The sequence below is a fragment of the Mesorhizobium temperatum genome (assembly GCF_002284575.1).
In the GTDB taxonomy this organism is placed as follows: domain Bacteria; phylum Pseudomonadota; class Alphaproteobacteria; order Rhizobiales; family Rhizobiaceae; genus Mesorhizobium; species Mesorhizobium temperatum.
The window spans coordinates 1-55,925 of the sequence record NZ_NPKJ01000027.1 but is presented as its reverse complement, the minus strand read 5'-3'; the positions used below and the strand labels follow the sequence as shown (position 1 = coordinate 55,925).

The 55,925-nt window shown below is 62.0% G+C and carries 57 protein-coding genes and 1 pseudogene (1 of these 58 running past the window's edge); 29 read left to right on the top strand and 29 right to left on the bottom strand.

What is annotated here, in order from left to right; all coding sequences use genetic code 11:
* The 7 genes and pseudogenes from CIT26_RS08160 to CIT26_RS08130 all read right to left on the bottom strand — a co-directional run.
* On the bottom strand, positions 1-406 hold the 5' portion of the coding sequence (locus CIT26_RS08160; RefSeq protein WP_095492111.1) for a VOC family protein. The gene continues 257 nt to the left of window position 1, outside the view; only the first 406 of its 663 coding nucleotides appear in the window; the start codon lies at positions 404-406; its stop codon lies beyond the left edge, outside the window.
* A gap of 65 nt (positions 407-471) precedes the next feature.
* The gene (locus tag CIT26_RS08155) at positions 472-1,749 is read right to left on the bottom strand and encodes an epoxide hydrolase family protein (RefSeq protein WP_095492110.1); all 1,278 of its coding nucleotides are present in this window, start codon (positions 1,747-1,749) and stop codon (positions 472-474) included.
* A complete protein-coding gene (locus CIT26_RS08150) occupies positions 1,746-2,174 on the bottom strand; it encodes a DUF6130 family protein (protein ID WP_095492109.1) in 429 nt (142 codons plus the stop codon). The genes CIT26_RS08155 and CIT26_RS08150 overlap by 4 nt, the downstream gene beginning before the upstream one ends.
* A 91-nt stretch (positions 2,175-2,265) precedes the next feature.
* Positions 2,266-3,624, bottom strand: a complete 1,359-nt coding sequence (locus CIT26_RS08145; protein ID WP_095492108.1) for an epoxide hydrolase family protein — start codon at positions 3,622-3,624, stop codon at positions 2,266-2,268.
* A gap of 239 nt (positions 3,625-3,863) precedes the next feature.
* Positions 3,864-4,250: a response regulator transcription factor gene (locus tag CIT26_RS08140; protein WP_095492107.1), complete on the bottom strand. Its 387-nt coding sequence runs from the start codon at positions 4,248-4,250 to the stop codon at positions 3,864-3,866.
* A gap of 73 nt (positions 4,251-4,323) precedes the next feature.
* A pseudogene (locus CIT26_RS08135) lies at positions 4,324-4,527 on the bottom strand (response regulator transcription factor); the annotation flags it as partial.
* Positions 4,527-6,110 (bottom strand): sensor histidine kinase, encoded by a 1,584-nt coding sequence (locus tag CIT26_RS08130; RefSeq protein ID WP_095492117.1) that lies wholly within the window; start codon positions 6,108-6,110, stop codon positions 4,527-4,529. The gene CIT26_RS08130 and the pseudogene CIT26_RS08135, both read right to left, overlap by 1 nt.
* Positions 6,111-7,114: 1,004 nt before the next feature.
* Between CIT26_RS08130 and CIT26_RS08125 the strand changes: the two genes are divergently transcribed.
* From CIT26_RS08125 to nuoG, 15 genes are all read left to right on the top strand, one after another.
* Entirely contained in the window at positions 7,115-7,546 is a 432-nt protein-coding gene (locus CIT26_RS08125; protein ID WP_095492106.1) for a CBS domain-containing protein, read from the top strand.
* Between the two features lie 285 nt (positions 7,547-7,831).
* The gene (locus CIT26_RS08120) at positions 7,832-8,332 is read left to right on the top strand and encodes an NADH-quinone oxidoreductase subunit J family protein (RefSeq protein WP_095492105.1); all 501 of its coding nucleotides are present in this window, start codon (positions 7,832-7,834) and stop codon (positions 8,330-8,332) included.
* Positions 8,332-8,634: an NADH-quinone oxidoreductase subunit NuoK gene (nuoK, locus tag CIT26_RS08115; RefSeq protein WP_095492104.1), complete on the top strand. Its 303-nt coding sequence runs from the start codon at positions 8,332-8,334 to the stop codon at positions 8,632-8,634. The genes CIT26_RS08120 and nuoK overlap by 1 nt, the downstream gene beginning before the upstream one ends.
* 4 nt (positions 8,635-8,638) lie before the next feature.
* Positions 8,639-10,102: a monovalent cation/H+ antiporter subunit D family protein gene (locus CIT26_RS08110; RefSeq protein WP_095492103.1), complete on the top strand. Its 1,464-nt coding sequence runs from the start codon at positions 8,639-8,641 to the stop codon at positions 10,100-10,102.
* Positions 10,099-10,353, top strand: a complete 255-nt coding sequence (locus CIT26_RS08105) for a hypothetical protein (RefSeq protein WP_095492102.1) — start codon at positions 10,099-10,101, stop codon at positions 10,351-10,353. Before CIT26_RS08110 ends, CIT26_RS08105 begins: the two co-directional genes overlap by 4 nt.
* On the top strand, positions 10,346-12,106 hold the full coding sequence (locus CIT26_RS08100; RefSeq protein WP_095492101.1) for a Na(+)/H(+) antiporter subunit D: 1,761 nt from the start codon (positions 10,346-10,348) through the stop codon (positions 12,104-12,106). Before CIT26_RS08105 ends, CIT26_RS08100 begins: the two co-directional genes overlap by 8 nt.
* 6 nt (positions 12,107-12,112) lie before the next feature.
* Positions 12,113-13,588, top strand: coding sequence for an NADH-quinone oxidoreductase subunit M (locus CIT26_RS08095; RefSeq protein ID WP_095492100.1), 1,476 nt, complete (start codon positions 12,113-12,115; stop codon positions 13,586-13,588).
* A complete protein-coding gene (locus tag CIT26_RS08090; RefSeq protein ID WP_095492099.1) occupies positions 13,585-15,024 on the top strand; it encodes an NADH-quinone oxidoreductase subunit N in 1,440 nt (479 codons plus the stop codon). The genes CIT26_RS08095 and CIT26_RS08090 overlap by 4 nt, the downstream gene beginning before the upstream one ends.
* A 153-nt stretch (positions 15,025-15,177) precedes the next feature.
* Complete coding sequence (locus CIT26_RS08085; RefSeq protein ID WP_095492098.1) at positions 15,178-15,543, top strand: NADH-quinone oxidoreductase subunit A; 366 nt, start codon at positions 15,178-15,180, stop codon at positions 15,541-15,543.
* Entirely contained in the window at positions 15,531-16,034 is a 504-nt protein-coding gene (locus tag CIT26_RS08080; protein WP_095492097.1) for a NuoB/complex I 20 kDa subunit family protein, read from the top strand. Before CIT26_RS08085 ends, CIT26_RS08080 begins: the two co-directional genes overlap by 13 nt.
* Positions 16,031-16,588, top strand: coding sequence for an NADH-quinone oxidoreductase subunit C (locus CIT26_RS08075; RefSeq protein ID WP_095492096.1), 558 nt, complete (start codon positions 16,031-16,033; stop codon positions 16,586-16,588). Before CIT26_RS08080 ends, CIT26_RS08075 begins: the two co-directional genes overlap by 4 nt.
* 6 nt (positions 16,589-16,594) lie before the next feature.
* Positions 16,595-17,809 carry an NADH dehydrogenase (quinone) subunit D gene (nuoD, locus tag CIT26_RS08070; protein ID WP_095492095.1) on the top strand — a complete coding sequence of 405 codons (1,215 nt, stop codon included), beginning with the start codon at positions 16,595-16,597 and terminating at the stop codon, positions 17,807-17,809.
* Between the two features lie 18 nt (positions 17,810-17,827).
* A complete protein-coding gene (locus CIT26_RS08065) occupies positions 17,828-18,340 on the top strand; it encodes an NADH-quinone oxidoreductase subunit NuoE (RefSeq protein WP_095492116.1) in 513 nt (170 codons plus the stop codon).
* A gap of 5 nt (positions 18,341-18,345) precedes the next feature.
* Entirely contained in the window at positions 18,346-19,611 is a 1,266-nt protein-coding gene (gene nuoF / locus CIT26_RS08060; RefSeq protein WP_095492094.1) for an NADH-quinone oxidoreductase subunit NuoF, read from the top strand.
* A gap of 31 nt (positions 19,612-19,642) precedes the next feature.
* Complete coding sequence (gene nuoG / locus CIT26_RS08055) at positions 19,643-22,285, top strand: NADH-quinone oxidoreductase subunit NuoG (RefSeq protein WP_095492093.1); 2,643 nt, start codon at positions 19,643-19,645, stop codon at positions 22,283-22,285.
* On the opposite strand, the gene CIT26_RS08050 is transcribed toward nuoG, so the two are convergent.
* The 4 genes from CIT26_RS08050 to CIT26_RS38230 form a co-directional block, all read right to left on the bottom strand.
* Positions 22,279-22,719, bottom strand: a complete 441-nt coding sequence (locus tag CIT26_RS08050) for a CBS domain-containing protein (protein ID WP_023800391.1) — start codon at positions 22,717-22,719, stop codon at positions 22,279-22,281. The two genes, nuoG and CIT26_RS08050, sit on opposite strands and share 7 nt — an antisense overlap.
* A 39-nt stretch (positions 22,720-22,758) precedes the next feature.
* Positions 22,759-23,325, bottom strand: a complete 567-nt coding sequence (locus CIT26_RS08045; RefSeq protein ID WP_095492092.1) for an NADH-quinone oxidoreductase subunit I — start codon at positions 23,323-23,325, stop codon at positions 22,759-22,761.
* 23 nt (positions 23,326-23,348) lie between these two features.
* Entirely contained in the window at positions 23,349-24,335 is a 987-nt protein-coding gene (nuoH, locus tag CIT26_RS08040) for an NADH-quinone oxidoreductase subunit NuoH (RefSeq protein WP_095492091.1), read from the bottom strand.
* A gap of 426 nt (positions 24,336-24,761) precedes the next feature.
* Complete coding sequence (locus CIT26_RS38230; protein WP_280951100.1) at positions 24,762-24,890, bottom strand: hypothetical protein; 129 nt, start codon at positions 24,888-24,890, stop codon at positions 24,762-24,764.
* Between the two features lie 103 nt (positions 24,891-24,993).
* Between CIT26_RS38230 and CIT26_RS08030 the strand changes: the two genes are divergently transcribed.
* A complete protein-coding gene (locus tag CIT26_RS08030) occupies positions 24,994-25,887 on the top strand; it encodes a LysR family transcriptional regulator (RefSeq protein ID WP_095492089.1) in 894 nt (297 codons plus the stop codon).
* A gap of 458 nt (positions 25,888-26,345) precedes the next feature.
* A complete protein-coding gene (locus CIT26_RS08025) occupies positions 26,346-27,305 on the top strand; it encodes a DMT family transporter (RefSeq protein WP_095492088.1) in 960 nt (319 codons plus the stop codon).
* A gap of 138 nt (positions 27,306-27,443) precedes the next feature.
* On the opposite strand, the gene selD is transcribed toward CIT26_RS08025, so the two are convergent.
* On the bottom strand, positions 27,444-28,517 hold the full coding sequence (gene selD, locus CIT26_RS08020) for a selenide, water dikinase SelD (RefSeq protein ID WP_095492087.1): 1,074 nt from the start codon (positions 28,515-28,517) through the stop codon (positions 27,444-27,446).
* A 475-nt stretch (positions 28,518-28,992) separates the two neighbouring features.
* Here selD and fdnG point away from each other — a divergent pair, with 475 nt between their 5' ends.
* The 7 genes from fdnG to selB all read left to right on the top strand — a co-directional run bounded on the left by fdnG (position 28,993) and on the right by selB (position 39,087).
* Positions 28,993-32,079 (top strand): formate dehydrogenase-N subunit alpha, encoded by a 3,087-nt coding sequence (gene fdnG / locus CIT26_RS08015; protein WP_095492086.1) that lies wholly within the window; start codon positions 28,993-28,995, stop codon positions 32,077-32,079.
* 10 nt (positions 32,080-32,089) lie between these two features.
* Complete coding sequence (fdxH, locus tag CIT26_RS08010) at positions 32,090-33,040, top strand: formate dehydrogenase subunit beta (RefSeq protein ID WP_095492085.1); 951 nt, start codon at positions 32,090-32,092, stop codon at positions 33,038-33,040.
* Entirely contained in the window at positions 33,027-33,722 is a 696-nt protein-coding gene (locus CIT26_RS08005) for a formate dehydrogenase subunit gamma (RefSeq protein WP_095492084.1), read from the top strand. Before fdxH ends, CIT26_RS08005 begins: the two co-directional genes overlap by 14 nt.
* A 147-nt stretch (positions 33,723-33,869) precedes the next feature.
* Entirely contained in the window at positions 33,870-34,787 is a 918-nt protein-coding gene (fdhE, locus tag CIT26_RS08000) for a formate dehydrogenase accessory protein FdhE (RefSeq protein ID WP_095492083.1), read from the top strand.
* A gap of 7 nt (positions 34,788-34,794) precedes the next feature.
* Complete coding sequence (gene selA / locus CIT26_RS07995) at positions 34,795-36,213, top strand: L-seryl-tRNA(Sec) selenium transferase (protein WP_095492082.1); 1,419 nt, start codon at positions 34,795-34,797, stop codon at positions 36,211-36,213.
* Entirely contained in the window at positions 36,200-37,042 is an 843-nt protein-coding gene (locus CIT26_RS07990; RefSeq protein WP_095492081.1) for a tetratricopeptide repeat protein, read from the top strand. The genes selA and CIT26_RS07990 overlap by 14 nt, the downstream gene beginning before the upstream one ends.
* Positions 37,039-39,087: a selenocysteine-specific translation elongation factor gene (gene selB, locus CIT26_RS07985; RefSeq protein ID WP_095492080.1), complete on the top strand. Its 2,049-nt coding sequence runs from the start codon at positions 37,039-37,041 to the stop codon at positions 39,085-39,087. Before CIT26_RS07990 ends, selB begins: the two co-directional genes overlap by 4 nt.
* A gap of 164 nt (positions 39,088-39,251) precedes the next feature.
* On the opposite strand, the gene CIT26_RS07980 is transcribed toward selB, so the two are convergent.
* From CIT26_RS07980 to CIT26_RS07965, 4 genes are read right to left on the bottom strand one after another with little or no spacing between them, the layout of a single operon-like run.
* Positions 39,252-39,539, bottom strand: a complete 288-nt coding sequence (locus CIT26_RS07980; protein WP_095492079.1) for a hypothetical protein — start codon at positions 39,537-39,539, stop codon at positions 39,252-39,254.
* The gene (locus CIT26_RS07975; protein ID WP_095492078.1) at positions 39,536-39,781 is read right to left on the bottom strand and encodes a hypothetical protein; all 246 of its coding nucleotides are present in this window, start codon (positions 39,779-39,781) and stop codon (positions 39,536-39,538) included. The genes CIT26_RS07980 and CIT26_RS07975 overlap by 4 nt, the downstream gene beginning before the upstream one ends.
* On the bottom strand, positions 39,778-40,014 hold the full coding sequence (locus CIT26_RS07970) for a hypothetical protein (protein WP_095492077.1): 237 nt from the start codon (positions 40,012-40,014) through the stop codon (positions 39,778-39,780). The genes CIT26_RS07975 and CIT26_RS07970 overlap by 4 nt, the downstream gene beginning before the upstream one ends.
* 2 nt (positions 40,015-40,016) lie before the next feature.
* A complete protein-coding gene (locus tag CIT26_RS07965) occupies positions 40,017-40,808 on the bottom strand; it encodes a hypothetical protein (protein ID WP_095492076.1) in 792 nt (263 codons plus the stop codon).
* Positions 40,809-40,927: 119 nt separating this feature from the next.
* On the opposite strand from CIT26_RS07965, the gene CIT26_RS07960 reads away from it, so the two are divergent.
* The 4 genes from CIT26_RS07960 to CIT26_RS35700 all read left to right on the top strand — a co-directional run bounded on the left by CIT26_RS07960 (position 40,928) and on the right by CIT26_RS35700 (position 42,722).
* A complete protein-coding gene (locus CIT26_RS07960) occupies positions 40,928-41,161 on the top strand; it encodes a helix-turn-helix domain-containing protein (protein ID WP_167391325.1) in 234 nt (77 codons plus the stop codon).
* 137 nt (positions 41,162-41,298) lie between these two features.
* A complete protein-coding gene (locus CIT26_RS07955) occupies positions 41,299-41,769 on the top strand; it encodes a hypothetical protein (RefSeq protein WP_095492075.1) in 471 nt (156 codons plus the stop codon).
* 38 nt (positions 41,770-41,807) lie between these two features.
* Positions 41,808-42,371 (top strand): hypothetical protein, encoded by a 564-nt coding sequence (locus CIT26_RS07950; protein ID WP_095492074.1) that lies wholly within the window; start codon positions 41,808-41,810, stop codon positions 42,369-42,371.
* Between the two features lie 102 nt (positions 42,372-42,473).
* Positions 42,474-42,722 carry a hypothetical protein gene (locus CIT26_RS35700; RefSeq protein ID WP_143747802.1) on the top strand — a complete coding sequence of 83 codons (249 nt, stop codon included), beginning with the start codon at positions 42,474-42,476 and terminating at the stop codon, positions 42,720-42,722.
* Here the strand turns inward: CIT26_RS35700 and CIT26_RS07945 are convergent.
* The 12 genes from CIT26_RS07945 to CIT26_RS07890 form a co-directional block, all read right to left on the bottom strand.
* Positions 42,657-43,907, bottom strand: coding sequence for a hypothetical protein (locus CIT26_RS07945; RefSeq protein WP_206072736.1), 1,251 nt, complete (start codon positions 43,905-43,907; stop codon positions 42,657-42,659). The genes CIT26_RS35700 and CIT26_RS07945 overlap by 66 nt on opposite strands.
* A gap of 911 nt (positions 43,908-44,818) precedes the next feature.
* Positions 44,819-47,131, bottom strand: a complete 2,313-nt coding sequence (locus CIT26_RS37025; protein WP_206072735.1) for a phage tail tip lysozyme — start codon at positions 47,129-47,131, stop codon at positions 44,819-44,821.
* Complete coding sequence (locus CIT26_RS07935; RefSeq protein WP_095492073.1) at positions 47,128-48,144, bottom strand: tail fiber domain-containing protein; 1,017 nt, start codon at positions 48,142-48,144, stop codon at positions 47,128-47,130. The genes CIT26_RS37025 and CIT26_RS07935 overlap by 4 nt, the downstream gene beginning before the upstream one ends.
* An 11-nt stretch (positions 48,145-48,155) precedes the next feature.
* On the bottom strand, positions 48,156-48,632 hold the full coding sequence (locus tag CIT26_RS07930; RefSeq protein ID WP_167391323.1) for a GNAT family N-acetyltransferase: 477 nt from the start codon (positions 48,630-48,632) through the stop codon (positions 48,156-48,158).
* The gene (locus CIT26_RS07925; protein WP_095492071.1) at positions 48,607-50,460 is read right to left on the bottom strand and encodes a hypothetical protein; all 1,854 of its coding nucleotides are present in this window, start codon (positions 50,458-50,460) and stop codon (positions 48,607-48,609) included. Before CIT26_RS07925 ends, CIT26_RS07930 begins: the two co-directional genes overlap by 26 nt.
* Positions 50,457-51,161 carry a phage adaptor protein gene (locus CIT26_RS07920; RefSeq protein ID WP_095492070.1) on the bottom strand — a complete coding sequence of 235 codons (705 nt, stop codon included), beginning with the start codon at positions 51,159-51,161 and terminating at the stop codon, positions 50,457-50,459. The genes CIT26_RS07925 and CIT26_RS07920 overlap by 4 nt, the downstream gene beginning before the upstream one ends.
* Positions 51,161-51,832, bottom strand: a complete 672-nt coding sequence (locus CIT26_RS07915; protein WP_095492069.1) for a hypothetical protein — start codon at positions 51,830-51,832, stop codon at positions 51,161-51,163. The genes CIT26_RS07920 and CIT26_RS07915 overlap by 1 nt, the downstream gene beginning before the upstream one ends.
* Positions 51,833-51,925: 93 nt before the next feature.
* A complete protein-coding gene (locus CIT26_RS07910) occupies positions 51,926-52,417 on the bottom strand; it encodes a hypothetical protein (RefSeq protein WP_095492068.1) in 492 nt (163 codons plus the stop codon).
* Between the two features lie 12 nt (positions 52,418-52,429).
* Positions 52,430-53,413 (bottom strand): phage major capsid protein, encoded by a 984-nt coding sequence (locus tag CIT26_RS07905; protein WP_095492067.1) that lies wholly within the window; start codon positions 53,411-53,413, stop codon positions 52,430-52,432.
* 5 nt (positions 53,414-53,418) lie between these two features.
* Entirely contained in the window at positions 53,419-54,501 is a 1,083-nt protein-coding gene (locus tag CIT26_RS07900; protein WP_167391322.1) for a hypothetical protein, read from the bottom strand.
* A gap of 17 nt (positions 54,502-54,518) precedes the next feature.
* Positions 54,519-54,752, bottom strand: a complete 234-nt coding sequence (locus tag CIT26_RS07895; RefSeq protein WP_245319245.1) for a hypothetical protein — start codon at positions 54,750-54,752, stop codon at positions 54,519-54,521.
* A gap of 166 nt (positions 54,753-54,918) precedes the next feature.
* A complete protein-coding gene (locus CIT26_RS07890; protein WP_095492064.1) occupies positions 54,919-55,188 on the bottom strand; it encodes a hypothetical protein in 270 nt (89 codons plus the stop codon).
* Positions 55,189-55,303: 115 nt separating this feature from the next.
* On the opposite strand from CIT26_RS07890, the gene CIT26_RS07885 reads away from it, so the two are divergent.
* Positions 55,304-55,489: a hypothetical protein gene (locus tag CIT26_RS07885; protein ID WP_095492063.1), complete on the top strand. Its 186-nt coding sequence runs from the start codon at positions 55,304-55,306 to the stop codon at positions 55,487-55,489.
* A 111-nt stretch (positions 55,490-55,600) separates the two neighbouring features.
* Here the strand turns inward: CIT26_RS07885 and CIT26_RS36450 are convergent.
* Positions 55,601-55,925, bottom strand: a 325-nt coding sequence (locus CIT26_RS36450) for a hypothetical protein (protein WP_167391321.1), incomplete at its 5' end; no start/stop codon positions are given.

Sequence of the window (55,925 nt, the reverse complement as noted above, 5' to 3'; positions counted from 1 at the left end):
AATAGCTCTGCCGTTCCGGATGCCTGCCGCTGACCGCTGGCTTGCCCGGACCGGCGCGGTGGAATACTTCGCTGACTTCGACGCCGTGGCCAATGAGTTCGGCGCGCGCCGCCTCGATGTCCGACACGACGAGGAAAAGCCCGTTTGCGGAGCCAGGCGCGGCCGGCGTGAGGCCGGTGCCGAAATGGATCGAGGCCGGCGAGCCCGGAGGCGTGAACTGCATCGCCCGGAACGTGTCGCCGACGACGAAATCGCCGTCGAGCCTCCAGCCCAGGCCTTCGTAGAACTGCTTGGAGCGTGCGGCGTCCGAAACGGGGATGACTACGGCCTCGAGCTTCATGTCGAGGGGGCGCGTTCCGGGGGTTTCGATCGGGTCTTCGCTATGCGCCAGAATAGTGCTGCTCATGTCGATCTCCTTAGGTTTAACCTGTTGAGCGTTGAACGCGCCCGGGCTGGCGCCTGGTACGCGCCTCAGAAATCTTGTCGGAGCGGTCGGAACGCCGCACGCAACTCGGCAGAAAACAGTTCGGGTTGCTCCCAGGCGGCGAAATGACCGCCCTTGTCGACCTCGTGAAAGTAAATCAGGTTTGGATAGGCGCGCCGGGCCCACGTCTCCGGGGCCAGATATGTTTCCTCCGGAAAGACCGTGATGGCCACCGGCAGCGCGATCTCGAGGGTCCGCTCCACGGCCGCAAAAACAACGCTGCGTCCACCGTACTCCCAGTACAGCCGCCCTGCTGAGGTCGCGCTGTTGCTCAGCCAGTACTGAGTAATGTCATCCAGCACCTCGTCCGGGGACTTTTCGGGATCGCTGTTGTCGTATGTCCAGCGTGAGAAGCCCGGATGTCCGAGCATCCACGCCGCGAGTCCTGTGGGAGAGTCATTGATGGCGTAGCCGATCGTCTGCGGCCGGGTGCCCATCATCGTAGCGTAGGATCTGTTCCCCATCTTGGCTGCAGCGCTGAGCGCGTCAAACGCTGCGCGTTCCTTGTCCGTGAGTCCCGTTGGTGCTGGCCCGCCTACGGCGAGCACCGCGGCAATCTCGGGCGGCACCACCGCCGGCAGGTTAATATGAATGCCGAGCAGACCTGCCGGCGCCTGGCGTGCCATCGCGCTCGAGACGGGAGAGCCCCAGTCGCCACCCTGTGCGACGTAGCGGGTATAACCCAGGCGTTTCATCAGCTCCGCCCAGGTTTGTGCGATGCGATCAGGTCCCCAACCTGTCTCTGTCGGTTTGCCGGAGAAGCCATATCCCGGCATCGAAGGCAGGACGAGATCGAACGCGTCCTCCGCTCGCCCGCCATGAGCTGTGGGATCCGTCAGCGGGCCTACGGTCTTGAGCAGCTCGAACACCGAGCCGGGCCAGCCATGCGTCATGATCAGCGGCATGGCGTTCGGATGGCGCGAGCGGACGTGAATGAAGTGAATGTCCACGCCGTCGATCGTCGTCATGAATTGAGGCAGGGCGTTGAGCTTGGCCTCGGCCTTTCGCCAGTCGTAGCCGGTGCCCCAGTACTCGACGAGCGGCTTGATCTTCGAAAGCTGTATGCCCTGTGACCGGTCATTGACCGTCTCTCTGTCGGGCCACCGTGTCTCGGCGATGCGCCGGCGAAGGTCCTCGAGCGCCGCTTGCGGCACCTGAGCCTTGAAGGGCCTGATCGAGCGATCTTCGGCCGCATTGGCTTGGCTCAAGGCAGAAAGGACGCAAAATCCGAATGCCAGCGCAGCCGCCAGTGTGTGGAGCTTCATGGCTGAATCTCCTTGCCCGGAGCGTCGAACGTCACCGTTTGTCCGGTAAAGACCTTGCCTTCGGGGTCCACTGCCTCGATCAGCACCTTGTGCTGGCCGCGCGGCATGCCCACCAGGATGATGGTGTTGCTCTGACCGTAATCCGCCCATTGCCAGGGCAGGTCGTCGACGGTGATGTGCAGGTGCCCGACCCGCGGAGACACATTGCTTGCGGCTGGCCCGCCCACAGGCAGAATTTGCAAGTTCTCCACCCGGTAGGGGATAAACACGACGCCCTGAGCCAACGGACCGGGAAGCGGCGGCTCCACGATCAGCTTGGGCGGGGGTTCCTTGTCGACGGCAACAACCGTGCTCTGAGCGAACATATCCGTGGCGAACACGGTGCAAGCCGCGACCGCGGCGAGCGTCTTGATGATGAGTTTCATTGCAGGCTCTCCTTTTGGAGATTCGCTACGGGGGTTAATCGCCAAGCGGCGGATGGCGTGCATGTCCGGCGCGCCATCCCCGCTCAGCGCTTTACGTCTGCAACGTCTTGAATGATGCGCGCAGCTCATCGGTGAAGTACTTCGGCTGTTCCCATGCCGCGAAGTGGCAGCCCTTGGGCGGGCGGCCGTAATGCAGAAGCTTCGGGAACGCACGTTCGGTCCAACTCTTCGGCGCGGTATAGATTTCACTGGGGTTGGCGCTCACGCCGACGGGAATGGTGACGCCCTTGGCGTCAAAGAAGCCCGCCTTCGCCGTTTGCCGGTGTTCCCAATAGAGCTGGGCTGACGAGATGGCCGTGTTGGTCAGCCAATAGAGCGTGATGTTGTCGAGGATATCGTCGCGGGTAAGGCCCTCCGGCTCTCCATCGAAGGAGCGGGCGATCAGCGCATAGCTGTCCGCGTCGTGATCGAGAATCCATGACGCCAAGCCTGCCGGTGAATCGACGAGCCCGTAGAGCGTCTGCGGACGAAGCGCCATCTCGTTGGCGTAGCCCAGGCCGAACTTGTAGAAAAAGGCGACCTGTTCGTAAGCACGCTTTTCGTCGGGCCCGAGATCAGCGGGAGGCGGACTGCCGGCGGCAAGCGCCTTCACAATCTCGGGCGGAATGGTCGCTGGCATGTTGGTGTGGATGGCGATCAACTCGGGAGGCGCCATCAGAGCCATCTGTTCGGTGATGAGGGCCCCCCAATCGCCGCCCTGTGCGACAAACCGGTCGTACCCGAGGCGCTGCATCAGCACGGTCCACGCTTTCGCGATGCGTATCGGATCCCAGCCGGGTTGGGTCGGTTTGGCGGAAAAGCCGTAGCCCGGCATAGACGGGATCACCACGTCGAACGCGTCGGCCGCGGTTCCGTCATGTGCCGTGGGGTTCGTGAGCGGATCGATAACCTTCAGCAGCTCGATGACCGAACCGGGCCAGCCATGCGTGATGATGATCGGCAGCGCCCCCTGATGCTTGGATTTCACGTGGATGAAATGGATGTCGAGGCCGTCGATCTCGGTGATGAAATGCGGTAGCGACTTTAGATGCGCCTCGCATTTGTTCCAATCGTACTCGGTTCCCCAGTACTGGATGAGCTTCTGCATTGTGGCGAGTTGCACGCCTTGGGTGTCGCCTGCCGCCAACGTCGCCGAAGTCCGCCGAGAAGCTCCTTCGGAGACCAATTCGCGCTCGGGCCAACGCGTGGCAGCGATGCGGCGGCGTAGCTCGTCGATCTCCTCCTGCGGGAAGCTGATGGTGAAGGAGCGGATTGAACTGGCTTCGGCCGCGGCCACCGTCTGAGACGAGGTGAAGTTGAACGCGGCAGCGCCTGCCGAAGTGGCAAGCAATGCGGTGGCCGATGTGGCAAGAAACTCGCGCCGATTTGGCGCCGGTGATGCCGTGGACATGATCAGTCTCCTTCGTTGCGCGATGCCATTAGAGTGGTTGAACACTTTAGTTGTGCTCTCACTCCAGTGCGCGCTCCATCGGACGTAGGTTGGTCGTGACCGCGTGTTCGTTTATGGCGGTCATACCTAAGTTTATAGGCCCTGACGGGCCCGAGCGTCCCTCGGTTGAAGGCGATGCGATTCTACGATTGGACTTTGCGGTCTGCCGAGCCTGATCGCGCACAGCGATCAGCGACGCGCTAGTCGCTCTCACCGGCATTGTTTTTCAATGCAATGTCGAGGCAGCGAGACAGCGTGTCGCCGTCAAAAGGCTTGCTCAAAAAGCAGACGACGCCTCGAACCAACGCTTGAGCTCGCGCCTTTTCATCGGGAAAGGCCGTGATGAAAATGATGGGCGTGTGATGTCCACGCGTGCGCAAGATATCGTGCAACTCGATTCCGCTCATCTCCGGCATCTGGATGTCCGAAATCAGACACGAGGTTTGAGCCAGTTGTTCCGAATGCAAGAACGCACGTGCGGATGGGAAAGCGTGGGCGACAAACCCAAGCGACCGTACAAGACTCGTAGTTCCGCTTCGAATGGATTCGTCATCGTCGACGATCGAAATAACGGGGGTGTCTGGCAAGCGATTGGCCCATCAATGCGCACCGACAATGGTACGAGTCAGCTGTGTTCGAAAGTCATACATAGATATGAGGCTACGGGGACATTTCCCGGCCGATACCGAGTGCTTCGGCCATTTTGACCAGGTCCGCGAGCGACTTCGCACGCATCTTCTTCATCGCGTGGCCGCGATGAATCTTAACCGTAATCTCGCTGAGGCCGATGTGAGCGGCGATCTGTTTGTTCATTAAGCCGGTAGCGACGAGCGCCATCACCTCCTGTTCGCGCGACGTCCTCGTCATGCGGAGACAGAGCGAATTGCGCTAAAATGAAATATGGCACCCCGGGGCGTGTTCGGGGCCGCCCACAACCGCCCATCGTGGGCTTCCACGATCGATCTGCAGATCGACAGGCCCATCCCCATGCCGTCGGGCTTTGTCGTGAAGAGCGGGTTGAATATTCGATCCGCGTCTTGCGGACCGATTCCAGTTCCAGTGTCCGCAACCGAAACCGTTACGTGGCCATCGTCATGCAACTTGGATTTCACGGACAGCACCCGCGCCCCGCCGACCGCGGCCATGGAATCGATGGCGTTCGTGATCAGGTTTACAAGCAACTGCTGTAGCTGGATTCGATCGCCTGTTACCCGCGGCAGGCGTTCGTCCAGCTCGGCTTCGACCATTATCCGGTGTTTCGCCAGACCCTCTCGCACCAGGGCGAGTGTTTCCCCGATAAGGCTGTTGAGGTCGAGCGGAGCTCGCTTGCGGTCTTCTTTCCTGAAGATCGTTCTAATTCCGTCGATCACCGCTGCCGCGCGATGACCACCGGCGACAATCTGCTTGAATGCGTCCTTTGCTTCCTCCAGATCGGGCATCGAGCGACTGAGAAAGCGCAGGCCGGCATCGGCGCTCGTTATCATGCCAGATAGGGGTTGTTTGACTTCATGCGCAACCGTGGCTGCGACTGCGTCGCCGGTTACCAGTCGCGCCTCGCGCTCGTGACGCTGGCCACGGACCGCTCCGAGAAGCCGCGTATAAAGGGTCGTTATCTCGTGAAGCAGAACCATAAGAACGAGACCGCTGGACAGAACTCCGAAGATGCGGACGGTATACCAGCCAAGGCTGAAGCGAGCCGGATCGGGGTAATAGCTTAAAGGTATCTCTATCGAGAATAAGAGCATGACGACCATCAACCAAAGATCGAGCATTGAGTGTCGCCGGATCCAGAGCACGACGATGGCGGCGATGCTTAGCAACGCGACGGGCGCGCCCACATAGGGCCACACCGGGCTAAGGCGAGTGGAATCAAGGGTCACGCGCGGCAATAACGCTTCGCCTGCTATGAAAAAAAAGGACGCTAACGAGACCACAGCTGCGGTCAGGGAAATACTGAGGATAATCTCCGCACGCACGGTACCCTGCCGAAATCGTTTGCTGGGGTTCGAGCCCTTTGAGAGGGCATAGCCTATGACAAATAGGGGAAAGCCAGCGTGCTGGAAAAAGTAGATCCATGACGTACTCTGCATGCCGCCCACCAGGCCGCCCTTTGGCGCGAACAGACCTGGAAACGCCAGGACAAACGGGATCAGCATGAGCGCTGTAAACAGATATCCGCTTGCAATCAGGAGCGTGGCACGTGCGCGCAGGATGGAAAACTGAGTGTACAGGAGGATTGCGGTGATCGAATCGTTCACGAACATCGCCGTCGCGTAGGCCGGGACGAAGGCGTCGACCCGGCTCAGATGGATGCCCGAGAGCGGACTAACAGTGATCAACACGTAGACGGCCAACAGGCCAAGCACAAAAACAAGAGCGAGCTGCTTTTGCGCCCGACTTGGCGGCAAGCTCGAGAGGACGAAAAAATCGTCCTCTGGGACTGTCACGGCTGTCCTCTCCATAAAATACTCATCGCAGCGGCTGCAGCGCGCGGCACGAAAGTCATGACGCTCGAATATGATAAAGCTATTTTGCCTGAACTCATCGTCATTCTACCACCCGGGCTGCCAAGTAACAACGAACCAGGAAGGCGCGTCAGCGGAGATCGCACTTTCCTGCCAACGACCCAATCTCGAACCTGCATCTTCCCAGATCGGCGATTGGCCGTGGCCCGTCAAACCCGAGTAACGGCGGGATACGGCTAGCCTTTGGGCTTACGCCTTGACCGAGTCGAGTCCGAGACTCGCGCGCAAGGATTGGTCCGCACGTGCCAATGTCTGCAAAGAGGTCCGAGACGCGACTTTCGCTGCATCACTGGCAAAGTCAGCAAATTGCGCAACCGCGATCTCCGGACTGGTCGCCAACAATGTCCGCTTTCAGCAGTAGCAACGGTCACCTCAACGGCCGACATTGGGCGCGAAGCTGCCTTTTCTACACCGGACAAAAGCGCTGGTTTTGATTCGTTTAAGATATCTGGCGCGCCCGAAGAGATTCGATTACTGACCCCTGGATTGATTGCCAGCAGATGGCTCTACTCAACCGCAGCAACGAAGCCTGAACTGGCAAGTCATTGGGTGTGGGGAAAGGCGGTAGCGCGCTCCCACTACCACCTTAAACGTATAACCGCATGATATTGTTCGATTTTTTTCGGCAAAGAGTCGGAAAAATGGCTCCGGCGTCAGTCCGGGTTCTGACCGCCTTGGTGCCGCCACGCGACAGCCATTACCCGGCGGCTGGCAACAGAGATCGACTGGCGCCACCGGCAAGGCGACCCCTGTAGCAGGCGGCGGTTTGCGTGAGCCAATCATGAAGGCCTACCGCCAGGAAGCACTGGTGCCTGAGCGCGCAAGTCGGACTTGAAATATGAAGGCGCGCGGCGCACGATGGGGCAGACATGCACCGAGAGTGAGAGAGGGGGAGGGCTGGAGCGTAGCAGCGCTTGGAGGAAGCCATGAACGTCAAAGCGATTCTCGAGGACAAGGGTCGAGCCGTCGAGACTATCGGCCCGAACGAGACGCTCGCCGTGGCGATCAACAGGCTCGCCGAGCACGGGATCGGCGCACTGGTCGTTACCAATGGCGATCGCAAGGTGGTCGGCATCGTGTCCGAGCGCGACATCGTCTGCGCCATGGACAAGCATGGGGCTGCGGCCCTGCAGCAGAGTGTCCGTCACGCAATGACCGCCAAGGTCAACCTCTGCACCGAGAACCACACGATCAACCAGGTCATGGAGATCATGACCACAGGCCGCTTCCGCCACCTGCCCGTGGTGAAGAACGGCCAACTCGACGGCATCGTCTCGATCGGCGACGTGGTGAAGAAGCGAATCGAGGAGGTCGAGCGCGAGGCCGAAGAGATTATTCACTACATCTGGGCGGGGTAAGCTCGCCGAAGGCCCGCCGCCCCGGGCGCGACGTCCTTTTTCAGGGTTTCTGATCCCGTGCCGAACCTCCTTCGGCAGCCTGAATCACGGATAAGCAGGCTGCGGGAATCGCACACAGAATCAGATGCTGAGACTTGGGCGTAACGTAGCGCCAAACCATATAATCTTGAGAAAAATCCGATACTAGGGCACAATTTGTGGACGCATCTGAAGTGCGCAGCGCAGCTATCTTCAAATCCGGCCGTCTTGCGCCGAGTGACAGATCGCGGCGGAGGGTCGGCGTCGATGGATCAGGCCTTCTTTCTTCTGTTCGCTGCGGCGTCCGTGATCACGGCACTGACCGTGGTCCTGGCGCGGAATCCGGTTCACAGCGCATTGGCGCTGATGGCGTGTTTCCTGCAGATCTCGGCGATCTTCGTCTTGCTCGAGGCGCCGTTGCTCGCGGTCATCCAGATCTTCGTCTATGTCGGCGCGATCATGGTCCTATTCCTTTTCGTGATCATGATGATCGATGTGCGCGAAGCGGTGTTGCAGCGGTTCTTGCCGGGCGGCAACCTGCCGGCTCTGGTGCTGCTCGTCGTGCTTGGGTTCGAGATGCTTGCGCTGGTGCTCTGGAGCGACCGCTTTTCGGTCACGGAGCCCGTCGCTATGCGCACCGGTGGCGAGATCAGGCAGCTCAGCACGACGCTTTTCGCCGACTATCTCCTGCCATTTGAAACCGCCTCCGTCATCCTGCTGGCGGCCCTGGTCGGCGCCATCATGCTGGCGCGGAAAGAGCCGAGGTGATGGTGCCGCTCTGGTGGTATATCGTGCTAGGAGTGGTCCTGTTCGTGATCGGAGCGGCGGGCGTGCTGCTCAGGCGCAACATCCTGGTCGTGCTGATGTCGCTGGAGCTGCTGCTCAACTCGGTCAACATCAATTTCATCGCTTTCGGGCACTACTACGACGACTTCCGCGGGCAGATCTTCGCGATCTTCGTCATCGCAATCACCGCGGCGGAGGTTGCCGTCGCTCTCGGCATCTTGGTCGCCCTCGTGAGGAACAAGCCCACCCTCAAGGTCGACGACGTGACGATGATGAAGGGATAGCGGCTTGGACCCGGTGATATCGATCCGGCCGCTGCTTGCCGTCGCCGTCGCAGGTCTGGCGGCACTTGCAGTTCTCCTTCTGAACAACCGCGAAAAACTCCGCGATGTCGTCTCGCCGTTGGCCGCGATCGCCATGTTTGCAATTGTCGCCTCAATGGCGCCCACGGTGCTGGCGGGCGGCACGGTGGATTTTCGCCTGTTCGAGATTCTGCCGGGGATCGACTTCGCTTTCCGGGTCGATGCGCTCGGCATGGTGTTTGCCACCGTCTCGTCGCTGCTGTGGATTGTGGCGGCGATCTATTCCATAGGCTACATGCGGCACTTGAACGAGCACGCGCAGACCCGGTTCTTCGCCTGCTTTGCCACCAGCCTCGCGGCGGCCGTCGGGGGCGCCTTCGCAGCCAATCTATTCACGCTGGTGATCTTCTACGAGGTGCTCAGCCTCGTTACCTATCCGCTCGTCTACCACCACGAGGACGAAGAGGGATGGGCGGGCAGCCGCAAGTACCTCGTCTATTTGATGGGCGCGTCGAAAAGCCTGCTTCTTGCCGCGCTGGCCCTGACCTACCACATTGCCGGGTCGCTCGACTTTGTGGCGGGGGGGCTGCTGGCGGGGGTCGATGCCTCGGCGTCTCTGCTGACGGTCATCTATTTCTGCTATCTCTTCGGCTTCGCCAAGGCCGCGGTGATGCCGATGCACGCCTGGCTGCCTGCCGCGATGGTGGCGCCGACACCGGTCAGCGCGCTCTTGCATGCGGTTGCAGTGGTCAAGATGGGTGTGTTCTGCGTGCTGCGGGTGGTGTTCCATGTCTTCGGCGCAGGGCTGCTAGACGGGCTGGGGCTCGGCCTCGCCACGGCCTATCTGGTCTCGTTCACGATCCTGATGGCGTCCATCTACGCCCTGACGCGGGACGACCTGAAGGCGCGGCTCGCCTATTCGACGGTCAGTCAGCTGTCCTACATCGTGCTTGGAGCTGTCCTACTGTCGCCGGTCGCGACGGTCGGCGGGATCATCCACATTGCGGCGCATGCGTTCGCCAAGATCACGCTCTTTTTCTGCGCCGGTTCGATCTATTGCGCGTCTGGCAAGCGGAACATCAGCGACATGGCCGGCATCGGCCGCAGGCTGCCCTGGACGATGGGGGCGTTCTTCGTCGGCTCGCTCAGCATGATCGGGGTACCGCCGACTGCGGGCTTCGTCAGCAAGTGGTATCTGGCGCTGGGCTCGGTGGAGGCGGGGGAGATCGCGTTCCTGATCGTTCTCTTGGTGAGTTCGGTCCTGAACGCCGCCTATTTCCTGCCGGTCAGCTATGTCGCCTTTTTCGGGACGGATGCACAGGAGTGGCCGGCAACGGTCCATGAAATTCCGATGGTGACGATCCCACTGGTCGCGACCGCCATTTTGTCGGTGTCGATGGGCATCTTCCCCGGCTATTTCCTCGCCCTGGCGGAAGGAGTGGTCAGATGATCAAGCGCGTCGTCGATTTCTTTGGTGACAGGCGATATGCGAAGCAGCGCCGCTGGCTGTTCTTTCTCGTGCTCGTTCTGATCGTCATCGCAGACTTTCTGGTCTTCCGCGAACACGCCGAATACCTGTGGGACCGCCTGCCCGGCTGGTCGGCCGTCTACGGCTTCGGCTCCTGCGTGCTGCTGATCCTATTTTCCAAGTTCCTCGGCCATCAGGGTGGGCTGATGCGGCGCGAGGACTATTATGACTGACTTCGTCCATCCCGCCGTCCTATTCATTCTCGGCGCCCTGCCGATCCCCTTCCTGAAAGGGTCAATCCGCAAGGCTTATCTGCTGCTGATCCCGGCGCTGGCGATCCTCGCCGTTTTCACGATGCAGCCTGGCAGCTACGGTGCGGCGCAGTTCATCGGGCAGGAACTCCTGATCGCGAAGGTCGACAAGTTGAGCATCGTCTTCGCCACCGTTTTCACTATCATGGCGCTGATCGGCATGGTCTACGCGCTGCACCTGACGCGCGCCGGAGAGCATGTGGCGGCGTTCGTCTACGTCGGCAGCGCGCTCGGCGTGGTGTTTGCCGGCGACTACCTGACCCTGTTCCTGTTCTGGGAAGGTATGGCGTTTGCCTCTGCCTATCTGGTCTTTGCCCAGCGCGGCGGGCCGGCGGTCCGTGCCGGGTTTCGGTATCTCATGGTCCATATCACCGGCGGCGTCGCCCTGCTCGGCGGCGTCATTCTCCACGGGCTCGCCACCGGCTCGCTGCTCTTCGGCCCGATCGAGGGGGGGATGGGCGTCGCCGCCTACCTGATCCTTGCCGGGTTCATGCTCAACGCCGCGGTGCCGCCGCTCAACGCCTGGCTGACCGACGCCTACCCGGAGGCGACCGTCACCGGGGCGGTGTTCATGAGCGCCTTCACCACCAAGACTGCCGTCTACGTGCTGGCGCGGACGTTTCCGGGGACCGAGATTCTGGTCTGGCTCGGCACGGTGATGGCGCTTTACGGCGTCATCTACGCGGTGTTGGAGAACGACTGCCGGCGGCTCTTGGCCTATCACATCGTCAGCCAGGTGGGCTACATGGTGGCGGGCGTCGGCATCGGCACCGAGATGGCGGTAAACGGGGCCACTAGCCATGCCTTCGCGCATATCCTCTACAAGGCGCTCCTGTTCATGGGCGCGGGGGCGGTGATCCATGTCACCGGGCTGCGCAAGCTCACCGAGCTCGGCGGGCTCTACAGGACCATGCCGCTGACCGTGGCGCTCTACATGGTCGGCGCCTTCGCGATCTCGGCATTTCCGTTCTTCTCGGGCTTCGTCACCAAGTCGATGGTGGTCGCCGCCGCTGGGCAGGACCACCGCGCGCTGGTGGTGTTAGCGCTCACCATGGCGTCGTCGGGAACCTTCCTGCACACCGGGCTGAAGCTGCCCTACTACATGTTCTTCGGCACCGACCGGGGGCTTCAGGCGCGCGAGCCGCCCCGCAACATGCTCGTTGCGATGGGCATGGCGGCGGTGCTCTGCATTGCGATCGGGGTTTTCCCCCAGCCGATTTACGCGCTTCTGCCCTATCGGGTCGACTTCGAACCCTACACCGGCGTCCATGTCACCGAGAGCCTCGGTGTGCTGATGTTCACCGCACTGGGCTTCGTGCTGTTCCTCAGGGCGCTCGACCCCGAGAACACGATCAGCCTCGACACCGACTGGTTCTACCGCAAAGGCGCGCGGCATTTCATGTGGCTCGCCGAAAAACCGTTGGCGCGCTACGAGCAGGCGGTGAGCGACGTGTCCGAGACCGCGGTGCTGCCCTTCCTGCACGGGACCGCACGGGCCGGACTGCGGATCGATCTCAACGGTGTGGACGCCGTCGTGAGCGGCGTCGCCCGCTCGATCCTGCGCGGTGGCGGCGCGCTGCGCAAGCTGCAGACCGGCGTCGTGACCCATTACGCGCTGGCGATGATCGTCGGTGTGATCGCAGCCATCGCCGTCTTCGCCGTGGCGTGGCAGTAGGGTGCGATGGTGTTCCCGCTGCTTAGCCTCATCGTGTTCATGCCCGCCGCCGGGGCAGCGGTTGTGATGTTTCTCCGCAACGACGATGCGGTGCGGTGGACGGCGCTGGGCGTCACCGTCCTCGACTTTGCTCTCTGCATCGTGATGCTGGCCGGCTTTGACACCACTACCCACGAGATGCAGTTCACCGAGACGCGCCCGTGGGTGCCCGCGCTCGGAATCACTTACGCGCTTGGCATCGACGGAATCAGCGCGCTCTTTGTATTCCTGACTGCGCTATTGGGCTGGATCTGCGTGCTCGCCTCGTGGGTCGCGATCGACCGCAAGGTGAAGGAGTTCATGGTCAGCCTGCTGGCCATGCAGGCGCTGATGCTGGGGGTTTTCTGCGCGCTCGACCTGTTCCTGTTCTACGTCTTCTGGGAGGCGATGCTGATCCCGATGTACGTGATCATCGGCGTCTGGGGCGGCGACGGCCGGGTCTATGCGGCGTTCAAATTCTTCCTCTACACGCTGGCGGGCAGCCTTCTGTTCCTGATCGGGGTCATCGTGCTCTATCTCCACGGCGGCGAGACCTTCGACATCCTCGCCCTGACGGCGCAGGATTTGCCGTTCCGGGTTCAGTCCTGGCTGTTCTTTGCTTTCCTGATCGCTTTCGCAGTCAAGGTGCCGATGGTCCCGGTCCATACATGGCTGCCGGACGCCCATGTGCAAGCGCCGACGGCGGGCAGCATCATCCTCGCCGGAGTGCTCCTGAAGATGGGCGCCTACGGGTTCCTGCGGTTCTCGCTGCCGATGCTGCCGGAGGCGTCGGTGCATTATTCGACGCTGATGCTGGCCCTTTCGGCGCTTGCGATCGTCTATGGCGGGTTGCTTGCCTTGGCGCAGGATGATCTCAAGAAGCTGGTGGCCTATTCCAGCATCAGCCACATGGGCTTCGTGACGCTGGGGATTTTCACGTTGAACCTCCGCGGGCTCGAGGGCGGCATCCTGCAAATGTTCAATCATGGCGTAACGACGGGCGCGTTGTTCCTGTTCGTCGGCCTGATCTACGAGCGGACCCATACCCGCAGCATCGCGGATTATGGCGGGCTGATGAAGGCGGCGCCGGTCTATACCGGGTTTCTTGCGCTGTTCACCCTGTCGTCGATGGCGCTGCCGGGAACGAATTCGTTCGTGGGCGAGTTGCTGGTGCTGTCAGGCGCGTTTGCGGCCAATCTGGCTGTCGGCGCCGCCGCCGTTCTGGGGGCTCTGCTGGGCGCGGCCTACCTGCTTGGCATGTATAGGAAAGTCGCGCTCGGTCCGGCCAGCGTCGACTTGCGGTTCAAGATACGCGACGTGAACGCCCGCGAACTGGTGGCGATCGTGCCACTGGCCGTCTTCGTGCTGTGGGTCGGGCTTTATCCGAAACCCTTTCTCGACATCATCGACGCTTCGATGAGGCATCTGCTGGCGCAGGTGCACGGTGACGGGGGCGCTCAATGACCGCCGCCGCGCTTTTCCAGTCGATCCTCGCGAGCCTGCCCGAGATCGTGGTGGTCGCTGGGGCCTGCATATTGCTGATCCTGGGACAGCTTGTGCGGAAGGGGCAGGGACATTTCCTTGTCTGGGCTTCCGTCGCGGTCGTGTTGATAGCCGGCTTGGCGACACTCATGCTGGCGGGAGAGGTGCGGCCGGCCTACACGGGCATGTTCATCGCCGACCCCTTCGCGGTCTTCTTCAAGGTCCTGTTCTACTTAGCCACCGTTCTGACATTCCTCCTTTCGCGAAAATATACAGAGATCGAAAAGATCGGGAGCAGCGAATACTATGTCCTGCTGCTCTTCGCGCTTTCGGGAATGATGATCTTGGCCTCGGCGACCGACCTCCTGTCGATCTATGTGGGCCTCGAACTGATGGCGCTCTCCACCTATGTGCTGACCGGCTTCCTGCGGCAGCAGCGGCGGTCGAACGAAGCGTCGCTGAAATACGTGATCCTTGGCGGGGTCTCGACCGGGATTTTCCTTTACGGCGTTTCGCTGGTCTACGGGCTCACCGGCACGACGCAGCTGGACGGGATGGCTGCGGCGGTGACCGGCGATCCGCTCGATCCCGGATTGCTGCTGGCGGTGGTCTTCATCGTCGCGGGACTGGTCTTCAAGGTCGGCGCGGTGCCGTTCCATATGTGGGTGCCGGACGTCTATGAAGGCGCCCCGACGACGATCACCGCCTTCATGTCAGTAGGCCCCAAGGCGGCGGCGTTCGCGGTGATCCTGCGGGTGTTCCTCAACCCGCTTGTCGCAGCCTCGGACGCCTGGATCATCGTCGCGGTCATTGCTGTGGTGACGATGGCGCTCGGCAGTTTCGTGGCGCTGGTCCAAGACAATTTCAAGCGCCTCTTGGCCTATTCCAGCATTGCCCATGCAGGGTTCGCCATGTTCGGCGTGGTGGCCGGCGGTGCGGACGGGATTGCCAGCGTAATGCTCTACCTGCTGATCTATGCGTTCATGAACCTCGGCATCTTCGGCACCGTCATCATGATGCGGAACGGCGATTTCTCAGGCGAGGTCATCGAGGAGTACGCGGGTTTCGCCAAGTCGCATCCCGGGCTGGCGCTTCTGATGCTGCTCTATCTGTTCTCGCTGGCCGGCATTCCGCCGACGGCCGGGTTCTTCGCCAAGTTCTACGTGCTGGTTGCGCTCATCGAGCGGGGTTTCGTCATACTGGCGGTGATTGCAGTGCTGTTGAGCGCCGTCGCCGCCTATTTCTATATCCGCATAGTTATGGTGATCTACATGCGCGAGCCGGAGCGCGCGTTCGACCTGGCGCTGTCGCCCTCGGTCCGCGCCACACTCGCCTTGACCGCCGCCGGCACCATCGGCATCGGACTATTTCCGGCGTGGTTTCTGAGGCTTGCCCAGAGTTCCGTGTTCGGCGGTTGACCACGATTGGATTTGCAATGAACCGGCCAACGGAATACTCTTGGAGCGTACGAAAGGATGCCCTAGTCGCTGCACGAGGGCCGCACCGCCGGCCAGAAGATTGGTCGGTCGCAGCTTGAGCAAGCCCTCGGTGGGTGACCGGGGCAGCGCGACATGACTGGAATGGAATTCCTGCCGGTTCTCTTCATGGTCGCCGGAATTGTCCTGGTGGCCGTGGCGACGCTGTTCGTCTCCTCGCTCCTGCGCCCGTCCAACCCCTATCCCGCGAAGAACATGCCCTATGAGTGCGGTATGGACCCGGCCGGCGAGGCCGCCGGGGGCCGCTTCAGGGTGCAGTTCTTCATCCTCGCGATCCTGCTGGTCGTCTTCGATGTCGAGGCGATGTTCCTCTTTCCCTGGGCTGTCGTCCTGAAAGAGATCGGACTGGTCGGCTATGTCGAGATGTTTGTCTTCATGTTGCTGCTTCTTGTGGGCTTCGCCTACGCCTGGCTGAAGGGGGCGTTAGGATGGGAGGAGTAAACAACGCAATCCGCGACAGCGTGCTGTTCACCACGGCCGACAGCGTGATCAGCTGGAGCCGAAGGTCGGCGCTTTGGCCCGAGACCTTCGGCATCGCCTGCTGCGCCATCGAGATGATCTCGGCGGGTTGTGCGCGCTACGATCTCGACCGGTTCGGCGTGGTGTTCCGGCCTTCGCCGCGCCAGTCCGACGTGATGATCATCGCCGGCACCGTGACGCGGAAATTCGCGCCAGTCGTGCGCCGGCTCTATGACCAGATGCCGGAGCCGCGCTGGGTCATCGCGATGGGGACCTGCGCGATCTCGGGCGGGGTCTACAACACTTACGCCGTGGTGCAGGGGGCGGAGACTTTCGTGCCGGTGGACGTGCATGTGCCCGGCTGCCCGCCGCGGCCCGAGGCACTGATGCATGGCATCCTTCTGCTCCAAGAGAAGATCAAGAGGTCCCGCGCGCTGGCCGGGACGCCTCTGGATCGGGTTGCAGCCTCATGAGCGTGGAGACGTCCCTCATCCGCACCCTGATCGCGGAACGTTTCGGGGGGGAAATCGAGGAGCTTGGCTTCTCGCATGGGGTTCACGCTTTCGCCTCACCGCCTGACATGATCATCGAGCTTTGCCAATTCCTGAAGGGCCATCCGGCGCTGCGGTTCGATTTCCTGTCCGACATCTGCGGGGTCGACCATTATCCCGAAACGCTGCGCTACGAGGCGGTGTACCACCTCTATTCGCTGCCGAACAAATGGCGCGTTCGGATCAAATGCCGCCTCGGCGATCCGCCGCGGGTCCCGTCGGTGACGGGGGTGTGGCGGACCGCCAACTGGCACGAGCGCGAGGCCTGGGACATGTACGGGATCAGGTTCAACGGCCATCCCGACCTGCGCCGAATCTACATGTGGGAAGGATTCGAGGGTTTCCCGCAGCGCAAGGACTTTCCGCTTCGCGGCTACAAGGATACGCTGAACCCGTTTGGCGCGGAAGGCCCGCCGCCGACGCAGCCCGACCTTGCCACCAGGGACATACCGCAGGGAGAACGCCGGGAACGGTGACTTGAGATGACTGAAGTCACGGAATTGACGAGGCCAGAGGGCGAAGCGCTCCAGACCAAGGAGGTGCTTCTCAACCTCGGCCCGCAGCATCCCAGCACGCATGGGGTGCTGCGGCTCGTCCTTGAGCTGGACGGCGAGTATGTCGCGCGCGTGGACCCGCACATCGGCTACCTCCACCGCGGCACCGAAAAGCTGGCCGAGAGCTTCACTTACACCCAGATTTTTCCACTAACCGACCGGCTCGACTACCTCTGCCCGCCCTCGAACAACCTCGCTTTTGCGCTAGCGGTGGAGAAGCTCCTGGGCATCGAAGCGCCGATCCGCGCGCAATATATCCGCGTGCTGATGGCCGAACTCGCGCGGATCTCTGGTCACCTCCTGATCACCGGCGCGTTGCCGATGGACCTGGGCGCCATGACCGCGTTGGTTTACGCCATGCGCGAGCGCGAAATGATCATGGACCTGTTGGAGATGATCAGCGGGGCGCGGATGCACACGTCCTTCTGCCGGGTCGGGGGTGTGCGCGAGGACCTGCCCGACGGGTTCTTCCCCAAGATCAGGGAGTTCTGCGACATCTTCCCGAACCGGATCCGCGACTATGAACGGCTGGTCGAGAACAACCGGGTGTTCCTGAAGCGCACGCAGGGGATCGGCGTGATCTCAGCCGAGGACGGCATCGACCTTGGCCTGAGTGGCCCGAACCTGCGGGCCTCGGGCGTCGACTGGGACATCCGCCGCGACGAGCCTTACGAGATTTACGACCGGCTCGACTTCAACGTCATCACCCGCGACGAGGGCGATTGCTACGCGCGCTGGCGATGCCGGGTCGAGGAGATGCGCGAGAGCGTCCGGATCATCGAACAATGCCTCGACCAGATGCCCGAGGGGCCGTTCCAGATCGATATGCCGACAATCGCTTTCCCGGTGAACAAGGACAAAGTGCACTGCTCGATGGAGGCGCTGATCCAGCATTTCGACCTATCGGCCTATGGCTTCAAGGTGCCGAAGGGCGAGGTCTATTCGGCGATCGAGGCGCCAAAGGGCGAGCTCGGGTTTTATATCATCAGCGATGGGTCGCAAAAACCGTTCCGGATGAAAGTGCGGGCACCGTCGTTCGTCAACCTTCAGGGACTGTTCGGGGTCGGCAATGCCCGCTACCTGGCGGACATGATCGCCGTGCTCGGCAGCCTCGACCCGGTGATGGCCGAGGTGGACAAGTAGCAGGGGATTTTGGACGCGATGAACATGCGCGAACAGATCGAGGCGGCGGCGGCGCGGTATCCCGACCAGCGCTCGGCGATCATGCCCGCGCTTCTGATCGCGCAAAAGGAACATGGCCATCTGCCCGGCCCGGTGTTGGAAGAGGTCGCCGACATCCTCGGTGTCGAGCGGGTCTGGGTCTACGAATTGGCGACCTTCTACACCCTCTTCCATACCGAGCCGGTGGGTCTGTTCCACTTGCAACTCTGCGACAACCTATCCTGTATGCTGCGCCGATCCGAGGACCTGCTGAGGCATCTGGAGACTGTGCTGGGGATCGAAAAGGGCGGCACGACCCCGGACGGGCTGTTCACGCTTTCGACCGTCGAATGCCTCGGCGCTTGCGAGATGGCCCCGGTGATGCAGGTCGGCGACGACTATCACGGCGACCTCGACATTGCGCGGATCGACGCGCTCGTGGACAGGCTGCGCGCGGCGGCAGGGCAAGCGACTGGCGCCGAACTCGCCGCCGCAGGACCGCCGGGTGAATAGCCGCCATGTTCGAACCGGTCCTTCTCAGAAACATGGACGTGCCGGATGGCCATCTGCTTTCGAGCTATGAGGCCGGCGGCGGCTACCAGGCGCTGGCGAAGGCGCTGCGCCAGTACACGCCCGACGAGATCATCGACCTCGTCAAGCAATCGAACCTGCGCGGTCGCGGCGGAGCCGGATTCCCGACCGGGTTGAAATGGAGCTTCGTGCCGAAACGGGCCGACAAGCCGAAATACCTGTGCTGCAACGCCGATGAGGGCGAGCCGGGCACGTTCAAGGACCGGATCATCATGGAGCGTGATCCGCACCAGCTGATCGAGGGCATGGCGATCAGCGCTTACGCGATCGGGGCGGACACCGCCTATCTCTACATCCGCGGGGAGTACGTGCTGGCGATCCGGCGGCTGGAGCAGGCGATCGCCGAGGCCCATGCGAAGGGTTATCTGGGAACACGGATTCTGGGCTTGGATTTCAATTTCGTCGTGCACATCCATTGCGGCGCCGGCGCCTATATCTGCGGCGAGGAGACGGCGATGCTCGACTCGCTCGAAGGCAAGCGGGCGCAGCCCCGTCTGAAACCGCCATTTCCGGCGGTCGCGGGGCTCTACGCCAGCCCGACCGTGATCAACAATGTCGAGACGCTGGTCTGCGTGCCGCATATTGTGGCGCGGGGGCCGGACTGGTTTCGCGGCATCGGCCCTGACAAGAGCCCCGGTCCGAAGCTTTATTGCCTCAGCGGGCACGTGCGGCAACCGGGCCTTTACGAACTGCCGATGGGCATATCGCTGCGTGAACTGGTCGAGGACCGCGCCGGCGGGCCGCCACCGGGGCGCAGGATCAAGGCGGTGATCCCCGGCGGGGTCTCGGCGCCGCTGATCCCGGAGCGCGGGCTGGACGTCGGGATGGACTTCGACTCGCTGGCTGCGGCCGGCTCGATGCTTGGCTCGGCCGGGGTGATCGTGATCGACGACTCGACCTGCATGGTCAAGGTCGCCACCCGGATCATCGAGTTCTTCCATCACGAGTCCTGCGGCAAATGCACGCCTTGCCGCGAAGGGCTGAACTGGGTGGTGAAAGTGCTGCGCCGGGTCGAGGCGGGACAGGGCGCGCCGGACGATTTGGAACAGCTGGAGGCGCTCTGCAAGGGCATTTTCGGCAACACGTTCTGCGCTCTTGGCGACGGCGCGGCTATGGGGCTGCGGGCGGCACTGGCGCATTTCGAGCATGAGTTCGTCGCCCATATCGAGGAGCGGAGGTGCTCGTTTCACTAAGGAGCGCGCAGGGAGAAGGCCGCAAGAAGTCATGGTTAGCGTCACGATCGATGAACAAACGCTGGAAGTGGAGGCAGGCTCTACGGTGCTGCAGGCCGCCGAGCGTTTGGGCATCGAAATCCCGACCTTCTGCTATCTGAAGCGGCTGCCGGCGCTGGCCTCCTGCCGCATGTGCCTGGTGGAGATCGAAGGGCAGCGGCGGCTGCAACCTTCCTGTGCCACCGCGGTCACCGACGGCATGGTGGTGCGGACGAACACGCCGCTGATCGACGAAACGCGCTCTTCCATGCTCGACATGCTGCTTGCCAACCACCCCCTCGACTGCCCGATCTGTGACAAGGGCGGCGAGTGCGAGCTTCAGGACATGGTGATGGCATACGGGCCCCGGGAAAGCCGGTTCCGCGATGCCAAACGTGTGTTCCACTCCGAGGACATCCGTCTCAGCCCGGTCATCATCATGAACGTCAACCGCTGCATCCAGTGCCAGCGCTGCGTCCGGATGTGCGAGGACGTGGTCGGCGCGGTCGCCTTGGGCACCATCGAAAAAGGCATGGACACCGCCGTCACCGGCTTCGAGGGCAGTCTCGCGAGTTGCGACCAGTGCGGCAATTGCGTCGAGGTCTGCCCGGTTGGCGCACTGATGAGCTTCCCCTATCGCTACAAGGCGCGGCCCTGGGATCTGGTCGAGACCGACACGGTCTGCCCGCATTGCGGCACCGGCTGCCAGCTCACCGTCGGCGCGCGCAAGGGCGAGTTCATGCGGGTCCGCTCGAAGTGGGAGCATGGCGTCAATCGCGAAACGCTCTGCGTTCGGGGGCGCTTCGGCCTCGACTTCGTCGGGAGCCGGGACCGGATCAAGCGGCCGATGATCCGTCGTGACGGCGCACTGGTTCCGGTTTCCTGGGACGAAGCCGGGGACTACCTGCGCCGGCGCCTGTCGGCCGTCGAGAGCAAGGCTGCGGGCGGGCTGGCCTCGCCGCGCCTGCCCAACGAGGTGCTGTACCAGTTCCAGAAGTTGATGCGGACGGTATTCCGGACCAACAACATCGACTGCTCGTCGCGCTGGTCCACGCCCTTCGATACGCTCGGCCCGTTCGTGGCGGGCTTCCACAGCCGCGCGCCGCTGGAAGAGGTGATCGGCAACGACTGCGTGCTTGTCGTCGGTGGCAATGTCACAGACGAGAACCCGGTCACCGAATACCTGCTGCGAGACAGCGCCCGGCGGCGGCAGACCAGGTTGCTCATGCTCTCGGCGCGGCCATCCCGGCTGGACGCCGATGCCCGAGCGGTCGTTCGTGTTGCTCCGGGCGCTGAGGCTGCGGCCCTTGCCGCAGTGGTGGCCGGTCTCGTGGCGGCGGCCGGCCAAGCCTTGCCGAGCGAGGTTCTTGCGGGCGTCGGCGCGGCAACCGGCTGGGCAGCAGCGACCACCGGCAGCGACGGGCCGGGCCGTCTAGCCGCTGCGCTGCTGGACGGCGGGAGCGTCGCTGTGCTTGTCAGCGCCGACCTCCTGAGGCTTTCCGAAGCGCGCGCAACGCTGCAGCAGCTCACCAACCTGTTGCGGGTTCTCCGCGTGCTCGGCAAGGGCCCAGCGATGCAGTTCCTCTTCGACCGAGCCAACCAGCTGGGCGCCTGGGACATGGGGGTTCTGCCGGCGGCCCTGCCGGGGCTGCGCCCGGTCAATGATGATGCGGCGCGCACAGTTCTCATACGGGCGTGGGGCGCCGAAATTCCACCTGAGCCGGGCGCGGATCTCGACGCCATGCTGGCGCTTTGTAACGAGGGGCGGGTAGGCGCGCTTTATATCGCCGGAAGCGACCCCCTGATGGCCTATCCCGACCGGGGATTCGTGAAGCGGGCGCTTGATGCGGCCGATCTCCTGATCGTGCAGGACACCTTCCTCACGGATACCGTGGGTCTGGCCGATGTCGTCCTGCCTGCGGCGGGTTATGGCGAGGAATCCGGCACCTTCACCAACAACGAGGGCCGGATCCAGGCGGTCCGCAAGTTCCGCGAACCCGCCTTCGAGGCGCGGGGCAATCTGGCGATCTTGGACTTCGTCGCAGCGCTCCGCAACCAGGCATTGCAACCGTCGATACAAGGCGAAATCTTCGGCGAGATTGCCCAGCTGGTTCCGGCCTACCAAGGGCTGACGCCGGACGGGCTTGGCGCCGACGGAGCATTCACCACGGCGGACCCGACGCCGCCGGCTGGCGAGTTCTTCGCCCCCCCGCCTACCCCGAATGCGGCCGACCGGCTCATGTTGGTCACCGGCAACTGCCTGTTCCACAATGGATATCTTTCCGAACGCTCGGAGATCCTGAATACGGTCGCGGATGACCCATATGTCGAGATGAGCGCGTGGGACGCCGCGCAGCTTGGCCTTTCGGATCGCGATCAGGTGATCGTACGATCCACCCAGGGCGAACTGAGGGCGCAGCTCAAGGTCAATAGGCATTTTCCCCGGGGCCTCGTGTTCGTACCGGAAAACTATAGAGACCTGCGTCTCAACAGCCTTATGCGGCGGGGCGAATACCCTTGTCCGGTGGAGGTTCAAAAGGCGCACGCTGCCTTCGCCACCGGAGTCGAGGCGCGCCCTGAAAGTCGCGGCCGAGGCATTGCCGAGCTTCCGGGCAGGTCACCCGAATCGGCTCCCTCTGGTTTGCATCCTCAGTGATAAGGGGTCCCGGCAATGTAATCGCTCAACGCTTGCTCGGTACGGAGCAATTCGTCGAGCCGGTGCTTGACCACGTCGCCGATGCTCACCACGCCGACAGAAGCGTCGCCATCCATGACCAACACATGGCGCGTGCGTCGGTCGGTCATGAGCGACATCACAAAGGGCAGCAAATCCTGTGTCGAACAGGTCACCACACTGCGGTTCATGATGTCGGCGACCCGCATTGTGGGCGCCTCGATTCCGTATTCAGCCACCGCATAGCAACAGTCCCGCTCCGACAGCGTGCCCAGGCATTCCCCGGGCGAACGGCTGACGACCACGAATCCGATGTTGTTGTCCCGAAACAGCCGCAGGACTTCTACGACCGTCTGATCTGGTGTAACCGAGATGAGCTCGGGAGATTTGGTCTTCAAGATTTGGCGGACAAGCATCTGAGCCTCCTGTGCTCCGGCTTGACGGCTGCCGCGCGTTCACGTTCGGCGGATATTCCGCCACCAGTTGTATCCCTGCGGCTCGCTCGTCTCGACCAGGACGTCCTGTTCGGTGTTCAGGCGCGCGGCGACCACGCCGCCGCCGGTCGTCGCCTTGCCCGGTTTGCCGAGCAGGTCGTCACGTCCGACCACCAGGTCACGCGAGGAAAAACTCGAGAATTCGTACTGCTGGCCAAGCGCGATCGCGTCCGCCGGGCAAGCATCCTCGCACAGCCCGCAGAACAGGCAGCGGGCCATGTCTATCTCGAATTTTGCCGGGCGCCGGTTGCCCTTCTCGTCCTCGTAGGGGACGACTTCGATGCAGTCGCAGGGACAAATCCGCGCGCAGAGTTCGCAGGCCACACATTTGATTTCGCCCTCTTCGTCGCGCTTCAGGAAATGGTGCCCGCGGTAACGCGAATAGGGTAACCATTTCTCCTTGTCCGGATACTGCATGGTCACGGATCTGGAGAACATGTAGCCGAAAGTCAGCGCCAGAGCGTCCGCCAGATCGGCGAAGAATGCCCAGCCGATCCATGCTCCACTTATGTGCAGTGCGCGCGACATCGCCGCCTCGCTTGGAGTGGCCCTCAAAGGAAAGCAACACCTGTTATCATTATGTTCGCCAGTGACAGTGGAAGCAAGACTTTCCACCCGATCGCCATCAGTTGGTCGTATCGATAGCGCGGGAAGGTGAAGCGGAACCACATAAACACATAGAGAAAGAACGCGACCTTGAGCGCGAACCAGAGGAGCGGCGGCAACGGAATCAGCACGCCGTTCCAGCCGCCGAAGAACAGGATGACCGACAGGACCGACACCAGCAGCATGACGGCGTATTCGCTGACCATGAAGAACGCAAAGCGGATGCCGCTGTATTCGGTATGGAACCCGGCCCCCAGATCGCCTTCCGCCTCCGCCAGGTCGAATGGAATGCGCTGCGCTTCGGCCAGCCCGGCGACGAAGAATACGAAAAACCCGACCGGTTGGTAGACGATGTTCCAGACATCGGCCTGTGCCCGCACGATATCGAGCAGGCTCATGGATTGCGCCAGCATTACCACGCCAATGACTGCGAACCCCATCGGGATCTCGTAGCTGATCATCTGCGCGCAGGTTCTGAGGCTGCCCAGGACCGCGTATTTGCTGTTCGCGGCCCAGCCGCCGAAGATGACGCCATAGACCTCGATCCCGATCACCGCCAAGACGAAAAGGAGCGCCACGTTCATGTTGGAGACGTAGAGCGTGATCTCGGTGCCGAGAACCGAGACGCTTTCGCCAAAGGGGATCGCGACGAACACCACGAAGGGCGGGGCGAGCGCCAGGATCGGCGCCAGTTTGAACAGGAAGCGGTCGGCCTCGGCCGGGATGTGGTCCTCTTTGGTCAAGAGCTTGATTCCATCCGCCACTGGCTGCAGCAAGCCGTGCCACCCCACGCGCATCGGCCCCATCCGCTGCTGCATGTGCCCGGCGATCTTGCGTTCGAGCCACGTCAGCGGCAAGGGCAGCAGCAGCAGGATCGCAATCAGCAACGCGACCTTGAAGGCGATCAGGCCAAGGGCGAAGACAAGTTCCATAATCCGCAGCTACTTGTTCAACGGGTTGAGACTTACGACACTGAGCACTTGCGCTTGTCCGGCTTCGCGGGAACGGCAGTCTGCCGGCGGCGACGCAACTTGTGCAATGGTATCACAGTCTTACCGTTGCTGGCCACGGTGTGTGTCGCTTGGGACCCAAACGGGCTCTGTCGCAAAGCTTTCTTTGCCCCTCTATCGCGTCGCGAGAAGTGGTTAGCTGACGGCGTGGGTCGCCACGCTCTCCGGCGAAGCCGAAATGATCCGCGCGCCACGGCTGGCAGGGGAATGAAGAAATTCGCTCCAAGAGCGATGGTGTCGGCGATGCGGTGTGCTGGCGCACCGAGTGGAAGTGCTACCGCCCGCCGGTTTTGCCGGCGCACGGAGAATGTTGGATTGCAGTTCCCTCCCCTCTACCATTTTAGACGTTTAAGGGCATGATAGGTCTTCCTTGTCGACGAAGATCACGTCCATGACGGGCGGCGCGTCGGCGTGAACCGGCACAGCATATTCGGCGAAGTTGGCGTTCGTGACGCGCCCGTTGCGGTTGTCGATCACCGAACGCCTGATCCGTTTAGGACATTCCACGTCGATCGTGCCCGGGTGCAACTCGTCTCACTAGCTTGTATAATGAGTATCGACTTATCGGCATGAGCCATAAATGCAGCGCGGAAGACATGATATGCTTCTGGCCTTTCTGGCCGTCGCACGGGAAGGCAGCTTTACGCGGGCCGCCGCGCAGCTCGGGATTTCGCAGTCCACACTGAGCCACACGATCCGCGAGCTCGAAGAGCGCCTGGGCCTTCGTCTGCTGACCCGCACGACCCGCAGCGTTTCACCGACAGCGGCCGGCGAGCGCTTGCTTCGCAACATCGGCCCGCATTTCGCGGAGATCGAGGCCGAACTCGATGCATTGAGCGAGTTGCGGGAGAGGCCCGCCGGCACCATTCGGCTCACCGCCAGCGATCACGCATTCAAATCCGTGCTTTGGCCGAAGCTGGCGAAGCTGCTGCCGGACTATCCCGACATCATGGTCGAGGTCTTCATTGACAATGCACTGACGGACATCGCCGCAGAGCGGTTCGACGCCGGCGTGCGGCTCGGAGAGCAGGTTGCAAAGGACATGATCGCCGTACGCGTCGGACCGGATGTCCGCTTCGCCGTCGTTGGTGCGAAGTCTTATTTCGCCGGGCGGCCGCCGCCGACGACGCCGCTGGAACTGACCGGTCACGTTTGCATCAACCAGCGCTTTTCCACCAATGGCGGGCTGTGGGCCTGGGATTTCGAGCGAGACGGTCGCGAACTGAAGGTGCGGGTGGACGGCCAGATCGTCCTGAATGGCACCGTCGGGATTCTCGAAGCCGCGCTGGATGGTTTCGGCCTCGCCTATGTGCCGGAGGACGTGGCGGAGCCTCATCTTAAGAGCGGTCGCCTTATGCGGGTGCTGGATGAGTGGTCGCCGGCTTGGCCAGGATATTACCTCTATTATCCCAGCCGCCGTCAAGCGTCCCCCGCTTTCACTCTGCTCGTCGACGCGCTTCGACACAAAAGCTGAGATATGTCGGTCCATCATCCAGCTTCGAAAGGCTGGTTATAAGGCTCAGGTCGGGCGCTGGGCAGCAGACGTTCAACTGCTCGGACTAAATGTCTGAAAAGCGCCGCGTTGCGGACCAGCCTGTGAATTGAAAAGCCCGCGCCTCCGGGAGAGGTCGCGGGCAACGGTCTGTTGGGATCAGAGGGACTGATCCAGTTTGTAATGTGGGTACCTTCCATGATCAGCGCATCGGTCAAATGGATGACAGCCCGCGCCCGGGGGAGAGGTCGCGGGTTGTGATCGGCGGGAGGATCCGATCTGGCAGCATTTGTCTACGGCTGCAGAAGTCGATCTTTCGTCGTTGGCCTGTGTTCCACACGGAAAACAAAAACCGCCGCACAAGGATTGGTGAAATAGGAGGCGTTGCTGCTCGGCAAGACGCAGCAATCTTGCTAAGATCGGCGGTGGAGGAGACGGACATGCAATCGCTGCCGATAGCCCATCCAAGCGTAGCGAAGGCGACAGCCGGGGTATCGCTTCCTCTCGCCTATTCCACCGCGACGCTCTGCTGGCTCCTGTCCGCCGGCGTCTACATCGCAGCCAAGTGGGTTGCCCCCGAGATGCCGCCTTGGGCGCTCTGCTTCTGGCGGCTGGCGCTCGCCTGCGCGATCCTGCTGCCTATCGTCCATCGCCATCATGGGGCGATGCTCGTGCTGGTCCAATCCCGGGCGATCGAGGTGGTAGCCATCGGCGCAATCGGGCTGACCCTCTGTCAGGGCATGATCTACACGGGCCTCAGTTACACCGACGCGACGACCGCCGGCATCATCATGGCCCTGTCGCCGATCATAACCATGGTGCTTGCCCGCTTCGTGCTCGGCGAGCCCCTCGGCGTCTGGAAGGCGCTTGGTGCGCTGCTCGCTCTGGTCGGGATGGTGGTGATCGTAGCGCGCGGCGACCTTACCGCGCTGATGCGGCTCCAGTTCAATCCCGGCGAGTTGTGGATCGTCGGCAGCGCGTTTTGCTGGGGCCTCTACACTGTGCTGCTGCGTCGCTCCAAATTCGCTATCGAGCTTCTGCCGATGGTGGTCCTGCTGCTAGGAGCCGGCGCGCTGGCCGCACTGCCCCTTTATCTCTGGGAACTGTTTTCCGGGGAGCGTTCGGCGCTGCATGCGAACGGCCTTCTGGCACTCGCCTATGTCGCTGGCCCGGGCGGCGCTCTGATGTATTACCTCTACAACCGCAGCGTCGAGACGCTTGGTGCCGGGCGCGCCAGCATGCTGCTCTATCTGCAGACTGTCTTCGTTGCCGTGCTCGCTTATCTGTTCCTTGGGGAAGGCTTGCACGACTACGACCTCGCCGGCGCTGCCTTTATCGTCGCCGGCCTGCTGCTGGCCACCGCGATCAAGCCGAGGCAGCGCACAGTGCATGTCGCGTAGGGAATATCCGCACAGCCGCACCCGAGACGGCGCTTAGCGATCAAGAGCCGAGGCGCACATCACGCCAGATGACGTTCGACGGTTACAGATTTCATCGCGTCCACACCTCGCCTCGCTAGGCGCGCAGGTTTAACGGCTTCACTGGACCGTTATCGCGGGTGCGCCGGGCTCGACATGGCCGATCACGCAAGCCGACGCGTAACCTTCCGCGACAATCTTTTCGACCAGGACCGCCGCTCTGTCGCGCTTGCAGGCGACGAGCAGCCCGCCCGAAGTCTGTGGATCGGTGAGAAGATGGCGCCGCCACTCCGGCATATCGGCAGGCAGGAGCACCGCATCGCCATAGCTCGCCCAGTTGCGCCGCGAAGCGCCGGTGACAAATCCTTGCTCTGCCAACAGCACCGCTTCGGAAAAGAGCGGAACCTCGCGATCACGAATGACGAGAACACAGCCTGAGCCGCGCGCCATCTCGAGAGCATGTCCGAGCAGTCCGAAACCGGTCACGTCGGTCATCGCATGGACACTCTCATCCTGCGCGAACTCCGATCCGATCCGGTTGAGCAGGGTGGTCGAGGCGATCATCTCGATATAGGCGCTGGGCGGGAGCGCCTGCTTCTTGAAGGCGGCGGAGTAGATGCCGACGCCGAGTGCCTTCGTCAGGATCAAGGCGTCTCCCGGCCTCGCGCCCGAATTGCGCCGGACGTCATCGGGCCGGCATGTACCGATCACGGCAAGACCATAGATCGGCTCCGGCGAGTCGATCGAGTGGCCGCCGGCGACCGGGATTCCGGCGGTGGCGCAAACTGCCCGGCCGCCCTTCAAAATGTCTCGGACCATATGCGTCGGCATCTTGTCGAGCGGCATACCGAGAATGGCCAGCGCCATGATTGGCCGGCCGCCCATCGCATAGACGTCGGAGATCGCGTTGGTCGCGGCGATCCGGCCGAAATCATACGGATCGTCCACCATGGGCATGAAGAAATCGGTGGTAGCGATGACACAGGTGTCCTCGTCAAGCTGCCACACAGCGGCGTCATCTCCGGTCTCGGTGCCGACAAGAAGCTGACGAAAGGGATTGGTCTCGACCTGGTCTGCGAGAAGCTGCTGAAGTACGGACGGCGCCAGCTTGCAACCGCAGCCGCCGCCATGGGCGAGACTGGTCAAGCGAAGCACAGGAACGTCGGCGACTTCAGGAGAGAGGGCGACTGCCATGGCAAGCCTCCTTAGGTTGGCACCGAGCGAGATTCCGAGCCTGCGGAATTGGCCTTGGCCGCACGCTGGCGCTCGTTCGGGAACCGATTTGACGGAACGGAGAGATCAGACGAGGAGACGGTGAGAGCGGTCCGAAGACGCTTGATGAGGAAAAGCGGGACACATGCGCAGCCTCGGAGCGCACGCTTATGCCACCGTCGGCCGTCGTCCGAAAAGCGCCCCGGCACGCGGGAGCCGTTTTCAATACCACGCGACACTGTAAGATTATCCTTGGACAAGCGTCAATCGCACTCTCTCATCCTAAAACATGAGTGAAGCTGTCAAGTATAAGTCGGTATGAAATGCAGAGCAGTCGGACGACCCTGGTACAACACACACTTGGCTTTGTTTGACTTTGTCCTATTTTGGATCAAAATGCCTTCGTACCCTTGGTTCGGGATGCCCTTCGGAGCATCCGCTTCGGGAGGACATTCAAATGAACATCGAACTGTCACGGCGCGCGTTCCTGCAGACGGCAGGCGCGGGTCTCGCCGGTACTACGCTTGGAGCTCTCGGCTTCGGCGATATAGAAGCCGCACATGCTGCGGCGATACGATCCTTCAAGCTCGCCAACACCACCGAGGCACGCAACACCTGCCCATATTGCTCGGTGGCGTGCGGCGTTATCCTCTACTCAAAGGGCGATCTCAGGAAGGGCGAACAGGCCGAGATCACCCATATCGAGGGCGACACCGACCATCCGACCAACCGCGGCACCTTGTGCCCCAAGGGCTCGGCCCTGCTCGGCTTCGTCAAGGCCCCGACCCGCTTGCAACAGCCGATGATCCGCAAGCCCGGGGCGGACAAGTTCGAGCCGACAACGTGGGAAGACGCGATCGACCGCATCGCCCGCCTGATGAAGGACGATCGCGACCAGAACTTCGTCGCAACGAACAATGACGGTGTGACGGTCAACCGATGGATTACCACCGGCTTCCTCGCCGCTTCGGCGACGACCAATGAAACCGCGTTCGAGACCTACAAGGTGGTCCGCAGCACGGGCATGCTGGTGTTCGATAATCAGGCGCGTGTCTGACACGGCCCGACGGTGGCGAGTCTCGCCCCAACATTCGGCCGCGGAGCAATGACGAATTCCTGGACCGACATCAGGAACACCGATCTTGTCGTGATCATGGGCGGCAATGCTGCCGAGGCCCATCCTTGCGGCTTTAAATGGGTCACTGAGGCGAAGGCCAACCGTGGCGCCAAGCTCATTGTCGTCGATCCGCGCTACACGCGCTCGGCTTCGGTGTCGGATCTCTATGCACCAATCCGTCAAGGCACGGACATCGCGTTCCTGCTCGGGCTGATCAACTATTGCATCGAAAACGACAAGGTGCAGCGGGACTATGTGAAGGCGTTCACCAACGCCGGCTATGTCGTCAAGCAGGGCTTCACCTACCAGGACGGCCTGTTTTCCGGCTACGACGAGGCGAAGCGCGACTACGACAAGTCGAGCTGGGACTACGAGATCGGCGCGGACGGTTTCGCCGTCGTCGATGACACGCTGGCAAATCCTCGCTGCGTCTGGAACCTGCTGAAGAACCATGTCGCGGTCTACACGCCGGAGATGGTCGAGCGCATCTGCGGCACGCCGAAGGACAAGTTCCTGAAGGTGGCCGAGATGGTGGCGGAGTGCTCGTCGCCGACCAAGGCGATGACCTCGATGTACGCGCTCGGCTGGACGCAGCACTCGAAGGGCTCGCAGAACATCCGCGCCATGGCGATGCTGCAGCTCATTCTGGGCAATATCGGCGTTCGCGGTGGCGGCATGAACGCGCTGCGCGGCCACTCCAACATCCAGGGGCTGACCGATGTCGGTCTCATGTCCAACTTGCTTCCGGGCTATCTGACGCTGCCCAATGAGAAGGAACCGGACCTCAACGCCTATATGTCGACGCGCGGTTTCAAGCCGCTCAGGCCGAACCAGATGAGCTACTGGCAGAACTACAGGAAGTTCTTCGTCAGTTTCCAGAAGGCCATGTACGGCTCGGCGGCAACCCCGGAAAATGACTTTGCCTACGACTACCTGCCGAAGCTCGACGTGCCCGGCTACGACGTGCTGCGCGCCTTCGATATGATGCACCAGGGCAAGATCAACCTGTATCTTTGCCAAGGCTTCAACGCGCTGCAAGCGTTCCCCAACAAGCAGAAGATCACGGCCTCGCTCTCGAAGCTCAAGCTCCTGGTCGTCATGGACCCGTTGGCTACCGAGACGGCACGCTTCTGGGAAAATCACGGCGCGCACAATGACGTCGATCCGTCGGCGATCCAGACCGAAGTGATCGAGCTGCCGTCGACGTGCTTTGCCGAAGACGACGGCTCTCTTACCAATTCGGGGCGCTGGCTGCAGTGGCACTGGGCCGGCGGCACACCGCCGGGCGAGGCCAAGCGCGACACCTGGATCATGGCGCAGATACATCTTCGCCTGAAGGAACTCTATCGCGGGGAAGGCGGCGCCTTCCCCGATCCGATCCTCAATCTCCATTGGCCCTATGCCGATCCGGGCGATCCGACGGCCGAGGAAATCGCCCAGGAGATCAACGGCCGCGCGCTCGCGAAGGTGACGGACACGGCCGATCCGACCAAAGTGCTTGCCGAGGCCGGAAAACTGTTGCCGGGCTTCGCCGCGCTGCGCGACGACGGCTCCACATCCTGTGGCTGCTGGATCTATTCCGGCTGCTTCAACGAGAAGGGCAACAACATGGCCCGCCGGGACACTGACGATCCCGACGAGACAGGCGCCTATCTGAAATGGGCGTTCTCATGGCCTGCCAATCGCCGCATCCTCTACAACAGGGCGTCGGCCGATTTGAACGGCAAGGCCTGGGATCCCGACCGCAAGGTGATCGAGTGGGACGGGGCGAAATGGTCGGGTTATGACGTCCCGGACATCGCGCCGACAGCGAAGCCCGGCGAGGTCGGCCCGTTCATCATGAATCCGGAAGGCGTGTCGCGCCTCTTCACCCGAGGCATGATGCGGGACGGACCGTTCCCGGCGCATTACGAGCCGTTCGAATCGCCGATCGTCAATCCGGTCGCGCCCAACGTCAGGGGCAACCCGGCAGCGCGGGTATTCGAAGGGGATTTCAGGCAGTTCGCCGAGCCGGCCTCGGCGGAGTTCCCCTATGCGGCGACCTCCTACCGCCTGACCGAGCATTTCCACTTCTGGACCAAGCACGTCGTCGTCAACGCTGTGATGCAGCCGGAGTTCTTTGTGGAGATATCGGAACAGCTAGCGGCCGAAAAAGGTATCGCCAAGGACGGTTGGGTGCGCGTTTGGTCCAAGCGCGGCTCGGTCACGGCGAAGGCGATGGTAACCAAGCGGATCAAGCCGCTGACCTGCGACGGCAAGACCGTCCACATCGTCGGCATTCCACTGCACTGGGGCTTCACCGGGGCGGCAAAGAAGGGATTCGGCCCGAACATGCTGACGCCCTATGTCGGCGACGCCAACATCGAGACGCCCGAATACAAGGCGTTTCTGGTCAATATCGAGCCCGTCTCCGGGCCGGTAGCATAGGGAGGCGGCGATGTTTCCTCCAATTGCCAATCCTTCGGTGACGGACGTGGCGCCCCGCTTCTCGGAGAAGGATCTCGTCCGCCGTTCCGCCTCGACGGTACCCGCGCCGGCCGAGCGGCTGACCGAGGTGGCCAAGCTCATCGACGTCTCGAAATGCATCGGCTGCAAGGCGTGCCAGACAGCCTGCATCGAGTGGAATGACACGCATCCGGAGGTCGGCGTCAACGCCGGTGTATACGAGAATCCGCCCGACCTGACGCCGGACATGTTCACGCTTATGCGCTTCAGCGAGTGGGAGAACCCAGAGACCAACAACCTCGAGTGGCTGATCCGGAAGGATGGCTGCATGCACTGCGAAGATCCGGGCTGCCTCAAGGCCTGTCCGGCGCCCGGTGCGATCGTTCAATATTCCAACGGCATTGTCGATTTCGTCCACGAGAACTGCATCGGCTGCGGCTATTGTATCAAGGGGTGCCCCTTCAACATCCCGCGCATTTCCCGCGTCGACCATACGGCCTACAAATGTACCCTCTGCTCGGACCGCGTCGCCGTCGGCCAGGGTCCAGCCTGCGCCAAGGCCTGTCCGACCCAGGCCATCGTCTTCGGCACAAAGGAAGAGATGAAGCAGCATGCCGAGGGCCGCATTACCGACCTGAAGGCGCGCGGCTATGCCAATGCCGGCCTCTACGATCCGCCTGGTGTCGGCGGAACGCACGTGATGTACGTGCTGCATCACGCCGATCAGCCCGAACTCTATTCCGGCCTGCCGAAGGAGCCGAGGATCAGTCCTCTCGTGGAAGCCTGGAAAGGTATCACCAAATATGCCGGCCTGACCGTGCTTGGGGTCGCGGCCGGCGTCGGCCTGCTCCACCATCTGGTGATGGGACCGAACAGGGTTTCGGACACGGATGAGGAGAATGCCGAACGGCTGGTGCGGAGTGACCGCCATGACAGCGCATGATGTCGAACCTGACAATGCAGTTCATCCGGGCAAGCCCGTCACGGTGGACCGGTATACGGTGGGCGCGCGGATAAATCACTGGATCACGGCGGCGAGCTTGATCCTGCTTGCCCTGTCCGGCCTCGCGCTGTTTCACCCGAGCCTTTTCTTTCTGTCAGGACTGTTCGGTGGTGGCCAGTTCACGCGCTTCATCCATCCGTGGATCGGCGTCGTTCTCTTCTTCAGCTTCTTCGGGCTTTTCATCCGGTTCTGGAAAGCGAATCTGTGGAAGCGCGAAGACGGGACCTGGCTCGCGCGCATCCGCGACGTGCTGGCCAATCACGAGGAGAATGTGCCGGAAGTCGGCAAGTATAATGCCGGCCAGAAATTCGTATTCTGGGCCATGTCGGTCCTGATCGTCATCTTGATATCGAGTGGCCTGGTCATCTGGGATCAGTATTTCTCCGCCTACACGACGGTCGGTCAACAGCGGGTGGCGCTCCTCGTTCATGCCATCGCCGCCGTTGCGATAATCGGCGTTTGGATCATCCATGCCTATTCGGCCCTCTGGGTGCGAGGTACGATTCCCGCCATGATACGCGGTTCGGTGACGGGCGGCTGGGCCTGGCGGCATCATCGCAAATGGTTGCGGGAACTTGTTACGAAACCGGGCGGAAGATCGGGATCGAAGCCCGCCGAATGAGCGGGCACTAATGCATGTCGCCCAAAAGTGCGCAGCGATTTGGGACAACGACATGCATAAAAAAACTCAAGCGCGTCGCCTGAATCCCCTCAGACGCGACGCGCTTAGTCAGCCAACCACGTGGCCCGTGTGGTTCGTGAGGTGAGTATGCCAAAGCAGATCGTTCCGTCGGATATCGATCCCACCGCCATCGGTGAAGTCTCGGCGCCGCCTTACGTCCGTCTGCCTGATCCGACGCGTCTTTTCTTTCGACGCGCGCAGCGGTTGAATGCGCTGGCCGAAATCGATGAACTCGGTCCTTATCTCCGCTTTCTCGCTGCTCTTGCCGATGTCCAGCACGGCATACAGGACGGCCTGTCCGACCCGGATCTGCCGGAAACGGAGGTGCGTGAACGGGCGCATGCTTTCGGAATGCCTCCGCTCGATCGTGACAGGTTCGCCTCCGGGGCGTTCTTCGAGACGCTCGACCGCCTGGTGCTGGCGGCTTCGGCCATCGAGAAGCCTCGGGCCGCGGCAAACGCGCTCGACCGACTGAAGCTGGCCGCGCCTGCAGAGCGCGATGCCATGGTGCGCAACGTGCTCGCCGATGCAATCGCGGCTGACGCATTGGCCGAGCATGTTTATGTCGCGGCGGCGCTGCAGCTTCATTTCGCGCGCCTTGCCGCTTGCCTCGACGCCTCCACGCTGGTCCCGGTAGGTGACGGCGCATGCCCCGTCTGCGGCGGGCCGCCGGTGTCCTCGATGATCGTCGGTTGGCATGGCTCCCACGGGGCAAGGTTCTGTGCATGCTCGCTCTGCGGGACGCTCTGGAATTATGTGCGCATCAAATGCACCCTGTGCGGCTCGACCAAGGGAATAGGCTATGTGGAAGTCGAAGGCGGACCCGGCACTGTAAAGGCCGAGACCTGCGATTCATGCGGCTGCTATGTGAAAATCCTGCATCAGCACAAGGATCCGAACCTCGATCCGGTTGCCGATGACGTGGCGACACTCGGCTTGGACCTGCTCGTCCGCGAGAGCGGCTACCGTCGCGGGTCGTTCAACCCATTCCTTGTCGGATACTGAGGACGCGATGACCGCTTTGCCTGCACGTCGCCTGCGTGATCTTCCATCGGTCGATCAGATATTGAAGACGCCGCTCGGATCCACGGCGATCCAGCGCTTCGGCCGGCAAGTCGCGACGGCGGCTGTCCGCGCGGCACTTGCCGCAGCGCGGGAGGCCTGTCTCGGCGGAGCAGCAGTGCCGCAGCCCGGCGACGTCGCCGCCGACGCGGTTGAACAACTCAAGGTAGCAGAGCGCCCTTCCCTGCGACCGGTTTTCAACCTGACCGGCACGGTGCTGCACACCAATCTCGGCCGGGCGTCGCTGGCTGAGGAGGCGGTTGAGGCGGTGCGCTCTGCAATGTGCGAAGCGGTCGCTCTCGAGTTCGACCTCGAGACAGGCAAACGCGGCGAGCGGGATGATCATCTGCGTTCGCTCGTTTGCGAACTGACAGGAGCGGAAGACGCAACTGTGGTCAACAACAATGCGGCCGCTGTCCTTCTTGTCCTCAACACGCTGGCGCTCGGCCGCGAGGCGATCGTCTCGCGCGGCGAATTGATCGAGATCGGCGGCTCGTTCAGGATGCCCGAGATTATGGCCCGCGCCGGCGCCAAGGTGGTCGAGGTCGGAACCACCAACCGCACGCATCCGAAGGACTATGTCGCGGCGATCGGCCGGGAGACCGGGCTGGTCCTCAAGGTGCACACCTCGAACTACCGGGTCGAGGGGTTCACGGCTGAGGTGCGCGCGCGCGAACTGGCTTCCATTGCCAAGGCGCAGGGCGTGCCCCTGGTCCACGACCTCGGCTCCGGCACGCTTTTCGATCTTGCTGCCTATGGCCTCAAGCATGAACCAACCGTGCGCGAGGCGATTGCCGACGGCGCGGATCTGGTCACCTTTTCCGGCGACAAGCTGCTCGGCGGGCCCCAGGCGGGCTTCATCGTCGGCAGCAAGGCTCTGCTGGCCGCGATCAGCCGCAATCCGATGAAGCGGGCGCTCCGCGTCGACAAGCTTCGGCTCGCCGCGCTGGAGGCGACGTTGAAGCTCTATCGCGACCCTGATCGCCTGGCGGAGAGACTGCCGACGCTGAGATTGCTGACGCGCCCCTCGGCCGAGATCGCAACCCAGGCGGAGCGCCTTGCCCCCATGGTTGCCAATGCGCTGGGTGAGGCATTCGTGGTGGAGACTGTGGAATGCCGCAGTCAGGTCGGTTCGGGTGCCCTGCCGCTTGAGACGATACCCAGCGCCGGTCTTGTTGTGCGGGTAAAGTCCGGCGGCGGGAAGTCGCTGGGAGCGCTTGCAGCGGCATTGCGCGGGCTGCGCGTTCCCGTGATCGGGCGCATCGAGGGCCGGGCGCTTGTGTTCGATCTGCGCTGCCTCGAAGACGAAGCGGGGTTCTGTGCAAACCTCGCCGGCTTCGATCCTGGAGGAGCCGATGCGCTGGTTTGAGAGCCTCGCGCGCCGGCCGGCCGACGTGCCCCGGCCGGCTGACGTGCCCCGGCCGGCTGACGTGCCCCGGCCGGCTGACGTGCCGGTGGCCGAACGCCTGGCAAAGGCCTTGGAAGCGGCCAGGCGCGGCGATTATGCGGTCGCCTTGAGCCTATGGGAGCCGCTCGCCCATGCTGGGGTCGCGCGTGCGCAGAACAATATCGGCGCCTGCTTCGCAGAAGGGCTTGGCGTCGAGCGGGACTGCGACCTCGCCTTCCGCTGGCTGGCGCTTTCGGCCGAGGCCGGCGATGCCGTCGGGCGGCGGAACCTGGCGTCGCTCTATTTCCGTGGCGAGGGCGTCGCGCAGGACTACGGCCGCGCAGCCGAGCTCTACCGAGCAGCCGCGGAGCAAGGCGACGGACCGGCGCAGGACATGCTGAGCTGGATGCTGCTCGAAGGCGAGGTGGTCGATCCCGACCCAGCAGAGGCACGGCGCTGGGCGACTGCCGCAGCCGAGCAGGGAATAGCGTCGGCCATGACACGGCTCGGCATGATCCATCACAATGCGCTCGGTGTGCCGCGCGATCCCGCCGAGGCAGTCCGCTGGTGGCGTCGGGCTGCCGTGCGCGGGGATGCGGACGGGCAGGCCATGCTCGGCGCCGCCTGTCACTTGGCAGCGGGTGTCGAGGCCGACGCGGTCGAGGCATATGCCTGGCTTCTGCGCGCGAACGCAGCAGGCAGCGCGCTCGCCGAGCGGTATCTCCCGGCCGCGCGTGCCGGCCTCACCCCTGACGAGACCGCCGAGGCCGAAAGTCGTGCCGCGGCATCATTGACGGGGGACGGATCATGATCGTCGGCACGGCGGGCCATGTCGACCATGGCAAGACCGCGCTGGTGCGTGCGCTGACCGGCGTCGACACCGACCGCCTGCAGGAGGAAAAGGCGCGGGGCATGACCATCGATCTCGGCTTTGCCTACCTGCCGGCACCGAACGGGGACGTCATCGGCTTCATCGATGTTCCGGGGCACGAACGGTTCGTGCATACGATGCTCGCCGGCGCCAGTGGCATCGATTTCGTGCTATTGGTCATTGCCGCCGACGACGGGATCATGCCGCAGACGCGCGAACATCTGGCAATCATCGATCTGCTCGGAATCAGGCGCGGCGCGGTCGTGCTGGCCAAATCCGATCTGATCGCGCCCGCACGGCGCGCCGCCGTTCAAGCGGACATCCGTGCCGCGCTTGCCGATACAGCACTTGCCGAAGCAGACATAATGCCCACCTCGGCCGTCAGCGGTGACGGTATCGACGATCTGCGGCATTTCTTGTTTGAGGAGGCGTCGCGCTTTGCCGGCCGCGCAACCTCTGGACGATTCAGGTTGGCGGTCGACCGATGCTTCACGCTGCACGGCGTCGGCACTGTCGTGACCGGCACGGTCCTTTCAGGATCAGTCGGCGTCGGCGACCACCTTGTCGTCAGCCCGTCGGGTCTGGCGGCGCGTGTTCGCTCGATCCACGCCCAGAACAGGCTGGCTGAGCGCGGGCGAGCAGGAGACCGTTGCGCGCTCAACCTGGCTGGTGACGGCATCGGCAAGGAGGCGATCGGGCGCGGCGACATCATACTCGACCCGGAACTTCACGCGCCGACGGACCGGATCGACGCAAGGCTGCGCGTCTTGCCAGGAGAGCCTAGGCCGATCGGCCAGTGGTTCCCGGTACGCCTCCACCACGCCGCGGCCGAGGTTGGGGCAAGGATCGTGCTTCTCAGTGACGAGCCGGTCAGACCCGGCGGCGTCGCCAAGGTTCAATTGGTGCTGGACAATCCGATCGCGGCTGCCGCGGGCGACCCCTATGTTGTGCGCGACACCTCGGCGCAGCGGACCATCGGCGGCGGACGCCTGATCGATCTGCGGGCGCCGAGCCGGAAGCGCCGCACGCCGGAACGGCTTATCCAGATCGAAGCATATGCCGTCCCGGATCCCGAGGCGGCTGTCACCGCACTGCTCGACACGCCGCCCCATTACCTTGACCTTGGCTCATTCGCGCGCGACCGGGCGCTCGGCAGCGACGAGACGCAGAGACTGGTCGACAGCCTCGGATTGGTCTGCATTCCCGTCAGGAAAACGCTGTTCGTTCTCTCGCCGGCACGCTGGATGCAATTCAGGCTCGGCCTGGCCGCGAACTTGAAGACCTTTCACGCGGACAATCCGGATCTGCCGGGAATCGGCATGGAGAGATTGCGCCTTCAGCTTGACCCACGACTTCCGGCGCCGATGTTTGCAGCCGCTCTGCGAATGCTGGCGCGCGCCGGCAAGCTCGCCCTTGATGGCGCCTGGGTGCGGCTGCCCGGCCATGAGGTCCGTCTGACACCGCAGGACGAGACGCTGTGGCTGCAAATCGAGCGGCTCATCGGCGGCTCGACGCGATATCATCCGCCGAGGGTCCGCGATATAGCCGATATGTTGGCTAAGCCGGAAACGGAAATCCGCCGGATCCTGAAACTTACCGGCCGCATCGGGAAAGTATACGAAGTCGCCCATGATCATTTCTTCCTGCGCCCGGCATTGGCCGGAATTGTCGAAATCGTCGACGACCTGACGGCGGCCGAGCCGGGCGGGCGGTTTAACGCCGCCCAGTTTCGCGATCGTGCAGGCAGCGGGCGCAAGGTTGCCATCCAGATCCTTGAATTTCTCGATAGGCATGGCGTCACTTTGCGACGCGGCGACCTGCGGCTCGTCAACAGGTATCGACGGGATCTGTTTCGCTCAGCGGCCGATACAGAGCCGGCGCCAGCGGAAGCTTCTGGAGGAGCATCGTCCCCGGTGGGGCGTCCGGACTTCAAATCCGGTTTCAGCCATCCCGCGCCGTCCCGACAGATACCGGCGAATCCCTGATTTCCAAGGCTTGCAGCGCCCTGCCTGGCTTTTCGTCCCGCTCTGTCACTCACCGTGCTACCGAGTTGGGTAGCAAAATGGTAGCAAGGTGTTCGCTGCCTGTTCCGCAAACGATGAAGCCCGCCACCGTGAGGCAGCGGGCTTCTGTCGGGAACCGGTTTCCGTCAATCCGTCAACGGCGCACCCAGGCTGATGAACAGTTGCCGAATGCGGTTGCGGTTCATCCCTTCCGCTTGATCCCATCGCGTGGAAAGGAAAGCCGCCTTGTCGGCGAGTTCCTCGATCGACGCCGGCCGGTATTTGAAAATCTGATCCCGCAACGCCGAAAATACGGTGTCGAGCTCATCTTCTTTGGCCGGGTCTATGTCGCGGTAGAGTTCTGCCAACCACGCGGCATAAGCGGCATCGTAGGCCTCGAAAAGGCTGGCCAGATTGTGGGTCGGCGCGTTCATTTCTGCGCCTCCTTTCTTTCGGCCAGGACTTTCAGATGGCAGGCCTCAACCGCTTCGTTCGCGCGCTCCGCGAGGTCGCGGGCAATCATCGCTAGCGCGTGGATTTGGTCTGCCAAGGCGATCCGCTTGCCGTTGCGCTGGAACTCCTGCTCCCCGGTCTGATCATAGAGAACTTCAAGCAACTGGTGCAGGTTTCCGATATCGGACTGGAGGTCGTTGAGGTCGTCCGAAGGCGCGCTCATGACGACGTGCTCCCAACGACTTCGTAGTAAGCATTCCTCAACTTGGTCGACATATCCACCGCCACGTTGGCAGCGAACAAAATCAACTCATGATCGCGGGCGCTGATTTTCTGATCGGTAGAAGTGAAGCCGGTGCTGTCCATCAGGTTTAAGAGAACGTCGAGCATGTTGTCCGCGTCGCAGATCAGCGGCTCCAGATCACCGAAGGTCATCTTTTCCTTGGCGTCAGCCATCGTCACGCCTCCCCTGCCAAGCGCAGGACCGAGGCCGAGAGCGTTGAGCCCCAACCAACGGCTTGCGGCGTGAGTATCCGCTGCCATTTTTCCACCGCGCTCCAGGCAGCCAAGGCTTGCGCCTTGATCACCACCCCGGCCATCGTTGTTTCGGGTTGCGCCATGATGGCGTCTATGGCGCCGATCAGAGCCTGCGCCGCTGCGGCCTTGCGCCGGTCAGCGGCGTCGTGCCCCGACGCTGCCAGAACACGCGCCTTTTCCGCCTCATACTTGGCGGCGGCGGTGTATCGCGCAACCAGTACGTCAAGCTCATCTTCCCAGGCGGCACGGTTGGGCAGACCGCCGAGCGCGCGCTTGTCGATTGTCTTCCCTTTCAAGATGCTCTTTGCGCGCTTCAGTTCCCAATCCAGATTTTCGCATGAGTAGATGTAGCGCGCCCGCCCGGTCGAATGACAGAGGCCATGACCGGTAATGTCCCGCTCCATCGTGTTTCCGGCGCCGTCGAATTGCCGAGCCGCGAGGATTTCATCCGGCGCCACCGGCCAGACCTTCGACCATTTGTTGACGATGGCATTCAGCGCGGCCAGCGCCGAGCGGTATTCATTCGCGATGGCTGGGAACTCGTTTCCGAGGCGCAGCAGTTCCGGGTTTTCGGAGAGCTGTCCGCTGTGAGCTTCAGGCGCGACCGTTACGGCTGCGGCAGCGGTTGAAGCAGCCGCTAGGCCTAGCAGAAGGCGGCGGCGGTTGATCTCGGGCATGCCTTCGGCGGCTGCCCGAACAGTGGTGTTCGGCATGTGGTTAACTCCCTTGTTAGCGATTATCGCTATGGATAACGATATGCGCTTGTTAACGCTAACGCAAGCGATTTTCGCTAGGACTAGCGGAGAACGTTACCACGTGATAAGGTGCCTTCATGATGAACTCAGCCCAATGCCGCGCCGCTCGCGCCCTTCTTAACTGGTCTCAGCAGGAGCTTGCAGACGCGTCGAAGATAGGGAACGCGACTATCCGCAATTTCGAGGCAGGCCGGTCAGAGCCGCATCATGCGACACTCGATGTATTGCGGAGGACATTCGAGGATGCCGGCGTGGTCTTCATCGACGCCAATGGCAACGGCGCCGGCGTAAGGTTGAAGGCCAAGCCGTGACCGCGAACACTCCCCGCGCCCGCATGTCGGCCAAGCGCCATAATCGCCAGGCACGCGCATTGCGGCGGGCGAAGCTTGCGCGCGGCTACACATTTGCGCAAAGTTGGCCAGTGTAGTGTCATCGAAGCGCTCAGACTATGCCGGACCGCCCGTTCAAACTGCGCAAGCTCAGAGAGGCCGACTTTTGGCTGCACATCACCATCGAAAGGTGGGAGTGGGACTATTCTCTCGGTGCGGCCTGGATGGAGGGGCCGGACCCGCTGGCAGAACTTCGGGGGCTCCGGCTCAAAGGGAAATTGGCCAAGGATAGCGGCAAGTCTGTCAAAGCCGGCCTGACTGCGGAAATCCGCGTTTACGAAGGGGCCCACTTTCGCGAGGAGAAAAGACTTGGCAATGCCAAATTGCAGGACGTTGGCAGGCTGGACCGCGTGAAAGGGGGCTTCGAGGGAATCATTATAATGCCGGATGATGCCCTCCCCTTAGTGATGCTGATGCTGGCTATGGGGCGCTACGGGCATATAGACATATCAGCCTGGAAAGATGGTCCCAGGAGCAGCAGGGTTCGATCCTACAGTTTCAAGGAGACGATGGCAGATGATTGGGATTGAGATCCAAAGACGCACTCGCCTCCAGCGGAGAAACACGAATGACTAGAGCCCTTGCCATTTCATCCCGCCAGATCACCGCAATCTGTAAGGGCGTTTCGAAGGCGGGCTTTGTCGCCGAGGTGGTAATCAATGGCGCCGTCGTTAGGCTGGTTCCAGAAGGCAGCGCCCAATCTGCGGCTTCGCCAAGCGTAGATGAGCGGCTAGACCATATGTTCGATTCTTCTCGCGAGCGCGCCACGGTGCAACCGCCCTATGACAACGCAGTCAGCGATTACTACAGGAAGCTTGGTTACAATCCCCGCACGATGAATGACGACGACTTCAGGCGCCTCGTCGGAGAGGCTGATGCACGCTGGAAGGCCGAGATACCGACGCTACCGCTGAACAAACGGGAGCTTGAGGCACTTCGGCAGTTGAACGCCTATGGCCCGAATGTACCGGTCCTTTGGAGTAAGATAAAAAACTGCGGGCCCGATACAACAGAACGCCTGCAAGCACGTGGCTTTCTGGAGACCACCCCGCACCCTAAGGACGCCCAGAGCGTGGAGTTTCTGGTTCTAACGGACGCGGGTCAAAGAGAAGCGGCGAAGCAAGAGACATAAAGGTGCCGCAGCCCTGTTCGGTTTTGTCGCATATCGTCAGCGCGGTTAGATCGGGAGAGATCATCTTTCAATCGCGCCGATTTCGGCATATGTTCCCGCCCCATGTCCAGGAACACCGTGCTTCAGCTCATTGCCGCAGTGATCACCATCGCGGTATTGGCCGTCCTGCATCAGGGGCTGGACTGGTTCCTAAGCCGCATGTCGACCGACTTCATGGTTGGAGTAATGGTCGGCTTGGCTTTGATGTGGTCGATCTGGTTCTACGAGGACCGCAAGGAACGACATTCAAGGGCGGTTGGCCGTAGTGGGGCCGCCGAGCAAGAGCGCCCGCGCAACACGATCGACCTGTGACTGTTGCAGCCTGGATCCCTGGCCGGCCTTCATCAGTGCGGCAAGAACGGGGCTCTGCTGGCCGCTGGTCAAAGCGGTGGCCATCTGAGAAATCGTCTTATCGTTGCCGCCGTTGCGGAGAGCGTTGATGACTTTTTCGGCCGACCTTAGACCCGCCGCGCGAGCGGCACCCCGAACCCCGCCGGCAATGAAGCCTTCAGGAACGCCGAAACCCCGGCTCGTCTCGCCCGTGATGGCGTCCTGAGCGGCTATACGCGCAGCGCTTTCTGAATTGCGAGTGACGATGGTCGACGTGTCGGCAAACAGCCGTTCACGATCGAGCAAATCAAGAACCTTATCGGTTTTTTCCTTTCCCCATAGGGTCGACAAGCGCGCGCGGTTCCAATCGCCTTCGCCTTTGATGATTTCTTGCAACGCCACGCGATCATTGGCCTTGGTGCCGACGATGCGCTCTATCTCGGCCCGAGCGCCTTCACGCAATCGAAGCGGCACGGCGGATGGGCCGATTTGCAAGCCTTGCGGCAAAGCGCCCTGTCGCACTTCGGCCGCGAGTTCATCGGGGCGGGGCGCTTCCCGGCCGCTTGAAAGCACCGTCTGGCCACGCTGAACCGCATCCTTCTGCCGCGCCAACTCAGCATATTTCGCGTCGACTTCCTTGATGCCGGGAACCGATGCCCGTAGCTCGTCGTCAACAGCCTGCCGCGCCGTGGTCAGGGCGTTGACGGCGTTCGTTCCCTGGGTCGTCTCCAGCATGTCGTCTATGGCGTGCCGGGTGTTCAGCAGCTCGCTAGCGTCTGTGACCAGCGAGGTGCCGGGAGGCGGCTGGCCATTTGCTCGAGCCTGGGCAATTTCGGCCGGCGTGGGCTGATGGTCCAGCATTGCGCGGACGCGCTGGACCGCGCGCTGAGGCTCGCCTCGCAATGTCTGGGCTTCAGTTTCGAGGTACCGCGCGATCGGCAATGTATCGACCGGTGCCGCATCTCGCAGAGCTTCGCGATATTCCGGCTGCAAATACTGCTGGTTTCGGTTGGCTCGATCGATGATGCGTGACGGCGTGGGAGCCTCGCCAAGCGTCTCATTCAAAGCAGAGCGGATTCGCCAATTGGCATCAGCGTCACGCGCGCCGATAGCGCCGCGAACGATGGCCTTGCCTTCGCCAGGCGTGGCCGCGATGCCGCCGGCCATTTGGCGAAGGTTCGGACCGAGATCCATCAACATGCCGTCGTTGCCGAGCCGGGCGAGCGCCGCCGGGTCCACTGCATCCTGTCGCGCGGCATCGGCCAAGATCCTTGTAGCACTTTTGTCGAGCCCAAGAGCGCGCGCTACGGCACTAAGGTGCAAGTTGTCGGCAACGGCCTTTACTCCCTTGCCGATCAGCGGGGCAACGAACGGTGCGGCCAAGCCAAGCCCCCCGCCGAGCAGGCCACCCTTCACTGTCTCCCGGACATCTCCACCAGACCGTACGGCAGAATCTGCTCCATTGATGGCCGCACCCGAAAGCGCGCTGAGACCGTATCTGGCCGGCACTGATGCCGCACCAATGCCGAAGGCTTGCGGCGCCGCCACCATAGCCGGCAGGGTTCCGGCAACTGCCCCTGTGACGCCGCCAGCGGTCGCCGTGTGGGGGTTGTCGCGTCGAACGGCTTCGCTGTACTGGTTTCCTTGGTCGTAAAGCTCGTCGAACGATTTTCCCGTAAACGGCATTGCCATGGCAGCGGCGGCGGCGCTGGAGGCCTTATCGAGGTAGGGGCCTACGATCGGGACGCCTTGGAGGCCGCCTGTTGAGAAAGCGCCGACTTTATCGACAAGCCCAGTTTTCGGCGCGAAGGCCGGGACGCCCTGCGGCTGCATGGTCTCGGGGTCGATGCCGGCGTGTTCTGCGCGCTCTGTCGGCGAAAGCTTCTCCATCTCTTGCGCCTGGGCAATGCCGGCCTTAGCTCGAGCGTCAGCCGAGGCTGTTCCATCGCCCAGCTTGAAGTTGCGTACGTCATCCAGCGTCACTCCCTCGCTGGAGATGTAGCGGTCAATGTCTTCAGCCGGCGCGTCTTGGCCGACCATTTTAGCGACATTGCTTTTGATGCGCGCAAGATCGGTCATCAGTCCAGCCCATATTTTTGTTTCAGATCGGCCGCGCCGCCCGGGGACGTGCTATCGGACGGAATGATCGATTTCCCGACCGAAGCCTTGATGCCTTCCAGCATCCGCTTCAACTCGGCAACGCTGTTCATTGTCCGGTCTTTGGCATCACCTGTGGCCGCCGAATAAAGCTGCCCCGGCAGATTGGCCAAGCCACCTTCTTTCAGGGGGTCAATGACCGGATCATAAATCATCTTTTCCATAAGCCCGAGGTCGGGACCATTGAGAACGCCAAGGTTGAACAGCTCTTTCAGTTGCAGCATGATACCCTGCCGCACAGTGTTCAGATTGTCCTTGCCCTTGCCGGGGATCGCCTCAATGCCGGTCTTCCCAACCAGTTCGGTGAAGCGGTCTAGCTCGCCGTTGATAGCGTCAAATGCCTGATCAACCGACGCTTTTCGATTGCGCTGTGCCTCTGTCGGTTTGACCGCTTTGGGGTCGGTCAGGGGTATGATGCCCGGCCGACCATTCGACGAATTGTCCGCGCGCGGGCTTGTCGGCGCTGCCGGAGCCGGGGCAGCAGCCGGAGGCGTCTGCATAGGCGGCGCTGCTGGCGCTGGCGTGGGAGCCGGAGCCGGGGCGGGCGAAGTGGCGGCGGGCGGCGTGATAGCCTGCGGAGCCTGTCCGGGCATCTGTGCGACAATGCCGGCTGGCGTCAGGAACATCATTTCACCGTTGGGGCCGGTAATGGTCTTTCCCGCGGCGATCTGGGCGGCTTGCTCGCGCGTCACCTTGTTGTTGTCGACAAGCCAGTTGAGCGCTTGCGCATCAACCGAATTACCGTTGAACATTTTGCCGCCGCCCGTTGCGGTCGCGACCGCCTTCGTTTCACCAGTGCGCTTATTGTACAGCGTGCCGTCGTCCAGCTTCTCCCAATCGGTCTGCTGGCCGGTGTAGACGGCCTGATGCGTGTTCGGATCGACCAGGGAGCCGCCGACTTCGATCAGCTTGTTTTGATCCGATTGAAGCTTGCGCTCATCGAAATCGAGCCGCGCCTTTTCAGCCGGCGTCATCTGTGGATTGCGCAGCCGCTCCGTCTCGATGCGGGTTTTCTCCATATCGAGGCGGTTCTTTTCCATCTCCAGTTGGGTAGCCGGATCAGAGGCGGCCATCCTCTGTTTCAGCAACATGCCGACGACGCTGCGCTGTTCCGCACTCAACCGGGGATCTGTCGCGGCCTTCAAGAGCTGATCAACGGTCGGACCACCGCCCGCGACCTGAACCTGGCCACTTTGACCGGTGGGTGCCGTTCCAGTGTTGACGGGTTTGGCACCAAGCATGGGGGCGCCCCCACCGTCGGCCGCGCGCGGCGACTGGACGGGCGGTGGCGCGGGCGGAGCGCCGGTAAGGGCCTGTGCTGGGCTCTGTGGCTGGGTGGCCGCAGGCCGAGCGCCAGCGAGTGCCGCCGCCACGGCCCCGCCTGGAGCTGGTGTTGCCATCCCCGCAGAAGGGTCAAGGCTCGCGACCTTTACCGGGTCCGCCGGGGAACCGGTAAACTGGGAAGCGAACGAATTGGCCTGGGCGATACGGCGCGCCGCCTCCCCGCCCGGTCTATCGTAGCCAGCGAACCGCCATGCGTTGTTCATCATCTGCTGCGCTTCGGCCGGAGATTTCGCCGAATTCAGCCGATCGATCAGGCCGGGGTCTTCCTGAAGGAAAAACTGCGCCTGAAGCTGCGGCGAAGGATTGTTGGCGTCGCCGCCGTTTTTCGCTGCAAATGCCCGCATGGCTTCGAAGCGTGGGCCGCGCCAAGACATGATGCCGCCAGCGGTGCCGGCCTCGCCGCTTTCGCTCGGGTCGGACCAGGAGCCGAATGAATTCTTCGGCGAAAATCCGCTTTCTGCCTTTCCGGTGGATGCCACGGCTGCGAGCCCGTTCGGGTTGGTGATCTTGCTCTTCACCGTGTCCATGAAGCTGGAATAGATGTCGTTGCCCGACAAGTCGGTCGCCGGGCCGGCAGCGCCGCCCGATCCAGCAAGCGCAGCCGCTACCGCACTCGACGGGGCCGCGGCGCCAGTCTCTCCCGAATTGTGGAATAGTGCCGAAAAGACGCTATCTCCGCCCTTGCGCCAGTCAAGTTCTTGCTTGTGGAGGGCTTTGCCAGCCATATAGCCGGCAAAGCCCTTCCCGAGCGCGGCAAGGCCGTCTCCGATCGTTTTGGGGGTGCCGATACTCTGCCCAAGGAGAGCATCAGCAATGGCCCGCCTGCGAGCCAAGGTTTCTGCAGTTTCGCCGGTATCGCCGCCAAAGATGAACGAGGGTTGGGTGCTCATGCCAGGGCCTTTCCATAGTCGACGGCATCAAAACCGTTGATGGTCGTGACGGCATAGGGCCGGACCGCGCGCACCTCGTCGGACATGACGCCAACATGTTGGTCATCGCCCCACAGATACTCGAAGACGTATTTCGTCAGACCGTTGGCGTAAGTGCCGATCGCCCGGATTTTCTTTTTCAGCCGACGATCAGAGAACATCGCGCCGAAACCGCCAGCAGCGCCAGCCCCTTGGAGCAGCGAGCCGCCTAGACCGAACAGACCGCCCATGATGTTCTGGTTGTTGGCCTGGGATGCCGCGAGTTGCTGCTGATAGTTCGTGTTGATCAGCCCCGCCGTGTCTGTCGTCGGGATGGTCGGCATGTTCGCATTGATGAAATTCGGCTGGCTGACCTGTGAGCCCGACAGCAACGCCGTCAAATTATTGATCGGCGCCGAGTTCTGCGCCAAGGCCTCCTGCACCGCCTGTCCACGACCGGACAGCATCAACGAATTGTAAGCGTCGTTCTCGCCTTGGTTCTGGATGTTCTGCGCCTGGGCATAGTTGTCCGAACCGGGGCGGATGCCGCGATTGATCAGGTCGGCCTCGTTCGCCTGCCGACGCGCATCGAGCGCCGGCTGAAGGCGCTTCATGCCGAGATCCATCAACCGGGCTTCGGTCGCACCGTTGGACAGGTCGACCGGCTTGGCGAGCCAGTCCTTCAGAAATGACGACTGACCCGCGGCGAGTTCACCCAGATTAAGCTTGGCCTGGTCGGTCTGGTCCTTGATCGCCTGACCTGTACCCGACAACGCCTGAGTGGCGGTGTAGGTCGGGATATCATAGGACTTGCCGGTGTAAGGGTCGTTCCATTTGTAGGTGCCGGTCTGCGAATAGGTAAGCGAGCCATCGGGCGTGACTTGGTTCACGTTTCCGAGGTTTGCATTCGCAATCGCGGTGCCGACATTCGTTGCGGTCGACGCTGCAGAAGTTTCTTTCGGGTCCGGCGGTTCGGGCGCGTCTGGGGCACACATGGTCAGGTCTCCTAAAGAAAATAGGTCATGGCGATTGCCGACCGCTTGAAGCCCACCCGCTCGCACATCTTGGCAACGCGTAGGTCGGTGGCGATTGTCACGTGCGCCCTGACGCAGCCGCGCGCTTTGAGTTCGGCCAGAATGTGCTTGGTGAACCGGCGTCCGATGCCATTTCGATGGTCCGGCCGCATATAAATCGTGTCCTCCTGGGCAATCAGTTCAGAGTTGTGCATGTCCTGAGTGATCCAGATAAAGGCGTAGCCGACTGCCTCGCCCTCGCCGGTCCTGACGAGAAAACAGAGCAAATGCCCGGCGCCGCCGTAGACGTTCAGACGCGGTTTGAATTCGCCGATCGTCATCCCTTCGGCGGCCATGCGAGCCTGCATTTCGCCGTAGTGAGTGCGGCACATAGGCTCCAGCTCGGGCCATGCGTCGTTGAAATTCTCGATGGTGATGGCGTATTCAGACAACGACGCCTCCCGTTTCAAAGGTGACATCGAGCTGCACGAATTCTGTAACCGGCCGCTGGTTGAGATAGCTGGTGATTTGCAGTTGCGGCTGCATCACGTGTCCGGTCTTGCCGATCGATATCCATTGCCCGCCGCCGACCGAGCCTGTCGGCTGGGCTTGGTCCCACTTCGCAACATCCCAAAGGCCCGAATCCCAAAGGTCCGCAGTGCCACCATCCGCCGCGGTGGGGGCCGGTGGCAGATCGACAGAGTAGTTGACCGAAAAAGAGATTTTCGGGTTGTAGGGAGTGGCGCTAAGAAAGGTCGGCCGCGCCTGATGGACGGTCTTCAGGCCGCCCAGCGACTTCATGTGATCAGGATTGCCGACATACGTATGGTAGATCGGCAGGCCGTTGTCGTTGCCACTGATTTCGCCCTCGAGAACTAGCCCGTCATTTGTGCCGAAATAGAGCCGGCTGTCGTGCAATTCGAGGCACCGCGTTGCCCAGCCGACGAACTTGCACCAAGCCCCGGTTTCGAGATTGACGACGAACGCCCACGATTCCTGTCCGTCCGCCGTGACCGGCAGCGAGACGATTGCGTAATTCATATCCGGCCATTTGATAATTTCCCAAGGCAGGGAAAGCCGGCGCGAGGCCTCACGTTTCCAGTCAGGTTCGATGTTGCGCGAGACAGCCGCAAGAGACAGCGCAGCCGCGTCCTTGTTGATCGCGGCCGAAATGGGCACCAGGCCTTCTTTGGTCGCTACGATCAGATCGCCGCCGGCTCGCATCGTCGCGCGCTTGCCCATCGGGTCCGTCAGGTCGTAGCGACCGACCAAGTTCCATTCAGCTTGCGTCGCGCCGGCGGGGTTCGAACCTTCGAAGATTGCTGCCTCGCCTTCCGTGGTCACGAACACGCATTTGTCGTCGATGCCATCGCCAGCATCGAGGGACCATGTTGCGCCGAAGAGCAGCGAGCCGCCGCGCTGGAAAATGCCCGACAGGTTCAGCGAGCCCAAGGCGCCGGTCACGCTATCAATACCGAGGTAACGAGCGCGCATCGTGCCGCCCTCAATAAAGAAAAGGCGGTTTCGATAGAGCCAAACATGCGACAGGGCCGAAGTCGCCACGCCTGTAATCGCGGCGGAGATTTGGACTACGCCGGCAGGGATGTCCGCTTGTGCAGAGCCGGCAATCCCGCCGGTAATCGTCTCGTTGTCCTGGAACGTCCCGGTGATGCTCTGGATGTAGAGCGAGCCGGTTGTGCCGTTGTCGATCGACTTGACCACGGTCGCGGTCGCGCCGCTAGTGCCGCCCGTGATTGTCTGGCCCGTCACGTAATTGACGGTCTGGGTGTCGAAGTTCAGCCGGTACGTGGCCAGGCCATTGACGGCCGACCAGTCAAACGTCGTGCTGTAGAGCTGGAGGAAATCGGTTCCATTGACGGCCACCACGAACGAACCTCCGGACGTGGTGAAATTGACATAGGAATAGTAGCCGGAGGTTTGGCCCGAGACCGATGCAGCGGGCGCCACGGTCGGCGATGCCGGCGACGTGACATCGCGAATGGTGGTTTCGTCGCAAGCCCAAATCTTCTTTGTGCCGCCTGCATTGTAGGTGATGAAACTTTCGACCGGCGCGCTACCGATAGTTGCGCGCTTCACAGAGCCGCCGCGCATAATGATCCCGGTCGAAGTCGGAATGAAATTTTCAAGCCGCTGGGCGGAAAACGGCTTGGACTTTACAAGGCTCTGGTTGGTGACCCAGCCAGCGACAGGCGCGCCAAAAGTGTACGGCTGGGCCTTAGCAGCCGCAGGAACGGGAACAGCCTTGCGACGGCCTGGGAAACGCTCGCCGAGCCTCATGGGGCACCTGTGACTGTCCCAGGCCAAGCGACATTGCGACCGCGCCAGCTAAGGGGCGGCTGGCCCGAAACGACCGGCTTCGAACCCGGATCCTTGTCGATCAATCGAAGCTTCAGCGTTTCGAAATCGTCGAGCGCCTGCTGATAGGCAAGGCCTTTGTTCTGCTTCCACCGGTAGATGATCGCCAGCTTCAGCAGCCGTTCGGAAAGCCTGAACGTGTCAGCGTCCTCGGTGAACATCGTCTTCAGCGAACCGTTGCTGGCGCTGACGATCTGGTTTGAGACGTAGAAGAATTTAACCGTCTCGCTGGTGGCCATGACCGGCCATTGGTGAAACTGATCGCCGAAGATAATCCAGTAGCCGTTCACCGTGGCGATCGGCGTCACCTGAAGCTCAATCCATTGGTCCGGGCTGGTCAGATGGCTTGTTGCCCAAAGCCAGCGGGACGACCAGAGCGACGATGTTTGCTGCATCCGCTCGTAGTCGTCCGGGAGATCGAAATCGGCCGTGGTGCCGTTTCCCGTGAAGGTTTTCAGCACCAGCAGCTTTTGCCAGTCGTAGGCGTCTACGATTTCCGACGCCATGATATTGGCGAGTTCCTGCATTTCCACCATTTCTCGATTGGTGTTGCCATAGACCAGCGTCGGCACATCCATGCCGAGTACCGTCGCTGCACCCTTCACCACATCGAGAATGGACATCAGGCGGCGTCCCGCGCCGCGCTCTTGCCCTTGGCCGGCTGGGTGCGCTCTTCAAGCAAGGCTTCCATCGCAGCCAGGCGCTCCGCCATCTGTTCAATGATGGCGTCCTTCTGGGCTTCGCGCTCGGATGCCTTTGCCGCGTCGGTGTTTTCGAGGAAGAGCTTTGCCTGCTTGCGCATTTCACGCATGTTCGGCAGGCGAACCTTGTCCATCTGGCCTTCCTGAAGGTCGCGGACTTCTTCCACCGTGCGGATGCCGGCTTGACGAAGCACTTCGGCCTGCTCGGGCGAAACGCCGGGCCACGCCGCAAGAGCCATGCCGTTGACCGGGATATCCTGCCCCTTCTTGAACGCGTCATAGGCCGGCTCGATCTGCATCCAGCGCGCCGTCATAAACTTCAGCTTTTCGCCGTCCTGGTCCTCGCCCATCTTCGACGGGTCGGGAAGCATCAGGCGAACGCGTTCGGTCGTCTTGGTGTTCATCGGCGAGTGCGACGGCGAGTAGGTAACCCAGTCCTCCGCCTGCCGCTCCAGGATGCGGCGTCCGCTGGCGTCGAGCTTGTAGCCCTTCAGATCGCAACGCTCGTTTACCGGATCGCCTTTGACCGGCAGCATTTCATAGCTCGTCTTGAACCCCATCACGCGGATCATCGGGGCTTGGTTTTCGGACATGTGCATTGCTCCTGAAACGTGGCGGGCGCCGGAGCACCCTTATAGATGATGATTGGGATGGCGGGCGGAGCCGAAGCCCCGCCCGCAGCCGGATCAGTAGGGGAAGGCGCACATGACAATCTTCGCCGAAGCATCGATTGCGTAAGCGCAAACCGTATCGGTCACAGCGGCGGCCACTTTCAAAGTGCCGTCCGTGGTGGCCGATAGGATGAGCGCGTTGCCATCCGCGCCGGAAACCAGCGCGGTATTGAGCGTTGCCACACCCTTGACCTGTATCCAGCCATATTCGCCGGTGCCAGGGGCAGCGGCTAGAACGCCGGCACCGTTTGCGGCGGTGTCGGACACGTCCGAGGTCACTTCGTTCGACTGGCCGGCAGAGACGCCGCCCGGTGCATAGAAACCAACCACGTTATTGGCGACGGCGGCGATTGCGCCGGCACCGGAGTTGTATTTGACGAAGCGATAGACCTTGCCGTCATACGATTCGTAAGTGTCACCGAGGCGGGGTGCCTTGCCGCTTTCCGCGCCCGTGAGATCAGCCGCGGTGTAGGTCTTGGTAATGTTGGCGCCAACAAAAGAGGTCATGATTTTCGCTCCTTATGCCGCGTCGAAAAGGACGCCCTGAAGCGACCGGTTCGACGTGACGAGGTTGCCCATCCAGTAGAAGGGGATGACAACGGCGTCCTGGTTGACGGGCTTCTTCTCGTCGTCCTGCGTCCACTGCGCTTCCTTGTGCTGGTCGACGTAGATGTAATCCGTGTTGAGGAAGTAGCCCTTCTCGGCCGTGGTCGTGAAATTCGTGTTGTCGTCGAAAAGCACGTCGGAGCTTTTGTACTTCAGGCCGATGAAGCCCGACTGGGCCATGTCGGCGTCCATGTACCGCTGAAGCTGCTGCTCACCGAGCTCATACAGCGAATAGAAGTCATGGCTGAAGGTGATGATGTCCGGCTTGTCGGCGCCGCGCGTCAAAGCAAGCCAGAGCTTGTTCATGTCGGCCTTGAGCGACGCGGCGTTAGTTGCCGAAGGCGTTGCGGCAAGGTTGGTGCCGGTGGCCTCCAGGAACTTGTTGCGCCAGAACGTCCAGGTTGCGGAATCGATGCCGCCGACCGTCCCCTGACCGTTGGTCTGGAGAATGTTGGCGAGACCGCCGATCTGGTTAGACAGCGAGCCATCCGAATAGAGGTCGACAGAGAAGTTGTTCGCGGCGGTCTTCAGCGCGTTGCCCTTCTTGGTCTTCACGAGGTTGATCATCGCGAACTTGCCGCTGTTCTGGCGAAGTTCCTTGCCGCTGGAAACGACATGCAGTGCGACCTGCGCCCAGTCGAATTTCGCGGACGTGACGACATCCGAGCCGTTGGTGTTCAGCGTGTCGAGACCGGCATAACGCTGGTAGGTGTTGTTTTCCGCGTATTCGAGCTGCACCTGAATTTCGGTGCCGCCGTCGAGATTGCGGATCTTGTTCTTCTTCTTCAGCCGGTTGAGGAAGGCATTGTTCTTCGAAACGTTGTCCGCCACCTCGTTCGCGCTGTTGCGAAGCGTGGTGGACACCATTTCAGTGAAGGTGGTCGACGGACCAGCCATCGGATTTATCCTTTTTGATTGCGCTCATAGACAGCGGCCAGCTCTTCGTCTTCGGTGAGAGCCCGACCCTTGCCCGATGCTGTTGAGGGGATATTCACGGCGGCGGCCCGACGAGCGCCTTCGACCTTAGCGGCGCCATTGGTAGCGGCTGGCTTTCCAGCGGCTGCTTTGGCCCTAAGATCGGGATCGGCGTTCACGGCCATGTCGTAAGCCAGACCGAACACGGCCTCTTTCGAGGCGGCATCGCCAAGCTTCCTTCGCGCCTTGTGGATTGCTTCAACCATGTCGACTTCAGGAATTTCAGAGTAGAGCGGCTTGTCAGCTGACAAGCGGGTCAACTCGTCGGCGGCCGATTGCTGTTCGATCCGCTCCTGAAGCTTCTGGCTTATGCGGTCATCGATATTTGCGGGGTTTCCGACCGATGCAAGCAACGTCTTCAACCCGGCAATCTCTTGCCGCAATTCGGTTTCGCCCTGCTGGACGGTTTGGCCAAAGGCTGCTGCGATTTTGTCGCGCACGCCATAACTGTCGATAATCGACATGATGGATTCGACTGGTGCCCGGTCAAGGTTGGCCTGGGCGTTGAACAGGAAATCAATGGCCTTCGCGGGGGTCACCACCGACCCGTCAGCCAGCTTGCGGCCCTTCTGCGGGTCGAAATAGTGGGCGTGCCGATCGATGACTTCCTGAATTGGCTTGACGGTCGAAAGCTGCCGGCCGTGATCGGACAAGCGGCCCTGCAATTCCTGTTCGCGCTGGGCAACGAACGCCCTGACTTCAGCCGGCGTCTTTTCCCAAGCACCCTTCACGGCGTCGGCGCCCTGGATGCCTTTCCAGTTCTCCGGCAGGGGAACCGAACCAGCGCCAGGCGTCAGACCATCGCCGGCCGGTTCCCCGCCTTCGCCGCCTTTCGGCGATGCTGTATCAGCTGCGGTCGCTCGATCAGAGCTGACAAACTTGCCGTTGTCGCGTTCGGCGCCGTTGTCGCGCTCGTTCTTGTTCCAAATGGCCTCAAGCGCCGAATCGCCGGCGGCGTCATTGTCATTGATCACGCCGGCATCGACGATTACCGGTGCGGCTTCAGCCACGGCAGCAAGTTGAGCGTTCATCGAAATTCCTCTGACACCTGGAGACCCCGCTTCTGGCAGAAGTCGGGATTGCGAAATTTGCCCTTGGTGGGGGAAAGGCTGGGCTCGTACTCGACGCAATTGTGTTTCTTCAGATCGTCGCGCCGCTGAGAGCGCGAGCCGATCAATGCGCCGTCGACTGGCGAGCGGTATTCCGGAATGTCTGAAATGACGTTCGGCATGGTGATCTGGCCGGCGAATGGCTTCTCCATCGGAGCGCCCGTTTGCCGGTCCACAAAGGTGCCATCTCGAAATACGTACCGCGCCATTTCCAGTCCCGCTTTAAGAGCGAGGCGATGGTGCTATCGAGCGCCGCGAAAACATAAGCCGCTTGAAAGTGGCGTCGTAAACCGCCCGAAAAGCGCTTCTGCGGCAGGATCATAACCACCCTGCGTTGCGATCGATCTCAGATGCTTTGACCTCTGCCGGGTCTTTTGGCGCCGTCTCAGAGACTTCGGGCGGCTTGGCGGCAAAGCGTCCCTTCTCATCACGGATGCGCTCTGCGGCCTCCGCTTCGGTTTCCTGTTGGGCAGGTGCTTCGATTGGCGCTGTCTCGGGAGCGGATTGCTTCTCCCACTCGGCGGCCAGGGTATCGCGCAGCGAGAGTGTATCCGCCGGCTCTGCGCCAGCGTTGATCAAGTCAGACATGTGGAGGGTAATCCTTGCTGTTGATGGCAGGAGGCTGATGGCCGCAAATGGCCGTTTCCGCTTCTATTCGAGGCGGGATTCTGCTAGTCTTCTCCGGGATTTAAGGAGATTTCAGATGGGTGAATTCAAGTTCAGGACCGGGCACTGCGCACTTCCCGACCGTTGGGAAAATACGCGCATCATGCGGGGCAATCTCCAACACGGGCGCCCTTTCACGGAAGGACTCGCCCTCTCGGATTATGTTCCCGACCCTCATTTGCCGGAGTGGATCACAGTTAAGATAGTTGATGCCGAGGCTTAGGATATTTCACAGCGCCCCCTGCTGAGTCGTAAAATCCATCACCTTTCCAGACATAGCGCATGGTGGCAATGTCAGGCAGGGAACCGCGAAAACTATAGTGATTTGGCTTTCCTACCAGCCAGCCGAGGTGATCGCGTCTGCGATGATCTGCGAGAGATGCGTTTGACCGTTTGGTGGCGTGGTTGTGCTCGGGTGCAGTCCGTCCGATGTTTGCGAGGTTGGCCACAGCCCTTTGCTGACTGCATCGATATCACCGGGCGAGCCGTCGCTATAGGTCTGCATGATCGCGAGCGTCGGAACGTAATGGGTTGGATACGTGGCGATTAGCCATGCATGGATGGAGTCTTGGACCAATCGCGCCGGCATGCCGGTTTCATCCGTACCGGGTGAGTACCCGTTCTCTATGTACAGCCAACGATCATGCGTCAGGTGCGCG

Coding starts and splice junctions, on each gene's coding strand:
- CIT26_RS08155 (WP_095492110.1), bottom strand. CDS start 1,749: ATGAAGCTCCACACACTGGCGGCTGCGCTGGCATTCGGATTTTGCGTC.
- CIT26_RS08150 (WP_095492109.1), bottom strand. CDS start 2,174: ATGAAACTCATCATCAAGACGCTCGCCGCGGTCGCGGCTTGCACCGTG.
- CIT26_RS08145 (WP_095492108.1), bottom strand. CDS start 3,624: ATGTCCACGGCATCACCGGCGCCAAATCGGCGCGAGTTTCTTGCCACA.
- CIT26_RS08125 (WP_095492106.1), top strand. CDS start 7,115: ATGAACGTCAAAGCGATTCTCGAGGACAAGGGTCGAGCCGTCGAGACT.
- CIT26_RS08120 (WP_095492105.1), top strand. CDS start 7,832: ATGGATCAGGCCTTCTTTCTTCTGTTCGCTGCGGCGTCCGTGATCACG.
- nuoK (WP_095492104.1), top strand. CDS start 8,332: ATGGTGCCGCTCTGGTGGTATATCGTGCTAGGAGTGGTCCTGTTCGTG.
- CIT26_RS08105 (WP_095492102.1), top strand. CDS start 10,099: ATGATCAAGCGCGTCGTCGATTTCTTTGGTGACAGGCGATATGCGAAG.
- CIT26_RS08100 (WP_095492101.1), top strand. CDS start 10,346: ATGACTGACTTCGTCCATCCCGCCGTCCTATTCATTCTCGGCGCCCTG.
- CIT26_RS08095 (WP_095492100.1), top strand. CDS start 12,113: ATGGTGTTCCCGCTGCTTAGCCTCATCGTGTTCATGCCCGCCGCCGGG.
- CIT26_RS08090 (WP_095492099.1), top strand. CDS start 13,585: ATGACCGCCGCCGCGCTTTTCCAGTCGATCCTCGCGAGCCTGCCCGAG.
- CIT26_RS08085 (WP_095492098.1), top strand. CDS start 15,178: ATGACTGGAATGGAATTCCTGCCGGTTCTCTTCATGGTCGCCGGAATT.
- CIT26_RS08080 (WP_095492097.1), top strand. CDS start 15,531: ATGGGAGGAGTAAACAACGCAATCCGCGACAGCGTGCTGTTCACCACG.
- CIT26_RS08075 (WP_095492096.1), top strand. CDS start 16,031: ATGAGCGTGGAGACGTCCCTCATCCGCACCCTGATCGCGGAACGTTTC.
- nuoD (WP_095492095.1), top strand. CDS start 16,595: ATGACTGAAGTCACGGAATTGACGAGGCCAGAGGGCGAAGCGCTCCAG.
- CIT26_RS08065 (WP_095492116.1), top strand. CDS start 17,828: ATGAACATGCGCGAACAGATCGAGGCGGCGGCGGCGCGGTATCCCGAC.
- nuoF (WP_095492094.1), top strand. CDS start 18,346: ATGTTCGAACCGGTCCTTCTCAGAAACATGGACGTGCCGGATGGCCAT.
- nuoG (WP_095492093.1), top strand. CDS start 19,643: ATGGTTAGCGTCACGATCGATGAACAAACGCTGGAAGTGGAGGCAGGC.
- CIT26_RS08050 (WP_023800391.1), bottom strand. CDS start 22,719: ATGCTTGTCCGCCAAATCTTGAAGACCAAATCTCCCGAGCTCATCTCG.
- CIT26_RS08045 (WP_095492092.1), bottom strand. CDS start 23,325: ATGTCGCGCGCACTGCACATAAGTGGAGCATGGATCGGCTGGGCATTC.
- nuoH (WP_095492091.1), bottom strand. CDS start 24,335: ATGGAACTTGTCTTCGCCCTTGGCCTGATCGCCTTCAAGGTCGCGTTG.
- CIT26_RS08030 (WP_095492089.1), top strand. CDS start 24,994: ATGCAGCGCGGAAGACATGATATGCTTCTGGCCTTTCTGGCCGTCGCA.
- CIT26_RS08025 (WP_095492088.1), top strand. CDS start 26,346: ATGCAATCGCTGCCGATAGCCCATCCAAGCGTAGCGAAGGCGACAGCC.
- selD (WP_095492087.1), bottom strand. CDS start 28,517: ATGGCAGTCGCCCTCTCTCCTGAAGTCGCCGACGTTCCTGTGCTTCGC.
- fdxH (WP_095492085.1), top strand. CDS start 32,090: ATGTTTCCTCCAATTGCCAATCCTTCGGTGACGGACGTGGCGCCCCGC.
- CIT26_RS08005 (WP_095492084.1), top strand. CDS start 33,027: ATGACAGCGCATGATGTCGAACCTGACAATGCAGTTCATCCGGGCAAG.
- fdhE (WP_095492083.1), top strand. CDS start 33,870: ATGCCAAAGCAGATCGTTCCGTCGGATATCGATCCCACCGCCATCGGT.
- selA (WP_095492082.1), top strand. CDS start 34,795: ATGACCGCTTTGCCTGCACGTCGCCTGCGTGATCTTCCATCGGTCGAT.
- CIT26_RS07990 (WP_095492081.1), top strand. CDS start 36,200: ATGCGCTGGTTTGAGAGCCTCGCGCGCCGGCCGGCCGACGTGCCCCGG.
- selB (WP_095492080.1), top strand. CDS start 37,039: ATGATCGTCGGCACGGCGGGCCATGTCGACCATGGCAAGACCGCGCTG.
- CIT26_RS07980 (WP_095492079.1), bottom strand. CDS start 39,539: ATGAACGCGCCGACCCACAATCTGGCCAGCCTTTTCGAGGCCTACGAT.
- CIT26_RS07975 (WP_095492078.1), bottom strand. CDS start 39,781: ATGAGCGCGCCTTCGGACGACCTCAACGACCTCCAGTCCGATATCGGA.
- CIT26_RS07970 (WP_095492077.1), bottom strand. CDS start 40,014: ATGGCTGACGCCAAGGAAAAGATGACCTTCGGTGATCTGGAGCCGCTG.
- CIT26_RS07965 (WP_095492076.1), bottom strand. CDS start 40,808: ATGCCGAACACCACTGTTCGGGCAGCCGCCGAAGGCATGCCCGAGATC.
- CIT26_RS07960 (WP_167391325.1), top strand. CDS start 40,928: ATGATGAACTCAGCCCAATGCCGCGCCGCTCGCGCCCTTCTTAACTGG.
- CIT26_RS07955 (WP_095492075.1), top strand. CDS start 41,299: ATGCCGGACCGCCCGTTCAAACTGCGCAAGCTCAGAGAGGCCGACTTT.
- CIT26_RS07950 (WP_095492074.1), top strand. CDS start 41,808: ATGACTAGAGCCCTTGCCATTTCATCCCGCCAGATCACCGCAATCTGT.
- CIT26_RS35700 (WP_143747802.1), top strand. CDS start 42,474: ATGTCCAGGAACACCGTGCTTCAGCTCATTGCCGCAGTGATCACCATC.
- CIT26_RS07945 (WP_206072736.1), bottom strand. CDS start 43,907: ATGGCCGGCGGCATCGCGGCCACGCCTGGCGAAGGCAAGGCCATCGTT.
- CIT26_RS37025 (WP_206072735.1), bottom strand. CDS start 47,131: ATGAGCACCCAACCCTCGTTCATCTTTGGCGGCGATACCGGCGAAACT.
- CIT26_RS07935 (WP_095492073.1), bottom strand. CDS start 48,144: ATGTGTGCCCCAGACGCGCCCGAACCGCCGGACCCGAAAGAAACTTCT.
- CIT26_RS07925 (WP_095492071.1), bottom strand. CDS start 50,460: ATGAGGCTCGGCGAGCGTTTCCCAGGCCGTCGCAAGGCTGTTCCCGTT.
- CIT26_RS07920 (WP_095492070.1), bottom strand. CDS start 51,161: ATGTCCATTCTCGATGTGGTGAAGGGTGCAGCGACGGTACTCGGCATG.
- CIT26_RS07915 (WP_095492069.1), bottom strand. CDS start 51,832: ATGTCCGAAAACCAAGCCCCGATGATCCGCGTGATGGGGTTCAAGACG.
- CIT26_RS07910 (WP_095492068.1), bottom strand. CDS start 52,417: ATGACCTCTTTTGTTGGCGCCAACATTACCAAGACCTACACCGCGGCT.
- CIT26_RS07905 (WP_095492067.1), bottom strand. CDS start 53,413: ATGGCTGGTCCGTCGACCACCTTCACTGAAATGGTGTCCACCACGCTT.
- CIT26_RS07895 (WP_245319245.1), bottom strand. CDS start 54,752: ATGGAGAAGCCATTCGCCGGCCAGATCACCATGCCGAACGTCATTTCA.
- CIT26_RS07890 (WP_095492064.1), bottom strand. CDS start 55,188: ATGTCTGACTTGATCAACGCTGGCGCAGAGCCGGCGGATACACTCTCG.
- CIT26_RS07885 (WP_095492063.1), top strand. CDS start 55,304: ATGGGTGAATTCAAGTTCAGGACCGGGCACTGCGCACTTCCCGACCGT.